The organism is Psychromonas marina (assembly GCF_030161115.1).
In the GTDB taxonomy this organism is placed as follows: Bacteria; Pseudomonadota; Gammaproteobacteria; order Enterobacterales; family Psychromonadaceae; genus Psychromonas; species Psychromonas marina.
In genome coordinates this window covers 57,672-115,342 of record NZ_BSPQ01000010.1, presented here as the reverse complement: position 1 = coordinate 115,342, position 57,671 = coordinate 57,672, and the positions used below count along the sequence as shown (strand labels likewise).

The window sequence follows — 57,671 nt, the reverse complement described above, 5'->3', positions numbered from 1 at the left end:
GCTGCCGATGTGTAAACTGTCGGCTGTTGGATCAAAACCACAATAAAGTGTTTGGCAACCACTTGATAAATGTTCGTGTAACTCTTCATCAGCCGTTGTTTGTGCAACAAGTCCGCGCGCTTTTAAATCTTCAAGTAAAGCATTCATAGTTGTGGTCCCTAATTCATTTAACTGTGTTATATATGTTGATGGATTTTACACAGTTAATAGAAACAAAAAAACCATTGAGTGAAGAAGTTAGTCTGATTGTGCTAACATTAGGCTTTTATGATGATATTACAGAGAGTTAAACGATGAAAATAGGTATTATTGGCGCAATGGATGAAGAAGTAAGCATCCTGAAAGCAAAATTGGACAATATTCAAACAACCATTATTGCAGGCTGTGAGTTCTACCAAGGCCAACTTAATGGCAAAGAAGTTATTTTAACGAAGTCAGGTATTGGTAAAGTAGCGGCATCTGTTGCCACAACACTTTTACTCGAACGTTTTCAACCTGATACAATCATCAATACAGGTTCTGCTGGCGGTTATGATAGTAAGTTGAATGTCGGAGATATTGTTATTTCTACAGAAGTGCGCTTTCACGATGTTGATTTAACTGCTTTTGGTTATGAAATTGGTCAGATGGCACAACTGCCTGCTGCATTTATCGCCGATAAGAAGCTAATTGACGTTGCACAAGATGCAGCACAGACAATTGAAGGTCTTAATATCATCCAAGGTTTAATTTGTACTGGTGATATCTTTATGGCCGACCCACAAAAAGCAGAGATTGCACGCAATAACTTCCCTACAATGGCTGCTTGTGAAATGGAAGCCGCTGCAATTGCACAGGTTTGCCATCAGTTTGACGTGCCTTTTGTGATTATTCGTTCACTGTCTGATATTGCCGGTAAAAAGTCAGAACTCTCATTTGAGCAATATCTTCCCATTGCTGCTAAAAATGCCTCTATACTCGTTGAAGCAATCCTTAACAGACTGAGTTAAATGGATCTATTCCTTAATTTTATAGAGCAGTACAGCCACTATTTTTCAGTAATAGTCGTTGCCCTGCTCTCATTTTTTGTATCACTGCCTAAAGATCTTAATCCGCTTTCTGCTATTGAGCTTATTTTTAAGCGCATTGCAGTGAAGATTAATTTAAAGGAGCGCAACGCCAGCTATAAACGTTTAGCGAGCCTGCTCTCCATTTCCTTAATCTACTTTCCAATACTCCTGATCATTATTCAGCTTTATAACATTGTTATTTATCCCACTTTTCTCGATATTTTACTCTTATTTGTACTGCTTTCTTGGCACGATAAAAAAACGGTCTATTTACAAATAAGTAATGCACTGCAGCACAATAATCTAGCGCAGGCAAAATTTAAACTTGCCTCCGTTGCCGAGCGAGAAACAAAGCCACTCTCTTTAGTTGGGGTTAATAAAGCGACCATCGAGTCTATGGTGCTGCAACTCAGCGCATCATGGTTTACAGTATTATTTTGGTATATGTTAACAGGGATTTATGGGGCACTTTTTTATCGAATAGTGCAAGTTTGTGCACAACAATGGAATGCTAAAAAGCCAGAATTTACGACCCTTGCTAGTATTCCTAGCTTTATCTATTCAGCCATGCTGCTTCCTGCCCATTTACTTGTCAGCTTAACCTTTTCTCTTTATGACAGACCGCTGCGAAACCTACCTACAGAGTTAAAGCAGAGTTTACACTGGCATCATTTTTCATCGGGTTTAATGCTCTCTAGTTTTGCATTGGGTATGCAGTTTCAAGTCGGAGGAGTACGTTTATATAAGGACCATAAAGTAACCTATGCCACACTCGGCAGTCATGATGCACCGGGAGTTGATAAAATAGCACTCTCATTACAACGAATCAGCTTAAGTGCTTGGTTTTGGTTGTTTTGTTTCTCAGCTTATACCTTCTTCCCATTGCTGCTTGCATTTATGTCTCGTTAAGCAATATATTCGTATCGATAACAAATAATAGCTCACAAAAATTTCACACCTTTACTTTACTGTTTATAAAAACAGTATTAAACTGTATTTATAAACAGTCGTTTTAAGGTGTAAAAACTATGCTTAACCAATTAACCGTACAACATTTTGCTATCGTTCAATTTTTAGAATTAGACTTCAACACAGGTATGACGACCATTACCGGTGAAACGGGCGCAGGTAAGTCAATTGCGATTGATGCACTGGGTTTATGCTTGGGGTCTCGTGCTGATGCCAACATGGTCAGAGTAGGAACCGACAAAGCTGAAATAAGTGCACGCTTTACCTTGTCTGATACGCCTCATGCCAAGCAATGGTTACTCACTAATGATCTTGAAAATGAAGATGATAGCAGTGAATGTTTATTACGCCGAACGGTTAATAAAGATGGTCGCTCACGCGCTTATATCAATGGCACGCCCGTCCCCGTTTCACAATTAAAAAGTTTAGGCCAATTACTGGTTAACATTCATGGACAACATGCCCACCAAAGCTTACTAAAAAGTGATATTCAGCTTTCTATTATTGATGAGTATGCCGCACATGATCAACTACTACAAAAAGTAAAAGATACCTATCAAGGTTGGCATTTCTTAAATAAACAACTTAAACAACAACAAGCTAATCAACAAGAAAAACAAGCCCGTAAACAATTATTAGAATATCAGATTCAAGAACTCGATGAGTTTGCATTAGGTGAAGATGAATTTGAACAGGTTGAAACAGAACATAAACGATTAGCCAACAGCGGTGCATTATTAGAAAGTTGTCAAATTAGCCTAAATCAACTCAGTGATGGCGAAGAGTTTGATGCTTTAACGCTTTTACGGAGCAGTGTGAGCGCACTTGAAGCACAGGTTGAAAATGATAAAAATCTAGAAAATATTGTTGCTACGTTGCAGGAAGCTGTGATTCAAATTGAAGATGCAAGTTATGAACTACGCCATTTCAGTGAAAACCTAGAGCTTGACCCTGAACAGTTCCAGCAATTAGAAACACGCATGAGTGACGCATTGTCCCTTGCGCGTAAACATCAAGTACAGCCTGAGTTTTTATTTACGCATCATCAGAAGTTAAGTAAAGAGTTCAAACAGCTTAATAGTGGTGAACAGCAAATTGAACAGTTAACAGCAGATCTTGAAATAGCAGAACAAAATTACTACCAGCATGCAAAAAAATTAAGCCTCAGCCGTAGCCGATATGCTAAAGAGTTAAGCAAAAAAATAACGGTTAGCATTCAAAAACTAAATATGGAAGATGGTGTGTTTCATATTGAATTGCTCGAAAGCGCAAATAAATCACTAAGCCCATTAGGCCTAGATAATATTGAATTCCAAGTTAAAACAAATGCTGGGCAGACATTACAAAACTTAGCTAAAGTTGCATCGGGCGGTGAATTATCTCGAATTGGCTTGGCAATGCAGGTAATTATCAGTCAACGTGTTGCCACCCCTACGCTTATTTTTGATGAGGTCGATGTAGGTATCAGTGGTGCAACAGCTTCTGTTGTTGGTAAACTGCTACGTAGCTTAGGCGAAAACACACAAATATTCTGTGTTACTCACCTTCCTCAGGTTGCAGGAAATGGACATCAGCAGATGTTCGTGACCAAACAAAGCGACGGTAAAATTACTAATACAACGATGATTAGCTTAAATGAGCAAGATAGGCTTAATGAATTAGCACGGTTGCTCGGAGGCGATAATATTACTACACATACTCTCGCAAACGCGCAGGAACTTCTCGTCGCCGGTTAATAGTTAGCTAGCATCAACTCAGTTGCTATGAGTAAGTTGTAAGCGGGTTTAAATCTTGACTTCCCCCTTAGGCTTACTCATTTATCATCCCCTCATTAAAACACTCTCCCCTCCCCACTGTGTCATTGCTTTTATTACAAATTAACTTCTTTATAAACTATCAGCAAAAAACATAACGCCCCAAAAATAATTTATTCGGTAAAAATATTGATACTTTGATAGGCATTGATCCGTTATTATTTAAATTATCTAAAATAATATATCAATACAATTATTAGCGTGATCAGCAATTACATAAGAGAAATAATTTCGGACAAAACATGAATTACAGCTTAACTGTGTTAAACCTTTTATAATAAGTAGAAAATAGTTAGTGATATGAATAAAATAGCTGCTTATCAAAGCACTAACGAATAACATCATTACTCTCATTAAATGAACAGGTTGAAATCATTATCATGAAATATCGCTTTTATTATCTGTTACTACCTCTCCTCTTTAGCGGTTGTGCACAACTACCAAAGACTGAAGTGCAACAAAATAGCTCATGGGCTACTCAGCAAGCGCAACTTGAACAATTAACTGATTGGTCATTCTCCGGGAAATTAGCCATTATCACACCCGAAGAACGTAATAGTGTCAATATACACTGGCAGCAAACGGCACAACAGTTTCATATTCGACTCACTACATTTTTAGGTATGAGTGTGTTAGAGATCCAAAAAAACGCCCTACAAACGGTTGTTATAGATGCTGATGGTAAGCACTATGTCTCAGACAATAGCGAACAGTTGATTAAAGATTTATCAGGCATGGAACTACCTATCAATCAGTTACAGCAATGGATAAAAGGTAACCCAAGTGATGCAAGTTACCAATTAAATGAAAATCACCAAGTAAGCCACTTACTTGGAAATGATCAAACAGGTGGGATTTGGGTAATTGACTATAGTGATTATCGCTCTCTGAATAATACGAACCTGCCCCACAGACTACAACTTACACGCGACAATTTACGCCTAAAATTTGCTATTTCAAAGTGGGAAATAACAGCTCCTACACAAACAAATTAGAAGATACGATTACGATATGGTTAAACTTGATACTATCCGCTGGCCTGCACCGGCAAAACTTAATCTGTTTTTATATGTTAATGGACAACGTGAAGACGGCTACCATGAATTACAAACATTATTTCAATTTATAGACTTGTGTGATTATTTAACTATTACAACAAATTTATCCGGTAAAATTACACTTACACCAGAGATAAAAGATCTACCCGTCACAGACAACCTAATCTACAAAGCAGCCACGATGCTACAGAAAGTAAGTGGTCAAAATTTAGGTGCAAATATACATATTGAAAAAAATTTACCGATGGGTGGTGGTTTAGGAGGCGGTTCTTCCGATGCTGCGACCACATTAATAGCATTAAATTATCACTGGAACCTCAACTTAACAAGGTTGCAACTTTCAGATATCGGTCTCTCATTAGGTGCTGATTTACCTATTTTTATTGCCGGTGAAGCATCACTTGCGGAAGGTGTTGGAGAACAATTAACAATGGTCTCCCCCCCTGAGCATCACTACATCGTTGCTGTGCCAGCGTGTCATATTTCAACGCCAACAGTATTCAAGGATAAACAGTTAATCCGAGACACAAAAAAGAGATCAATATCACAGTTAATGAGTCAAATTTGGCTAAATGACTGCGAACCCTGCGTAAAAAATAACTACCCGAAGGTTGCCAAGGTTATCGACTGGTTGGTAGAATACGCCCCGACTCGATTGACTGGTACTGGCGCATGTGTTTTTAGCACTTTTGCAACAGCCCAAGAAGCACAAGTTGTTTTAGATAAAAGTCCCCAATGGTTAACTGCTTTTGCCTGTAAAGGCTTAAACAAGTCACCCGTAAATGCGCTTTTATCGACCCTAAAATAAATTAGTGTGGTTGATTAAACCCCACCACCCATGTTATTGAGCATATCGCTTTTTAATATCAACTATCAGGATGACAGAGGTCCTCACAGTGCCAAATATGAAACTATTTGCAGGTAACGCGACACCAGAATTAGCACAAAAAATTGCTGATCGTCTTTTCATTAAACTAGGAAGCGCAGAAGTTGGACGCTTTAGTGATGGAGAGATTCACGTACAGATTAACGAAAATGTACGTGGCGATGATATTTTCATCGTACAATCAACTTGTGCACCAACCAATGATAATTTAATGGAATTGATCGTAATGATCGATGCAATGCGTCGCGCTTCTGCTGGCCGTATTACTGCCGTTATTCCTTACTTTGGTTATGCTCGCCAAGATCGTCGTGTACGTTCTAGCCGTGTGCCAATTACAGCAAAAGTTGTTGCAGACTTCTTATCAAATGTAGGTGTTGACCGTGTTTTAACGGTAGACCTTCATGCAGAGCAAATTCAAGGTTTCTTTGATGTGCCTGTTGATAACGTATTTGGTAGCTCAGTTCTACTTGAAGATATGTTAGAGAAAAAATTAGATAACCCAATGATTGTTTCACCTGATATCGGTGGTGTAGTACGTGCTCGTGCTCACGCTAAGTTATTAGATGACGCAGACCTTGCGATTATCGACAAACGTCGCCCTAAAGCCAATGTCGCACAAGTAATGCACCTAATTGGTGATGTTGAAGGCCGTCATTGTATTATCGTAGATGATATGATCGATACTGGCGGTACATTATGTCAAGCAGCAGCAGCGTTAAAAGATCGCGGTGCACTTTCTGTTTATGCATACGCAACACACGCTGTATTTTCAGGTAAAGCGATTGAAAACATCAAAAACTCTGTCATTGATGAATTCATTGTAACTGATTCTATCCCGCTTTCTGATGAAGTGCTTGCAACAGGTAAAGTTAAGCAGTTGACATTAAGTGGCATGCTAGCTGAAGCAATTCGTCGCGTAAGCAACGAAGAGTCTATTTCTGCAATGTTTCACTACTAGTTTGGAGGATTTAGCTTGATTTAATAATTAAAAAATCAAACTAAACCAATAAACTAAAAAAACGCCTCCTAAAGGCGTTTTTTTTTGCTTTTCAATTGTACAAACATCCCGGGTGCGTTATTATGGCGCGCCTTTTTTGTACTCACCATTTGGTGTTTATTGAAAGGTGGTTTTATCTGGTCGCAAGATAAAATCTATTTAAATTTGAGAAACGAATAATCGATTTCTCTTTATTGGAGTTACACCATGTCTATTAAATTAGTTGCACAAACACGTACTGACCTTGGGAAAGGTGCGAGCCGCCGCCTTCGTCACGCAGACCTAGTACCAGCAATCGTATACGGTGCAGGCAAAGAGCCAGTATCACTTACTTTTGAACAAAAAGAATTACGTAAAGTTGAAGTTGTTGAAGCGTTTTACTCTTCAATTCTTGATCTTGAAATCGATGGTGTATCTGAGCAAGTATTGCTTAAAGCTATCCAACGTCACGCGTTTAAAGACCAAATCCAACATTTAGATCTTCTACGTGTTGATGCTTCACAAAAACTACACACAATGGTGCCTCTACATTTCTTAAATGAAGAGACAGCTGAAGCAGTTAAAGCAGGTGGTGCAGTTTCTCACATCACTAACGAAGTTGAAGTATCTTGTCTTCCAGGTGCATTACCAGAATTCATCGAAGTTGATTTAGCAACTGTTGAACTTGGTGCTACAGTTCATCTTTCTGATCTAGTATTCCCAGCAGGTGTTGAATCTGTAGAGCTTTCTAAAGGCACTGCACATGATCTTCCTGTTGCAACTATTGCTATCTCTAAGAAAGCAGTAGCTGAAGAAGCAGCAGAAGCAGAAGAAGCAGCAGCTGAGTAATCGTGTCAACAACGATTAAAATGCTTGTGGGCCTGGCTAATCCAGGCCCCGAATATGCTCATACCAGACACAATGCCGGCCAATGGTATCTAAACCAACTCGTCTCACAAGAAAATATCCAACTTAAAGCTGAAGCAAAATTTTATGGCCTAACTGGTCGTATTCAATTTGCAGGCAACGATATTCGACTTCTTGTCCCAACTACCTTTATGAACCTTAGTGGCAAATCTGTTGCTGCAATGGCGAATTTTTATCGTATCAAACCCGAAGAGATCCTTGTCGCACATGATGAACTTGATCTTCCTCCTGGTGTTGCGAAGTTTAAATTAGGTGGTGGTCATGGTGGACACAATGGTTTACGCGATATTATTAGTAAGCTAGGTAATAATAAGAATTTTTACCGTCTGCGTATAGGTATTGGTCACCCGGGTGACAAAAATAGAGTCAGTGGTTTTGTTCTTGGAAAAGCACCAAGAGGCGAACAAGATTTAATTGACCAAAGTATTGATGAAGCAGCACGTTGTACGCCGATTTTAGGCCAAGACGGGCTAGCTAAAGCGATGAATCGCTTACATAGCTTTAAAGCACAATAATTATTTAAATAAAAGGTTTACAACATGGGTTTCAAATGTGGCATCGTAGGTTTACCAAACGTAGGTAAATCAACTCTCTTTAACGCACTTACTAAAGCAGGCATTGAAGCGGCTAACTTTCCGTTTTGTACTATCGAGCCAAATACCGGCATCGTACCAGTGCCAGATCCACGCCTTGATAAGCTAGCTAAGATTGTAAACCCAGAACGTGTATTACCAACAACAATGGAATTTGTTGATATTGCAGGTTTAGTTGAAGGTGCTTCTAAAGGTGAAGGCCTTGGTAATAAGTTCCTTGCAAATATCCGTGAAACAGATGCAATTGGCCACGTAGTACGTTGTTTCAAAGATGATAATATCGTTCACGTATCAGGTAAAATAGATCCACAAGATGATATCGATATCATCAACACAGAACTTGCACTCGCTGATTTAGAAAGCTGTGACCGTGGTATTTTACGCATTGCTAAAAAAGCCAAAGGCGGCGATAAAGACGCTAAATTCGAACTACCTGTATTAGAGAAAATTAAAGCACATCTTGAAAATGATGGCATGGTACGTGGTTTGGATTTAACAAAAGAAGAGAAGGAAGCCATTGCTTATCTTAACTTCTTAACAGGCAAGCCAACCATGTATATTGCAAACGTTGCAGAAGATGGCTTTGAAGATAACGAATACTTAGATATCGTTCGCGCAATTGCAGAAAAAGAAAATGCTGTTGTAGTACCAGTTTGTGCGTCAATTGAATCTGAAATTTCAGAACTTGATGAAGAAGACAAAGCAGATTTTCTGGAAGCAATTGGCCAAGATGAACCTGGTTTAGACCGTGTTATCTTCAGTGGTTACCAACTACTACACTTACAAACTTACTTCACAGCAGGCGTTAAAGAAGTACGTGCTTGGACTGTTAAAGTAGGTGCAACTGCACCAGAAGCAGCAGGTGTAATCCATACCGACTTTGAGCGTGGTTTTATCCGTGCAGAGATAGTTGGTTACGATGATTTCATCGAATTTAACGGTGAAGCGGGCGCAAAAGACGCAGGTAAATGGCGTTTAGAAGGTAAGAAATACATCACACAAGATGGCGATGTTATTCACTTCCGCTTTAACGTTTAATCGGTAATAAATTGAAATAAAAAAACAACCTTAGGGTTGTTTTTTTATTTCACCATTAGCGAGCTATTTCCAGCCTATTACGTCCATTATCTTTAGCACGATATAATGCCTGATCTGCACGCTTTAATACGCCTTCAAAATTACCATCTTCTGCCACAACTTTAGCCATACCGATGCTTACCGTGACGCTAATATTGTGTGGTTTAAGTTTACTGATTTTTTTCAATATTCGTTGTGCTTTTATGACAGCATCGGAGTCATCGCTCGGGTCAAACATAACAACAAACTCTTCCCCACCAAATCGGGCAGCAAGATCTTCAGTTCGATTATCAAGCACTAATACTTCAGCAACTTTTTTTAATATATCATCTCCCATCGGATGACCATAATTATCATTAATTTGTTTAAAGTGGTCTATATCGATCATCAACACCCATAAGTCATAATGATGTCTTAATGAGCGAGCTACTTTTTTAGTCGCGACATCAATAAGGTAATGACGATTATAAAGTCCTGTTAATTGATCATAGAATGCCATCTTATTTAATTTATCACGTTGTAATTTCAAGGTGATATGTGTATTTACACGCGCAATAACAATCGCAGGACGGATCGGCTTAGTAATGTAGTCAACAGCACCGAGTTCAAGCCCTCTTCTTTCATCTTCATCTCCTTGCAGTGCTGTGACAAAGATAACAGGAATGGAAGCAGTGAGTGATGATGCTTTTAGTTGCTCACACACTTCATACCCATTCATACCAGGCATTTCAACATCCAGTAAAATAAGATCTGGCTGAGGTGACGCTTGTGCTATTTGTAAACACTGTTCGCCACTAGTGGCAACTTTAATTCGATGGCAATTTTTTACACAAGAGGCTAAAACTTGCAAATTAGTCGGTGAGTCATCAACAATAAGAACTAATGCTTTTTCTGACATCTTATACGTCTCCTCTATTAACCATTTTTAACTGATTAATTAATTTCACTGTTACTTGCTGTGCCGCCTCGAATTCAAACAACGTAAGCTGCTGCTCTAATTGCGAGAAGAGTGTTTGTATATGTTGGGGAAGTTCCTCTGACATCAAAGGGGTTAACTCTGAGCTTTCAATATAATCGTTTTCTGCCAAACGCTCATTTAATTGTGTTAAAAAGCGAATTTGTTGTTCATAGGAAGGTTGCACCTGAGTTGGTTGCTGTGATTCTGAGTCGTTCATATAAACTTGAAATGAATTTATAAGTTCATTGTAGCTAACTTCAATATCAGCCAATAATAATGAATACTTATCAGTCGTGTTAGATTTAACACTCAGTTCTAGCTCAGAACAATAATGTGCTAATTTATCTCCTCCCAAATTAGCACTCGCGCCTTTAATCGTATGCGCTAATAATAGGACCTGTTGGTTATTTTTAGCTTTAATTGCAGCATCTAACTGCGCTATTTTTGAGTTATTCTCTTCTATAAATGTAGTCATTAATGAAATAAGTAATGATTGATCATTAAAAAATCGATTTAATGCTTCTGATTGATTCCAAACAATAAAGCTTTCCTCACTCAAAGTTGATTCCTCAAGCGCATTTTTTTCTGTTCGCTCTGCAATATCAAGCAAGCACTGAGTTATCTTTTCTTCCAATAGTGTGGCATTTATTGGTTTTCCAACATAATCATTCATCCCACACTGTAAACACTTATCACGGTCGCCCTGCATCGCATTGGCCGTCATCGCAATGATATGTATCTCTTTATAATACTCGCCCGCTTCACCTGCTCGAATTTTTTCAGTACTTTCATAACCATCCATCACAGGCATTTGGCAATCCATAAAGATTAATTGATATGGCGTCTCTTTACTGGCTTGTTTCAGTGTATTAAGTGCCTGTAAACCGTCCTCTGCAACGTCACAACTAAAACCAAATGTTTTTAGAATTCCCACTGCAACCATCTGATTTACTTTATTATCTTCAACTAATAATATTTTCACAGTTGATTTATCAACGGTGATCTTATCACTGTTTTTATAAGCCAAAGATGCTAAATAATCGTGGGTAACCATTGGTTGCGTTTTATTATTATTATATTCATTATCAACAACAACACTTAACGCTTTGAAAAGATCAGAAGTAGTTGCGGGTTTAGGGAAATAGGCATTAAAACCAAGGTCAGAAAAAAAGTTAACTTCGTTATTAAAAGTAATCGAGGTCATCATCACTAATTTCATTTTATCAAAGTACGGCTCAGCACGTAATAGTCTGCCAAGCTCCGCACCATCCATCTCGGGCATTTGCATATCGAGTAACGCGACATCAAAAATTTTGTCTCCAGAAGCGAGACGTTGCTGGCAAATATCAAGGGCTTGCTGGCCACTACTTGCCTCTATCACATTTGCCCCCCAATGCTCGACCTGACCACGTAAGACTTCTAAATTGGTGGCATTATCATCAACAATTAATAAGTTTAATTTACTAATATCTACATTTGGAAATACACGTTGAGACTGCTGACTTTCATGAAGAATGGCAGTGAACGTGAAAATACTGCCTTTATTAAACTCACTTTTTACTCGTATATCACCTTTCATCAATTGGCAAAGATTTTTAGAGATAGCAAGACCTAGGCCTGTGCCACCATATTTACGGGTCGTTGAAGCATCAACTTGAGTAAATACCTCAAATAAATTATTAATTTTGTCATCAGGGATACCGATACCTGAGTCCGCAACATGGCAGGTTAATAATATTTCACCCGATTTTCCTTCATGCATCTCAGCGGTCAGTTTTACTTCACCTTTATCAGTGAACTTTATTGCATTGCTCAATAAGTTGGTCGCTATTTGACGTAAGCGCCCCGGATCACCTTGAACCATTGAAAATTCTGCTTCGGTTACATCTAAAATTATCTCGATATCTTTTTCATGCGCACGTAATGCCATTGATTCACAAAGATCTCCAAGCATATCTCTAATATCAAAATCGATAACTTCGAGTTCCATTTTTCCTGCTTCCACTTTTGAGAAGTCTAAAATATCGTTAATCAACACCAATAGGGATTCTGCACTGGATTTGGCAAGTTTTGCTTTATGACTTTGATCTGCATTTAGCTCACTATTAAGCAGTAAACCTAACATACCTAGTACTCCATTCATTGGAGTACGTATTTCATGACTCATACTGGCTAAAAACTCTCCTTTTAGTAGGTTACTTTGTTCTGCACTTTCGGTTGCTTTTTTTAATAATTTATTGGCTTTATGGCGTAAAATAGCATTAGTAAAAATAGCGGCAGCTTCTTCTAATAACTGCACTTGGTAATCATCTAAACCACTATTTTCTTCAGTAAATATTAAAATTACCCCCACTAAATTTGCAGGGTTAACATTATTATCCTCACTCTCCACCTTAAGCGGGATAACATAGTGACCATGCTCTTGAGTATCTAAGCACAATTCATCTGTACAACTAGGATTGATGGTCATGCAATTACTTTGCAATGCTTGCTCACACATTGCCGGCAATTGAGCTTCAAGGCTTTTCTCCATAAAGCTAAATTTCCCTTGCCTTACGACCATTTCCAACGATTGATTATGTTCATTAAAAACGTACAAACTGGCTTTAGCTTTTAATTTGAAATTAGGCAACTCAAAAAGGTGTAATAAACTTTCTACTAACTGTTGTCTCAAAGAGTGCGAAGTGGTGAAAATATTAGTAATGGCGAGTTTGATTGCAGCCGCTTTAAGACTTGCCTCTTGCTGCTCTTCAAATGCTTTTTGTTTGGTGATATCCGTACGGATGGAGATATATTGTTGTATCGTATCGTTTTCGTCTTTATAGGGTGTAATCGTTGTTTCTACCCAGTAATGTCGCCCATTTTTACTTTGATTACAGACTCTTCCCTGCCAAACATTGCCACTTGAAATAGTTTCATAGAGCTCAGTAAAAAAAGCATCGGAATGTACACCAGAGTTTAAAATGCGGTGATTAGCACCAATTAGCCGATCATGACTATAACCACTAATGTCACAAAATTTATCATTCGCATATACAATGTTGCCCGCACGATCGGTAATGCTAACGATAGCATGTTGGTCTAATGCATATTGCTGGCAATTAAGCTCATTTAATGCACCTCGTAACTGGCGATTACTCTGTTTTATTTCATGTTCATTTTGCTGTTGTTTATTTAGCATCTCATTAAATGAATCAGCTAACCTACCAATTTCATTATTAGAAGTAATATCAACTTGCTGATTATTTTTTCCCTGCGCTACATTTTGACTTGCTTCAGAAAGTCTTTGTAATGGGCGAGTGATGCGTTTAGCTTGAATAATGGAAATGATAATAATCATCAGCACTGACAATAGTAAAATGATGGATACCACGATCGCAATATCTGTACTAGTTTGTAATACTTCTTCACTATCTATTTCACTAATTAATACCCAGCGAATATTATTAATGACAACCAATTGGTGTATACCAAAAACTTTTTTATTGTTTGGGCCTAGATACTCAAACACAGCTGTTTTCGTATGCTTTGGTTGATGTGATTGGTGATCCTCATCAATCCAACGTTTAAATTGTTCTGTATTAATTTTATCGTTCAAGACCGTATTAAAATCAGCATAAATGGGACTGCGCAATAAACTATCTTCAGCAACTAAATAGTGGGACTGAGAAGTGTTAGCTGAAGATTCATGTACTAAACGATTAAAAATACGATCTAACCTTAGTTGAATAACGAATGCGCCAATGACTTCGCCTTCGTCAATTAAGGGCGCACTCAAAAAACCTGTGAGTATATTGTTTGAAGGCCCATAACGCTCGATATCAGAAAATAATGTTGTGCCCTGATTTAGGGTCGCAGCCACTGTTTGAGATAATTTAGTTGTTGAGTAGGTGCCAGTTAATAAATTTTCACCTAAATCCTCCTCCTCCTTTACCGTGAATAAAATATTCCCTTCCACGTCAATTAAAAAAATATCGTAAATGTAATCATAATTAGTACTTAAATTAACCAAATCTTCACGTAATATATCTGTTCTAAATGCCCAGTCATAACCCGTAATATACTGTTTTAATGGTTGCTCACTTTTAGACCAACCGTAGGCTAAATCTTGAAGTAAGCGATAATTTATTTTTGCACTCGATTGCGTTTTGATATCCATAAAACGATAACTAAACCAATTATTAATGAATTGATGCTTCGCTTCAGAGCTTTGATAGAGTTTTTCTTCCGTCTCATTGATGAGACTTTGTTTTGCTTGCTGTAAGGTTACCCAAGAGGTCATGCTGACGGGCACTATCGATAGGAGAAGAAACCAAAACAATAATTGGCTAAATAATGACTTATATTTTCTAATATTTTTTCCATCTCTCATGCTCACAGCCAATGCTCCTTTAATTCATGCTTAAATTGTAGAGCAGAAAACAATAGTCATTAATTTATTACCTTAAAAACCTATATTTTACATCATTATTTGTGAGTAATTTGAAGTTAGTAACTATCTAATCATAGATTATAAGCAAGTAAGGTGGATCTTCGTAGGCTACAACATTTTATTTTAGATTCAGATGTTTATAGCTATTGAGGGAAATATTTCAACAAACTGATGGGTTATCTCCGATCGCAAGAGAATTTAGAGCCCCGAAATAGGATGCATTGCAATGAATATCCATCTTTTTATAAGAGTAAATGATGACTATTTTTAACGCCTTCAGCAATGTCTTCATTATGACTAGCCACTGGCAGATTGTATTTTCTATACTGCTTATTGTTATTTATCTAACAAAGCTATTTTTAATTTAATTATTTTAGTGCTTATTTGAGCTCTAAAAAATAACGTCTTTTAACCAGTAAGATTGAACAGATCATTAGTGAGTTTGGTATTGATGAGCTAATGCATTCTATTGGGGACTAATATTTTTTTAGAGTTAGCACTTAGTTATATTCTTACGCTATTGATTTAATTGGAATAAACCCAATACGGTTACCTTTATAAGCCGTCAGTGGAAAGTGTCGCACGGTACAATCTAGGAAATAAAAAAAGTAGATTGCACCGTTGTATTCAAGCGAACTATCTTAAGGGCTCTGAGCACCATATTACATAAATGCTATTGCTTATCGCTCAGTGTTTTATTTTCGAAGTTGATAACCACTTGCCAGCCTTTTTTCACATCAGCAAAAAAGTGTAGTTGCCATTGTTGTTGTTCTACAATTTTTTTCACTATATCCAAACCAATACCAAAGCCTTTATCATAGTTTTTCTCCAGCTCTATCTCCCCCTCTTCATTGTTATATATGGCACTACTTGTATTCGTCACCAGTACTTTACGTCCAGATATATCTACGCTAACCCCACCAGATAATGTCTGTTCAAAGGCATTACGAATCAGATTACTCAATACAATTCTGCATAATGTACCCGGTAATTCATGAGTTTCGTTATCAGCACCAATAAGGTCAATAAACACCCTTTTATCTTTCAGTAAGTATTTGTGTTCTTCGATAATAGAGGTCGATAACTGCTTTAAATCGATAGTGTCTAAGCTTCGAATACTCCTATTTTTATCACTCAACAATAACAACGCACTGGTCATTTCAGTCATGTTTTTGTTTGCTCTTCTGATGTTGATATGTTGATCAGCAATATCATGGTTTCCTTGGCTTGCCCTTAAATCAATAATATCCAGCGCAGAGGAGATAACAGCGATTGGCGTACGTAGTTCATGGCTCGCATTTTGTAGAAATTGCTTTTCTCTTTGATGATATTGGTGAATGCGCTGCATCGTTTGATGTAATGTTTTTGCAACCGCACCGATTTCAGTTTTATTCTGCATCACCGAAAATGACAGTTCAGGATTATTTTCATCCAAACTTTTAGCCATCAGTGCCAGTTCATTGAGAGGATTCAATACCGATGTAATCAAACGCTGCACTATCCAATACACTAATAAGGTAGCCAATAATATTATAAAAATTATAGAGTTAGGAACATTTATAAGCGGTGTTTTAGGGGGGGGGCCTGGTGGTAATACCTTCTCTGCATGTTGCGGAGGATGGTCTTGTAAAAAAAGATGAGATGGTATTTTTCCATGGCGTGGAGGCGGCGCTCTTTGAGGATCTCTATCGTGATAAACCAAATAGAGGATGCCTTTATTATTTTTTAATGGGCGAGTCTCTAAAAAAGTAATCTTTTGCGGTCTAAATAACTCACTTAACTTACTGTCATCATGAACTGAAAAGCTAAAAGGGGGCAATGTGTCGATATCAAACATCTGCTCTATTTCAGCAGGAAGGGTTTCCCTACCGACGTAGATAGAAAAATCATCATTATGAGGCAGTGGAAAGCTGGGATCCGCTTCTAATTGCTGTGCATAATGGTCTGTCATCGACATCATGCCACGATGCATGGAGGCACCAATACCAATAAAAAGAATCTGATAAAGCAGGAATGAAAAGATCAGAACCAGTAATCCGACACTGATTATCAACTGCTTTTTGAACTGATATTTTAAGCTATTATGACTCATCCTATTCAGATCCTAATACTAAGCCAACACCTCTTACCGTCTGAATTAATGGACTATCAAATGGCTTATCAACCTGCTGACGCAGTTTGTAAATATGTGATTTAAGTACATCAGAATCGGGTAGTTGATCCGGCCAAACCACTTGCTCAATTTGTTGGCGCGTGACGACTTTTGGGTAAGTTCTCATCAACGCTTCAAGTATCTTCCAGCAAGCGTTGTTTAATTCAATCCTTTGTCCTGCACGGGTCACAATACGTAGATCAACCTCCATCGACAAGTCATTAACGACTAATTTATTCTCCTGCTTATTAACACGTTTACTCAATGCTTTCACTCGTGCAACAAGCTCAGGCAGATCGAAAGGTTTCACTAGATAATCATCGGCCCCCGCATTAAAGCCCTGTAGTTTATCTTCTAATGAATCCCTTGCCGTAAGCATTAGAATAGGTGTTGTAATCCCTGAATTTCGCAGTTCAGTACAAATAGACATACCATCTTTACCGGGCAGCATCAGATCTAAAATAATAACATTGAAAGCTTGCGTCATCGCCAGTCTTAAACCGAGATTACCATTATCTGCATAATCACATTCAAAACCATGAGCTTCTAAAAATTCACTGATATTACCCGCTAAGGTTCTATTATCTTCAACTACCAGTACAATCACAAACGTACACCTTTTTTATACATTGGACATCATCTAACAATTAATCATCGCTAGGGGCTGTTGATCTTTCAAGTTTGTTTTTGCAGCTATTTATACAAGGCTGAGCCTATGTAGTGTGGTTGTTCCACATAAATAGGCGAAAACGCAGTAGAAAGAGTCAACAAATGCAGCCCTTCGGGTTCAAAATTAAAACAGCAAAGGTCAACAGCCCTATTATATCTTACTTAAAATTAGAGTTTCATTTAAATATTAAATTTACCCTGCAAGGCTTTATAAACAGGCGAATCTTTAGAGCAAAAATATCCAACAGCCTGTTTTTTTCTCCATTAATAAGTTTCAGTTGCAACAATGAGACGCACCAACAATGTGCATCAACGCACTACTATATCGCAAAAATTACAGTTAATTATCTGCCACATAAAAGTCCAAATAAACAAATTTAAATAAAGCCATTATTTATCAGTCTCTTAAGTTTTAATTTGTTTAATAAATAGTAAAAAAAATAACCACACCACTTGGATTGATTTTTGCAAGCTACTGATTTTAAGAGAAATAAATTAATTTGAACTGAAAGAGTAAAATAAATATGGATTTAACCGCGAAAGAGCGCCATTGGCTGCCCTTGTTTGGGGCAACAGGGAAGTTTTCGATGAAAAAAGCATGCTGGCTTAACCGAGGTCGAGAGCAGGCTATCGCAGAAACCTTCACCAACATCGCTAATACACGTGTGCGTATTTTGGCGTCTTGGGTAAATTCGCAATGGGATTTTCTCTCCGATGCCTGCTTATATATTGCAACAAAACCAGAAGATGAATGGCAATCAGCTCTGCAAGGTTTATTAAAACGCAACAACGACTTTTCAGAACTGTTTATAGTATTCTCAAATGCACAGCTTTCCTGCTCTAGTTACCAGACAAAACCAAAGGTTGACCCAACAATTCTTGCCAAAGGGTTACAAGCTCCTTTTTTGCATGGTCCCTATATTGACCAACAAACACAAAGTATCGGTCCCTCTAGCTCTTCGTTCCATGATGCCGTTACACTAATGTATTATCAGCCACTAGAAGTTGATGGCAAAATAATCGGCTGTCTTTGTGGGCGAGTGCCGAATGATGTGATGGGCGATCTTATCCAGCGTGAAGCAGGACATGTATACAGTGAATCAGGTGATAACTATATTTTTATGGTGGACTCTAAATTAGATCCCAATATTGAAACAGGTACCGCCCTATCACGCTCGCGTTTTGAAGATAATACTTTTTCCCATGGAGAAAACCTCAAATCAGGTGTTCACACGGACTGGGGAATGGTAAAAATACGCGAACATACTGAATTTGAGATACGCTTTACCGATCCCGCAACGAAACAACTTCACCCAGGCGTCAGAGAGACCATACGTCATGGTAATAACCTTTATGTTAGTTACCCAGGCTACTCTGATTACCGTCATATTCCTGTGATCGGTAAAGGTGTGACCTTTCAATTAAAGGGCAGCCCAGATGTATGGGGAATGATGTGTGAAGCCGATTTAGAGGAGGTCTATCGTCACCGTTCATTGACCTATACGATCTCTAAAAAGCTTAGTTTTGCAATGAGTTTCCCGGTTATTAGCAGTTTTATTGCCCAGAGCTGGTTCACTTTACCACCACTACAAGGTAATTTATTGCTAGTGCTGACCTCTCTTCTTGGCTTAGTTTGGTTAAGTTATTTTGCGATTAAACCGCTCACAACCCGCCTTAGTAATATGGTTGCTGTGATGCAAACACTGGCAGAGGGTGATGCAAATTTAAAACAGCGCTTTGATAACTCCACCCTAAGTGCTGATGAATCAGGTGATTTAGGACGTTGGACAAACAGTTTTATCGATAACCTCGACAATATGGTCAGTGAGATGATCGATGCTTCGAAAGAGGTAAATGAGGTGAGTGAATCGATGTTACGTCGTTGTATCAGTGTTGATAGTGCTAGCAAATTAACCAGCCAATCTATTGGCTCAATGTTAGCACTTTCTAGTGGACAACAAGATGAGATAGCGAATGCCACTATCTCTGCGCAAACTATGCAACAACTCATGCATGATGTCGAAGCAAACGCACAACAAGAATATAATCAAGCAATTAACAATACAGCTAAAATAAAAGAGATCGTTTTAGCTTCTGCAGCCAGTGTTAATGATGTGAATTCAGAAATGAAGGAGATTGGTGCAATTGTTGGACTAATAACCGGGATCACGGAACAAACTAATCTACTCGCCCTTAATGCAGCGATTGAAGCAGCACGTGCAGGTAAACATGGACGCGGTTTCTCGGTTGTGGCTGATGAAGTACGCAACCTTGCAACCCGCACTTCAGAAGCCGCTAGCCATATTGGTAAAATAACCACCAAGCTAAGTAAAGAATCACAAATGGCGGTTAACTACATGGAGCAAGGCGTTAAAAATGTTGATCAAGATAATTTCGCATTAGACTCTGGTGAAGGAAGCGTGAAATTAAAAGTATCGGTTGAAAATATGTTTGAAACAATGAGTCACATCGCCAGTAACAGCCAACAACATGGTGAAACCGCCAAAGAAGCACAAACCAGTACTTTAACAATGGAGGTCTCATCACAGCAATTAATGCGACGTACAACATTGGTTAAAAATGCCATGTTGCGTCTCAATAAATTAATTGGACGCTTTCAGGTAAGTGATAGAAAGTGATCTGTTGAATAACAAGGTCATCATCAATGGTGACCTTGTTGAACAATTCACCAATAAATTAATCACTACTCTGTTGTGGTGATTGACGTTTAAGCGCCATACGTTTGCCTAACCATACACCTAATCCTAATGGTGCAAAGAAGATCACCCCAAGGAATAACACAAAGTACAAAATTAAACTTTTCAACGTATTAGTTAACTCTTGAAAAACGACTTCAACCGTATGCTTGGAAAGTTCATCCAAATTAGCGGCCGCAGCAATACGCTCACGTGTCACCATCTCCTCTAATGCCACACGCTCACTTTTCACCATTAAGGTGAGTGCTTGACGCTCCACCGATAGTTGTGCGATTTTATCATCCGTTGAGTCGCTTAACTGCGTTAATAATGGCGTTAGTTCACGACGTAAATCAACGGCTAATCCTGCCATCATTTCAGGGCTTTGCTCCATCATGTCTTGAAAGCGTGCGGAAGTATCACTGATATTTGCTAAAGTTTTTTGTAACTCTTCAGCATTAATATTGGAATGAAGTGCATATAACTCTGCTTTCCAAGTTAATATTTTAGGCATTTGATCAGAAATCATCGCCATTCGATCAGAGACATCACTCATCACCTCTGGCACCGTACCAAAAGTCGTTACCGCTTCAAGTTCACTAATATTACGATACGCAAGCCAATCATTAAAAGCAGATACACGTGTAAAGGTGATATCAGCAATCGGATTATCAATCACGTACTGCGTTACAAATACCTGATATTGTTTAAATTCAGACGCTTTCACAAAGCCTTTAACGGTACGCTCAAAGTTCGCTTGTAAACGTTCACTTGAAGCAATCGCAATATTTTGATGCTCTGCAAATATCATACTACCGTTACCGGTTGTAAAAAATGCATTCATTTGTGCTGTTAATACCCACGTATCGACCATGGCAGCAACCGGTGATGATTGGAATATCGTACGCTGTAATGCTTGCTCACTGTTAATTTTCCACATCAAACTATTTGATTTGAGGGTAATCGCTTCAGGCGTTGAAGGTTGCTCATCTTGATCACCTAATACTGCAATTTGATCTGCACTGTGCTCGACTTCACTGTAAAAATTCTGACTAAAATCGCGACTAAATACGCGCATATTAAGTTGATCTTGAGGTAGAGGCACAATCCCGCTCTCTAGTTTAACTTCCAATAATGAGCACCCACTTAAGGTTATTAGCATCATCAGTGTCAGTAATCCATTTTTCTTAATGTTAGTAATGTTTTTTAAATACAATTTTTTATAACCTATAGTTATTTAGCGCTGATTCTAAAATAAAAATACATCGCACTTATAAAGGTTAAAATGAGAGTTAAGCGACCGATCAAACATAAACAATATTCACGTTCAGTTAACGTCATCTGATTTCATAAATAACGACCCTATTGAGAATTATATGTTTGTAACTCGAGAATGATTAAATCGTCTTTGTAGGATTCAACCCTCTAATGAGTGGAAGAGAGTCAAATTATTGAATATAATTTCATCTGCTTGAGCAACTTAAAAGAAGTTGATCTAGCATAACAATCTCTACTGTAAGTATCTAAATCAGATCAGTTTTATTTTTTGAGCTAAAGATCACACTATAATTTTCGTATCAATTTCATCTGATTCAGTTATATTTGAAATTTAAAAACAGCCTTAAGCACAGACTGTATTAGTATCTTTAATGCCTTATAAATCATTGCGATATGTTTTTATTTAGATATTTATTACATAGAGATTTTAAATGATATCAGAATATTTACTCTGATTTATTAACCACAGCCAACATTGTAATATAGTAATACAAATGATATAAATTACTTATAGATAGGGTATGCATATTGAAACCCTACCCATACAGCTAAAAAACTCGTTGCATTGAAATAGAGCAACGGCAGGGAAATCAATTTTCTGCGAAAAAAATACAACAGTTAACTGTTGTGTTTTTTGTGCCTTTAAAAGCATCTACGCAGGGTTTGATTGCTAAAATTAACTCCATAAATTAGAGGTCTAACATGTCTAATAAGTCTTTTGACGCGATTAAAGCGATCAAATTAGAAAACGACAAATCAGCAGGTAATCTTGTTGATTGTATGCCAATTAAAGTTCAACAAACTGAACCGGATCTATCTTTCCTTGATAACTTAAGTCTTGAGCACCCTCGTCTTCTAGTCCAAAGCAAAGATCTTCCTGCATTCCGTGCAAACCTGAAAACTGATGCAGGCTACTGTAAGTTTGATGCATTCATGAACAACTCTACAAACAAGTTCATGGACGTTGCACCTTACGCAGAACCTAAAGCATACCCAGAAGAAACGGTTGGTAAAGCATCTCTATGGCGTCCTTACTGGCGTCAAATGTACGTTAGCTGTCAAGAAGCTTTCAACGCAACTCGTAACCTTTCTATTGCTGGTATCGTTTTAGAAGATGATGCAATCATCGCTAAAGCAAAAGCATGGACATTAGAACTAGCTTCTTACGATCCAGAAGGTGTTACTTCTCGTGGTTACAACGATGAAGCGGCTTTCCGTATTATCGCTGCAATGGCATGGGGCTACGATTGGCTAAACGCTCACTTCTCAGTAGAAGAACGTGAAATCGTTAAAAATGCACTAATCGTTCGTTTAGACGAAATCATGCATCACCTTAAAGTAACTGTTGATCTACTAGCTAACCCGCTTAACAGCCACGGTGTTCGTAGTATCAGTTCTGCAGTTATCCCAACATGTATCGCACTTTACGGTGAGCACCCTAAAGCACGTGAATACATCGAATACGGTATCGAGTACTACGCAGTACATTACCCACCATGGGGCGGTAAAGACGGCGCATGGGCTGAGGGTCCAGATTACTGGAATACACAAATGGCATTCTTAGGTGAAGCTTTCGATCTACTGAAAAGCTACACTTCTATTAACATGTTTAATAAAGAATTCTACAAAAACACAGGTGATTTCCCACTTTACTGTATGCCTGTTCACTCTAAGCGTGCTAGCTTCTGTGACCAATCAAGTATTGGTGATTTCCCAGGTCTTAAACTTGCTTACAACATCAAACATTTTGCTGGTGTAAACAACAAGCCTGAGTACATTTGGTACTACAACCAACTTAAAGCGCGTGATACTGAAGCACATACAAAATTCTACAACTTCGGTTGGTGGGACTTTGGTTATGATGATCTACGTTTTGATTACCTATGGAACGATATGCCTGAAGTTGCGCCATCAAATGAGCCGCTACTAAAAGTATTCCCAATCACTGGTTGGGCAGCATTCCATAGCAACATGACTAACCGTGAAGAGCACATCCACATGGTTTACAAATGTAGCCCATTTGGTTCAATCAGTCATTCACACGGCGACCAAAATGCATACACATTACATGCATTTGGCGATACGCTAGCTGCAATCACTGGTTACTACGGTGGTTTCGGTGTTGACATGCATATTAAATGGCGTCGTCGTACGTTCTCTAAAAACCTACCATTATTTGATGGTAAAGGTCAGTACGCAGAGAACACAACAACTAAGTTTGAAGGTCAGCATCAAGATCGTTACTGTATCGAAGCTGGCGGTAAAATCAGCGATTACGATACTGAATCTGAAGTGTTATTTGTTGAAGGTGATGCGTCAACTTCATACCAATTCCATAACCCAGAATTAGAATCTTACAAGCGTAAAATTTGGTTTGCTAAAGGTAAAGTATTCGTAATGCGTGATACTGCTACTTTAAAAACTGAGCAAGATCTAACTTGGTTATTACACACGACATTCAAGACTGAAGCTGCAACAGATTCATTCAAAATTGTTGGTGATAACGCGGTATTAGACGTTCAATTCATCAATGATTGTAAGCAAGATTTATTATCAATTGATCCAGTTGAAGGTTTCGGTGAAGTAGACCCAGCTGAATACAAAGACCTAGAAATTCATCGCCATGTTGAAGCTAAGTTTAAAGCGAAAAAAGATCACAACATCTTAACGCTATTAGTACCAAGCAAAGTTAACGGTCCAAAAACTGAAGTTAGCCACAAATTAGTAGGTAATACTTTAGAACTGACTATCGATGGTGAAGTAGTCACTATCGAGCTTTAATCGCTACGTTATGTAACGATTAATTAAGCAACAATTAAAAAAGGCCGCCTATAGCAATATAGGCGGCCTTTTTTTATCTATTTTTCTACTCCCCACTCTTATAAATATTCTGACACTACGTCACTACTATGCTCATCAACAACAACCATCACAAAACTGTCACATAAATACCATAAAGTAGCGAGTATTGATCAATGTTCTTAAGTAACAATACAAGGAAAGGTAATGACAAACTATACAGAGAAAGAGTCTGATTTTAGCAAAATGGTTAATGCTCGTTTATCTCGTCGCGGGTTTCTACTCGGTTCAGTAGTCGCAAGTGCAGGGGCATTTCTGGCATTAAACCCAGTCGTTAAAGCGATCGCAAATAGTATGGATAGCAACTTATTAAACTTTACCTCAATTACTACTTCAACCAGTGATCGCATCACCCTGCCGCAGGGTTATAGCAGTAGCACATTGATGTCATGGGGTGATCCTATTTTTGCCAATGCCCCTGAATTTAACGCTAATGGTAAACAAGACTCAACGGCACAAGCGCTACAATTTGGCGATAATACTGACGGTATGGGCATATTTCCACTATCTAATGATCGTGCCATCCTTGCCATTAACAATGAATACACCAATTATAAGTACCTGTTTGATCATCAAGGAAAATCGATGACTGCAGATGATGTTAAAAAATCTCAAGCTGCTGTTGGTATCACTATTGTCGAAATAATTAAAAACAACGGGCAATGGGTAATGGATAAAACTGGCCGTGCAAATCGTCGTATCACTGCCAATACTGAAATGCTGTTAACAGGTCCAGCGGCAGGTGACGCTCTACTAAAAACAGCAGCAGACCCAACGGGTAAAAAAGTATTAGGCACGTTTAATAATTGTGCAGACGGAAAAACACCTTGGGGTACTTATCTAACCTGTGAAGAAAATTTTAATGGCTTTTTTGGTGCACAGGAAGGAACACCATTAACAGCGGATCATCAACGCTACGGTGTTAAAGCTAAACAGAGTAAATATCAATGGCACAACTTTGACCCGCGCTTTGATTTAGCTAAAAATCCTAATGAGCCAAATCGTTTTGGTTGGGTTGTTGAGATCGATCCAACGGATCCAACATCAACACCCAAAAAACGTACCGCCATGGGACGATTTAAACATGAAAATGCGGCTGTAGTTGTTAATGATGATGGCCATGTTGTTATCTATCTAGGTGATGATGAGCGCGGTGAACATCTTTACAAATTTGTATCAAAAGAAAAATTTGTTGAAGGTAATGATAACAAAAACCGTGACCTGTTAGATGAGGGAACTTTATATGTCGCTAAGTTTGGTATGCAAAAAGATAAACTAGAAGGCGATGGCCAATGGTTGGAACTAACCTATGGTAAGAACGGCTTAACGAAAGAAAATGGCTTTAACAGCCAAGCTGAAGTGGTTATTTTTGCACGACGTGCAGCAACGCAAGTGGGCGCAACCACCATGGATAGACCTGAATGGGTAGCCGTTCATCCTGATAAAAAGCATGTTTTTTGTACCTTAACCAATAATAAACATCGTGGTATCAAAGAGGGACAAACGGTAGGAGGGCCTAACCCTCGTGCAGAAAACCATTATGGGCAAATTATTCGCTGGGCTCCAACAAATCATGATCATACAGCCGAAACCTTTAAATGGGATCTGTATGTTATTGCCGGTAACCCAACGGTGCATGAAGGTAATTTATACGCTGGCAGTGAGAATATTACTAAAGACAACATGTTTAATAGCCCTGATGGTATCGGTTTTGATAAAGCAGGTCGTTTATGGATTCAAACCGATGGTAACTATTCCAACGAAGGCGATTTTGCAGGGCAAGGTAATAATCAAATGTTATGTGGTGATCCTGAAACTGGTGAAATTCGTCGTTTCTTAACAGGTCCAACGGGTTGTGAAATAACCGGGTTAACCTTCTCAGAGGATCAAAAAACCATGTTTGTTGGCGTACAACATCCAAGCGGTAACTTCCCAGCAGGCGGTGATAATAAACCTCGCTCCACTATCGTAATGATTAATAAAGATGATGGCGGTGTGATAGGCAGTAAGTTTTAATAACTAAATCGCCCAGTGAATCTTCACTGGGCATTTTTATAATTTCGACAAACAATATGCGTACTCATCTACCAAGATGCTGCGTTAGCTTCACGCATATCATCACGCCAACTTTCAGGGATCTGCGCTTCATCTAGCAATGCATTTTCTTCTATTGTTGGGTAAAGTTGTGCGTAATGCTGTACATCGGTTCCCTGCACTCGACGGTTAATATGTTTCGGTTTAAGCTCATCAATACCATTAAGGCCAGCTGCGCCAACCAATTCAACTAAATTCCTTACCGTCTCACGTTGAAAATTAGCAACACGCAGTGCTTTATCGGTGACAACAATCGCTTTGTTGCGAGAAGGATTTTGCGTTGCAATGCCTGTTGGGCATTGGTCAGTATTACAGGTACGTGCTTGAATACAACCTAATGACATCATCATACCGCGTGCTGAATTTACCGTATCTGCACCTAAGGCAATCGCTCTTAATATGTGGAATGCTGAAAACATTTTTCCTGACGCGATGATACGTATCTGTTTCCTTAATCCAAAACCTATTAATGCATTGTTTACAAAAATCAAACCATCGCGAATCGGTGTACCAACAGAGTTGGTCATTTCAGTAGGTGCAGCACCGGTTCCACCTTCACCACCATCTACGGTGATAAAGTCAGGCAAAATCCCCGTCTCTTTCATCGCTTTACAAATAGCAATAAATTCATCATGTCGACCGACACAAAGCTTAAAACCGATAGGTTTACCGCCAGAGAGGTCACGCAATTTTTTAATAAAATGTAATAATTCAATCGGTGTTGAAAAGGCGCTATGCGATGGTGGTGATACAACATCTTGCCCCATTGGTACATGGCGAATAGCGGCGATCTCTTCGGTTAATTTAACCGCAGGTAGTATCCCGCCATGTCCAGGTTTCGCACCTTGAGATAATTTAATTTCGATCATTTTAACCACCTCTTTTTGCGCATTTTCTGCAAAAGTCTCCGAGTTAAAACGACCGTCATCATTCCGACAGCCAAAATAGCCAGTGCCTAACTGCCAGACGATATCTCCACCGTGCTTAAGATGATAAGGGCTGATACTACCCTCCCCAGTATTATGAGAAAACCCACCAATTTTTGCGCCGCGATTAAGAGCCATAATGGCATTTTTACTTAACGCCCCATAACTCATTGCTGATATGTTAAGTGGAGAGGACATATAGGGCTGCAAACAATCGGGCCCGCCAAACTTAACTCGCGGATTAAAATCTGAAAGGTGTTTAGGTTGCATTGAATGATTTACCCATTCATAACCATCACGGTTTACATCAAAAATAGTACCAAAAGGACGCGTATCTCTATCTCCTTTTGAGCGTTGATAAACTAACGATCTAAACTCTCTTGGAATCGGTGTCCCGCTGGTTTCATTCTCAACAAAGTATTGCTGAATCTCAGGTCTAATTGATTCTAACAAGTATCTAAATCGACCAAATACAGGGTATAAACGACGGATAGATTGTTTATGTTGAACCATGTCATAAAAGCCGACCAAAATCACCGGAATCAATACCACATAAACCCATAACCATTGCTGATATAGCAACGATAAAGCGGCAATTAAAATAACTGAACCAATCGAAAATTTGACGAAAGCTTCGCGCATTGTCATAACGTAGAATCCTTTTTAGATATTGAATGTATGCGTGCAGTGTTGAATAGACCGAACCATTAATAGTTAAATTTCATTCTTTTGAGTATTGATGCTTGAATATACGACACTAAACGCATTAATTTTTACCTAGCTTTAAAAATACATTTTAGTCCAGATGCTATATCCTGTGTCGATAACCCTGCAAAACCGAGTCGAATAAATCGATCTTTACTTTGGGTTTTATCTACTAAAAATTGCCCCTCTTGCTGAATAAAAATAGCATCAGATAATGCCGTTTTAGCTAACAATTCCGCACTTTCATTAAGTTCAACCCACATTGCCATCCCACCATCTGGAATAGTAAATGATTTAACCCTGCCCAGTTGTTGGTAATGAGTTAGTTGCTGCACCATAAAATCACGGCGTTGATGATATATTTTTGTCGCTTTTCTTAAGTAACGTTCAAACGCCCCTGCTTGCATCCAACGTGCTATCGCATCTTGCATTGGTACGCTCACTTTATGATTTATGATGGTTTTATAATTAACAACGGCATCACTGAGCGTTTTATCTAATGCCATAAAGCCAATGCGTACGCCAGGAAACATCACCTTAGAGAAAGTAGAAAGGTAAATAACTAACCCACTAGGATCATCACTTGCAATCGGTGCTAATGGTTGGCAGCGATAGTGATACTCATGGTCATAATCATCCTCAATAATGGCAATATTATGCTTGCTTGCAATACGATAAATGGCATGGCGTCGACTAACAGGCAAGGTAACCGTAGTTGGATATTGATGTAATGGCGTCAGATAGACCAATGCGATCGGTTGTCCTATTTGGATCTGCCTTTCAATCGCTTGCTCAAGCGCCTCTGGAATCATGCCCTGCTGATCTTGCTTGATAGAGATAATACTCGCGCCCGAACTTGTAAAACATCGCCATGCAGGTGCATAGCCCATCGCTTCAGTGGCAACACTTAATATGGGCGATAACAGAATCTGAGAAAGGATATACAAGGCTTCTTGCGAGCCATTAGTGATCACTATTTCACGGTTTGTGATCGACCTTGCTCGACGTAAATATTGAGTAACCTGTGTTATCAGCGGCGTATATCCTGCTGTATTACCATAATTTAATTCATTAATATTCGGTCTGCTAAATGCATCTCCGACATAACTTTTAAATTCATGAAAGGGGAATAAGCTGATATCTGGCGTACCTCCAGCAAAGTTATATCGATATGAAGCCGTTGTCTGAATTGTGCTTGGATCGGTGTTTTTAGTGAATTTCCATCTGAATGGTTGCGCCGGAAGTGTCTCCATCGGCTTGTTTCGCAGAGAACTATTTACCGGCAGATCCGCTGCGACAAAATAACCCTTACGCTGCTTACTGGTAATCCAGCCTTGAGCAATCAATTCATTATATGCAGCCATGATAGTGTGACGGTTTGTTTTAAGTTGTTCGGCAAGTTGTCTTGCAGAGGGTAGCTGCTCTGATGATATTACCTGCCCACATTTAATAGCTTCGCGAATAGCTTGACTAATCGCCAAGTATTTTGCCTGTTTCTGTTCATCACTCACTGCTTTGATATTAAGTGTTTTCATTTGCCCCACTTACCCCAACTACTGGTCTAACTATTATTTACATTCTGGTTATTTATAACGTACCAGAGTTAGTCACAATGAGCATAATATTTAACCAGTTAAGAGGCGAGCATGAGACAACCAACACCGATTACCTTAGCAAATGAAGCAGTGACACTAAAACCGATCACCATAAATGATCTACAAGCATTTTATGAAGCGGGAAAAAATGATGATATTTGGCGGTGGACTCCTCCTCACCAATGCGCAACATTAACCACCGCAGAGCAATGGCTACGTCACTCATTAGCCCAAGTCGCTAAAGGTGAACAGGTTATGTTTGCGATTATTGATAATGCCAGCGGTTGCTTGGTAGGAAGCACACGTTATTGCAGTATCGACACTGAAAATAGTGGCATTGAAATTGGGTTTACTTTTATTAATGAAAAATTTCAACGCAGTCACATCAACAGTAATAGTAAATTGTTATTACTCAGCCATGCATTTGAAGAGCTCGGTGCAGTGCGAGTGCAATTACGCACCCATGAAAAAAATCAAAAATCACGTAACGCAATTAGTCGTTTAGGTGCAACATTCGAAGGAATATTAAGAAACCATCGTTTATTATCGACCGGTGAATACCGTAATACGGCATTATTCAGTTTATTAACCGATGAATGGCCACAATCTAAAGCAATGTTACAAAATAAAATCATTCAAAATACAGTTGTTAAACAGGTGAGTAAAAAGCAACCAAACCTATTAACTGATAAACACGTGTCACTCATCAAAGAATACCCATTAGCACAGCTGATTATTGCAAGTAACGATAATTTACATGAGCAAATTATTTACCTGCCAGTGAGATTAGACAGAAAAAATAACCGTTTAATAGGTCATATGAGCATCCACAACAAATTACTTTGGTTATTAGAAAATAGCACAAATGTTACCGTAGTTTTTCAAGGAGACGACGCTTATATCTCACCGTTATTAGATGAAAATATTAAGGTGCCAACATGGAACTATCGCCGTCTCCATATCAGTGGGGAATTTTCTTTTTTAGCAAAGAATGAAAACAGAAGACAAGTGCAGATGCAGGTTGAAGCGTTAGAGGGAAAACGCTGGTCTATGGATGATCAACCCGCAAAAATGATAAATAGCATGTTAGCGAATATTCTCTGTTTTGAGATTAACATCGAACGCGTTGATAAAATATTCAAACTTGATAGTCAAAAGCCAATACGCGTGAAACAAGCGATTGCAGGAAGCTTAGTTAACAAGGGTAAACTCTCGCTTGCTGCAGCACATTTAGCTAAATAGTATCTATTACGCGCTTAATCTAACGCTACCGAGCCATTAAGGCGAATACCATACAGTGTGATCTCATCACCTTTAATAATAACAGAGAGGGTTAAGGTAGCCGGGCGTTTATTATTCTCTTGGACACGCACATTAAAAATGAGTCTATAAAACACTTGCTTGTTCTTTTCACCAATTTTATCGGCACTGATAAAGGCACTCTGTTGGATCTCACCAAATAGGCGATAGAGCTTATTTAATTGGATCTGTAATTGTTGATGACTAATTTTTACTTTAGCCTGATTATCAAATAAAGCATAAAGGGCCTGGTGATCCTGTTGGTTGTATAAACTTTTCACTTTTTCACCCCATTTTTTGGCGATCACGCTATCAAGTTGTTCAACAGAGTTATCTACAATATTAACTGCTGGTTGCTCTTGCTTCGTTAATATTGAAACCGTTAACGCGAGGTTAATCAACACAACCGCAAGGATAAAAACGAGTAAGGTATTGGTATATTTATTCATCTCAAGTTAGCCTAATCTTTATTTATTTTTTGCGCTGAACAACGGATACCCGCGGGAATTTTATTACCGGGATTGCGCATCATTAACTGTACGCGAAAGGTACTACTAGCAGAGTCAATCAAGGGGTCAACAATAATCACCTTAGCAGTGAGGGCATCCATCCCCTCTGATTCAGGCTTAATTAATAACTCCTGCTTTAGGCTGATTTCACCAAAATAGATGGAGGGTAATAACAGGTCAACATGAAGCGGATCTAAGGTCGCTAAAGAAAAAATAGGGTCAACATTCACGTATTCACCTTTGCTATAAAAACGATTTACCACTACCCCATTGATTGGGCTGTAAATCTTACGTAAAGCCAACTCCTGCTCCTTTAATCGTAGCTCTGATTTGGCAATAAGTAGCTCAGTCTCTATTTCATCACGCTCATGTGCGGTTAAAATGTTTTCATCAAAAAGCTCTTTATTGCGCGACGTTTTTCGCTGTGCAAACGCTGCTTTTACCGTCGCTAACCTAACCCCTTCTTTTTCAACACCCGCTTTTAATTCAAATAAGCGCTGTCCTTTTTTAATCTTATCACCGCGTCTTACCAACACTTTCTCTAAGACTCCGCTAACAGGAGAGCTTACTTCAACTTTTTCACTCGGGGCTAACATGCAACCTAACGTAGGTAAGGGTGAATTTTCAGCGCTAACAATGCTGCTTTGAATAACTAAAAAAGCAAGGCTAGCCACATAAATAATGGGTGGTGTTTTTTTCATTTTTTATCTCCGGTAAAGGCTAATGTGCGCTGACGCTGAGTGTCTACTTTGATCAATTGCATACGTTGTTGGTAATGACTATCAGATAATTTTTTCTGACATTTTTTTTGAATACGATAACCTAAACGATGTGGCAAACGTATACCTGTTGCTAACGCAGATTTTATAAATCGGCTAGTAATTGCACCGGACATTTTTTTTACCATCTGATCTTCAAGAGATAAAATTTCACTAAAAAAACCAGGATCACCTTGGCGTGCACTTCTACCCGCTAACTGTCTATCGATACGCGTTGAATCTTGCAGTTCAGTGATCACCACATGTAACCCTCCCGCTTTGCGGCTTTGATCGGTGAGTTTTATATCTGTTCCGCGTCCTGCCATGCTCGTTGCAACCATTACTGCCCCCGCATGCCCCGCAAGTGAAACAATATCTGCTTCCTCTTTATCTTGACGCGCATTTAACACTTTATGGGTTATCTCCTGTTCGTTAAAAACAGTGCTTATCGCTTCAGATGAAGCAACGGAGTTAGTCCCGATTAACACCGCCTGTCCCTGCCTAACAAGATCATGAGTAATCTCTGCCACACGTTGCCATTTTTGCTTTTCAGTAAGATACACTTCGCTATATTTTCGTTTACGTTGGCTTTTTTTGAGTAACGGAATCGTTTCACTGCGCAGGCGATACACGTCTAACAACTCACCTGCGACTTCGCGTACCGTCCCGGTCATGCCACACAAATGGTGATATTTTCTGAAAAAATTCTGGTAACTAATTTCAGCATTGGTTTCCCTTGGTTTAGTCAGTTCACAGCACTCTTTCATCTCTATCATCTGTTGTAACCCTTGCGCCCAACTTCGCCCAGGCATAACCCGTCCGGTATAGAGGTCAACAATCTGAATTGCTCCCTCCTCATCAATAATATAATCCCTGTCTAAATGATAGACATGTAATGCTGCAAGTGCCTGTTTTACTAATGGTTCACGGTAAAAACTACTTTTCCATAACCCATCAAGGGACTCACAGGAATCAATTAACAGCTGCTGGCCTATAGAGGTAAGATGTATTGCAGAACTCTCATCTTGCTTAAAATGTTCATCTTTTTCAAAGCTGCTAGCGATCTGCATTGCCGTTTTTAATAACATCTCTTCACGTTCACCAAACTTCTCTTCTCCAGAAATAATAAGTGGGGTTCTTGCCTCATCAATAAAAACACTATCGGCTTCATCAACAATAGCAAAATGCAAACCACGCAATAATAATTTATCTGACCATGAGGTATCCCCTGTCAGTAATGACGCCTGTTGTAAGCGTGTGGTATTGCGGTGTTCAAGCACTAATCGATCTTTTAAGAAATCAAAAGTGAGCTCTTTATTGCTGCAATAACAGATATCACAACCATAAGCTTCTCGACGTTCAGGTAACTCTTTTTCATGGGTAATGATGCCTAAGGTCAATCCTAACGCCTCATATAGCGGTAACATTTCTGTCGCATCACGTTCAGCGAGGTAGTCATTGATAGTCACTAAGTGTACTGGGATACCTGCTAAAGCAGCGGTTGCCGCTCCTAATGTCGCAGCCAACGTTTTCCCCTCTCCAGTAGACATCTCTGCGATGCCACCACGCAATAATGCCAGTGAGGTTAAAATTTGAGTATTATGATGGCGCATACCCAATATACGTCCGCTCACTTCGCGAATCACAGCAAACGTTTCTATGATGGTTGCCGTAGATATTCCCTTAATACGTAACTGATGACGACTATTTTCTAACGCCTGTTGCAGTTCCTGTTCGGTGCAAATTTCAAGTTCAGCAGAGCGTTTCATAATCGCTTTTACAATGCGTCTATTACGCATAAAAACAAGCTTTTCTAGCTTATTAAATTGCTCTTTCGACCTTTGTATGAACGTATCTAAACGGTTACTCTCTTGCCAAGTAACTTCGTTACGTAACCCAGAAAGCAGCGGTTGTTTGCAAGCATATTCAGACATCGAAGTACTCCAAGAATGTACGACGAACAAGTCGATAAGCACGATAAACCAACGCTTCTGGGGGGTGTTCAAATTTTAGGTAAATACGTTCTTCTACATAGGTCCTTGGTAAGTTTTCAAAGTTAAGCGCTACAATAAAGTATCGTTTGAAAGACTCTGGAGAATTTGCTCCTATGCTGGAAGCCGAATTTGAAGATGAAGGATCCATTACAATGCTGCCGCCCGCCGTTTCCGTCAGTATTTGGCTCACTGGTTGTTTGGTGGCAGAAGGAAACAAAGACCAACTTGACGGCGTCAGCAAATTGCTTAAATCAGAGGCTTGAAGCGCATGTAAGGCAACAACATAGCCACGCACCAATTCAACTTCAGATTCTGGAATCATGCCACGCACGGTAATATCGGTATCATTAATCACATAACCAATGAGTTCACCACGGCGAACAAATACACCAGGCAAGTCCTCCGCAGTTCTCACCGACCAAATTCCATCAGCTTGAGCATAAAGATTTAAAGCATCTAGTCGTTGTTGGTTTTCAGTTAGTTCGGATTGTAAACGCAACAGTTCATCGTCATATATTTTTAGCTGTACCGGGTCATTCCAAACGCCTTGACGTTGCGCTCGTGCTTCAGCAACTTGTTGTTGAAGCACTTTTTTATCGGTATAAAGTTGTGGGTTTCTGCAGCTAATTAATAATTCGTCTTTATAAACTTGCTCGCCCGCTTGTTTATGCAGTTGCTTAATAAAACAGTTTTCTTTTGCAAATACACGTCGCGACTCATTCATTTGCACCACTCCCTCTACGCTAGTGGTAAGAGGAACAGGCATAAAACCGACGAGTAATATGATGATGGCAGCACATAGTGGGATCATTAACACCGGACTGCGACTTCCAGCCCGATTTTCAGAATCCTGCCAAGCTTTATAAATCATTTTTAAGTTAGGCCAAAGAAAAGTACCAGTAAACGACCAGATAGCGAGTATCACCCCTACCACAAAATATTGCTGTGCGACAAACAGGATGATTGAAACCATTAAGAACAAACGATATATCAGCGCTGCTAGACCATAAATACATAACCAAAACGATTCGCGTTTATCATAAGCAGGTGAAATAGCACCTTGAACGCCAAAAATAAAACGCTTACACATCCAGCCCCAATATTGATTGGCACGCTGACCAAGATTGGGGATCTCTAGATAATCCGAGAGGATGTAATAACCATCAAAGCGAAGCAATGGATTACCATTTACCAATAGTGTTGATACACCAGCGATAAATATAATATTATAGGTGATCGATTTAACCATTCCCGGTTCTGCATTCACCCAGATAAGCATCGCAATAGAAGCGATAAATAACTCAACAATAATACCCGCTGAGCCCACCAACATACGTTGCTTTTTATCCGCAAAAGCACTCGACGAAGAAGCATCAACATAGGGCATTGGGATAAAAACTAACAGCATCACACCAAGTTCGTGGGCCTCACCGCCTCCACGTTTAATACAATATCCATGCCCTAGCTCATGAATCAATTTTATGATCGGGTATATCAACCATAGCAGCACTAAGTTATCAGCGGCTAATACGCGATCGGAGACATTCTTGGTCAGTTCATCCCAATGCTGCGCCCCTAAAGTCAACATAGTAATAATAAGGACACACCAGATTAAAAGTGCGAAGATTGAAAAAAAAGGTTTAACAAATTTTTGTGTAGCAAGCAGGAAGCGTTCGGGGTCAACAAGGGGAATTTTTATCGATAAGGGGGATTTAAGCTTAGCCATCCATTGCTTTCTTTGCGCTTCCTCACCACGTTCAAAAAGCTCGCCAACATCACCACTAATATCCATACGTACTAAGTTTGCTTGATAAAGACTGGCTAAGAGTTGCAACATCTCCTCATGAGTTGGCATCTCTTCACCTAAGCGCTGCGATGAAAGCTCCCATAATCTATCAATACTTCGTTCGCCATTCATCAGACCAACAATCAGATAGGAGTGCGCTGAAAGGCGTCGCACTTTTCCGGTGAGATGATCTTCAAGCACGTACCAACGCTTGCCCCGATAACGATGAGCGTTAACGGTAATATGATTGCGTAACTGCGGCTTTAAGTCAGCAATTTGATACCAATCTCGAGAGAACAGTGTTGCGCTCATAATAAGCTACCTATAACACTTCGCTGAAACATAATATCACCCCCAAAAACGCCACCATTGCAGTTTCATCCAATCAACCATGCTACGTGTCCAGATAGTGATTAAAAGGCGTTGATCAACGTAGATTTGCGCCACCCCCTCAAGCCCAACTCGTAAAACGTCAGCGCTATTATTAAGCTCAGCTTCAACGCGATACACTGTGGCACCATCACGTACTTCAGCCATTGGGTTAATACGGGTCAAGGTAAAAGAAAATTTCTGATCCGGCAATGCAGCTAATACCAAGCGCCCGGTTTGTGCATGATTAATATCATTAATACGGAATTCATCAACATACATCGCTAACCGGAAACGTTGACTAGGTGATAGTTCAAACAAAACATCCCCCTGCCTCAGTTGCGAACCAATACGTTGATTAAGGTCTCCCGAAACAATCAATGCGTTAAAGGGCGCAACCATGGTTGCCTGCGATATTTGATAATCGAGAAGCTCTATCTCAGCCTGTGCACGTTTTCGCTGTGCACTACTGATCTGCACTTTAGTCAGTTCTTGTTTTGCTAATGCATCCTCATATTGACGCATCGATGTCGCTTGCTGACTAATCCAACTCATGCGCTGCAAACGTAACTCACTGGTATCTAGCTCTGCTAACAGGTCGCCCTTTTGCACGCTATCCCCTGCTCTCAGATCCGCCGTTTGTAAGTAACCATCAAAGGGAACAACAATCGCACGCAATTCAGCCCCTTCGATAACGGTTTCAGCACTGATATTATAAGCACCAGGCATCAGGCTAAAAAAGAGGGAAACTAAAAGCAAAATAAAAACAGTTATTTTACGCATCAGATAACCTGAGCCAAATAATCGACTGAGCTGGTTTCTGAGACTACGCAAAAAATAGGAATAGAGAGGGAGATTAGACTGACGCTTTTCTTCGAGTACAACACCAACAAAATTGGTCAACGCTTCAGCGGTTAATTGATCTTGATGGGTGAATGGATGCTCTGGGCTGCGCTCAAACAGTACCGTGCCATAGCAGAGCTCTTTATCGATTAAAGGCACACTCATCAGTGAACGTTGCCCTTTTTCTACAGCAAGTTTACTGTGTGCTTGCGTAATGCGGTTCTGATCACTCGGCGCAGGCCATAATACCGACTCTTGCTGATCTGTTGCTTCCTGCATCGCTTGCGTGGTGAGCTTGACTAACTCATGCTTTTTACTTTGCTCGCTACTATCTGATTGAGAGTGAATCACTAATTCATCATTTTTGACAAAACCGAGTACTACCCTTTCAGTGTTTAAATGTTTTCCCATTAGGTTAACAAAACGCAGTGCGGCATGCTCAAAATAATTCTCGCTTGCAACATGTGCGATACTATCGATGACGATATGCTGTCGCTCATTATCACTGGCTAGAGTAGCTAATATATTGCGTGCAAGACGAAGCTCAAGCCAGCCACTACAATACTCAATGACAGCAAGAGCTTTGTGTAATTGCGCTTCATCTTGGGCAGTAAACATCAGCGTGATCACCGCACTTAATTTGCCTTCGACAAAAACAGGGTAGCTACCAATGTGGTGTTTACCATCATTTAAAGGGGTGATCAGAGGTTGTTTTTTTATTAGGGTTTGTTCTGCAGCATCCTGTAACAATTTATCTTGATGACTGTTATCAGCATTACCGCTATTGTTCTCCGCCACTTCTGGCCATACGGCGAGGGCATGAAATTGCCCACTTTGCGATTCATCTGCGACAATTAATGCGCCATCGACTTGAGGCAGTTGACTGCACACCCAATCCAACCAAATAAAGTGCCAATTTTCATGTTGGGTATCTAATAAACGGTTAAGCTGTTGAGTTGAATCAGGTAAGGAACTGTGTATCTCAGCCATATAATAGTTACTTTTCCATTTGTAATTACAATTAACTATCTTTAACTTTTTCCATTTAATGCTTTAGCCAAAAACGCTCCGGTGACTAAACCGAAGCGTTTAATAGCTATTCATTTTTAGCATGTTTTATTTAGCTTTTTTTTCCACTTCATCTAATGTGCCAAAGCGTTTTTCATACTCCCCTACGACGCCATTTAGTAACAGCGCTAAACGCTTTGCAGCAAAAGGACTAATGATAACGCGGTCGGTTAATTCAATCCCAACTTCTTGTTGGCCTGCACGCCAAGCCTGATTAGTGCCAAACAATAAGGTGACTTCTTCACGAGTACTTGAAACATTACACACATTGGCATAAACACTGCGCATTTTGCTGTCATCCCATCGAATTGTAGGCCCATTTGCTTTCTTTTTTTTGTCGGCTACTTCATCTGTCATTTTCATACCTCAATTGTAGTGGATTGAATTTAATGTTTTCTAGTATGGTTCTGCTTTTCCCAGACTTCAAATTTCCGACTAGATTGCGTTTTACGTAATGCTTGTAAATCACTACAGATGATCTCTTCTTCATCAGCGGAGCGACTCATACCCCAACCTCGTTTATTCGCTACACTAGCAGCAATAACAAGGCTAGCGGCTACTGACTCAGATAAAGATAAGTCTCCATTATCATCATTTTTATTTTGAGCTTTCATAATGCTATTTGCACTATTACCCGCACGATTAAAATGGTCATCAAGCTGATCTTGTCTAGTCTTATCAGTACCATAGGCATTGAGTATGGCACTGTTTTTGGTTTCTACCAGATTATCAACGCCTATTTTTTCAACAGATGATTTTTCTTTAACAGGTTTTCCAGTATCAGTTTTTTCAACATCCGGTTTTACCGCGCCAGGTTCTGACACAGGAGCACCTACTGGGTTGTTGGTACCTGCATTCTGTTCATTACCTTCACCACTGCTGTTGCCAAGCGGCATCAATGGTAAGTTTCGTAGGAAATCTTGAAGTTCGCTATCCGATAAGCGCGATAACTCCTCACCATTTAATAGTGGTGTTAAGCGCAATGCCATATCAGTACGTAATGGTGAGCGATCTGAGTAACCAGCGCCGTAATAGCTATTAGAGCCATAACCAGAATCATAATAGTATTCGGCAAACAGGCTATTTTCTTCCGCCTCTTGTGAATCATAACCAGATAGGTCAACACCATAGATAGATAATAGATTTGCTGATATTACTTCACGGTTTGATGGGTCAGATACGACAAGCAAAGAAGTAAAGTCTGTCGCATCTTGGATTCTTGCATAGTTACCCACAATAGAGTCTTCACTAAGGTTGCCGTAGAACAGATCCGAACCGCTACCACCGACTAAAATATCAAACCCTTCACCACCAAAAATAGCATCGTTGCCACCAAAGGTAGGGAGTGTCGATTGTATATCCCTCAATCCAGCTCTTGAGATACTAATCGTGGCAAAGTCACCAAACAATGTATCTTCGCCCGCTTCGCCATCAAGTATGTCAGAGCCTGCGCCACCAAGTGCTACATCATTGCCATCGCCAAGATAAACAATATCGTCACCACCAAGGGTTGCATCGTAATCATTTCTAATTAGCAACGCCAACTCAGCAGTAGGATTGACCTCTAAACTACCAGTGTCAGCAATAACAACATCATTACCGCCACCACTGTTAACGGTATCACTGCCAAGCCCTGCAAAGATGATATCTGCGCCATCGCCACTGTTAATCTGATCATCCTGTGTGCCTTGATTACTGGTAAAGACTGTTTTCAATGCATTTGAATCAAATATCACTTCACCGGTATCACCAATAATTAAGTCTTCACCCGCACCGGTATTGACAGTATCCGCACCTGCCCCAGCTAAAATAACATTATCACCGCCATCAACATCAACGCTATCATCGCCTTCTGTGCTTGACGTAGATTCTGCACTGGTTAATACGCCAGCACTAAATAACAAGCGTCCACCATCGGCAAGAATAGTGTCATTGCCAAAGCCAGCATCGATATCATCATCACCCGTTGCACCTGCAATAATATTGTCACCATTACCAGCATCGATAATGTCGTTACCGCCATTAACTAAATCAGTCACCAGTAATGACTCAATCGGAGCGGAGGTTGCTCTGGTTAATGATGAGGTTGTTAATGCATAGGTTAATTGGCCATTATCACCAATAATTACATCATTTCCTTCACCCGTTATAACGGTATCTTTCCCTGCGCCAGCGAGCACCACATTATCACCATCAGTTACTGTGATGGTATCATTACCCGCTTCACTCGCAGTTGACTCTGCTGTTGTGAGCTCACCTGCAGTAAAGGTTAATTCCCCTCCATCACCGAGAAGTATGTCGTCGTTAATACCCGTTTCAATTTCATCATCACCTACGCCACCAGCAACAACATTAGCACCGTTACCTGCGTTGATAATATCCTTATCGCCATTGCTCATATCGTCAACAATCAAGCTTTCAACAATACCTGCCGCTGAGCGAGTTAGTTCACCGTTATCAGCGATAATCACATCATCACCTTCAGTGGTTGTGATTGTGTCACTGCCCGCCCCCGCTAGGATAATATTGTCACCATCAGCATCTTTAATGGTGTCATTACCTGCTTCAGCGGCAGTTGATTTAGCATTAGTTAGGATGCCCGCTGTATACACAAGTACACCGCCATCGCCAAGGATGACATCGCTGTTAATACCCGTTTCAATTGCATCATCACCTAAACCACCAGCTACAATGTTATCGCCATTACCGGAATTGATAATATCCTTATCGCCATTAGTCATATCGTCAACAATAACTGCCTCAACAATGCCTGTTACTGAGCGAGTTAGTTCACCGTTATCAGCGATAATCACATCATCGCCTTCAGTAGTTGTGATTGTATCGCTCCCCGCACCCGCAAGGATGATATTGTCGCCATCAACAACCGCAATAATGTCATCACCTTCTTCTGCTGTGCTTGATTTCGCATTCGTTAATACGCCATTGGTAAAGGTTAATTCGCCGCCATCACCAAGGATAATGTCATCGTTAATACCCGTGTCAATTTCATCATCACCTAAACCACCAGCCACAATGTTATCGCCATTACCTGCATTGATAATATCGTTATCACCATTAGTCATATCATCAACGATAACTGACTCAACAATGCCAGCCGCTGAGCGAGTTAGTTCACCATTATCAGCGATAATCACATCATCGCCTTCAGTAGTTGTGATTGTATCGCTGCCCGCACCCGCAAGGATGATATTGTCGCCTTCAACAACCGCAATAATGTCATCACCCTCTTCTGCTGCGCTTGATTTCGCATTCGTTAATACACCCGCTGTAAAGGCAAGTTCTCCGCCATCACCAAGAATAATGTCATCACCTGAACCAACATTGATTTCATCAGCTCCTTTTGCACCAGCAATAATATTATTACCGTTACCTGCATTGATAATATCTTTATCACCAGTTGTTACATCTAACTCGCTAACCGATAAGGTTTCAATGATGCCATCTAACGAGAATGTCATTTCACCAATATCACCGATGATGATGTCATCGCCTTCCAAGGTAGTAATGGTATCTATCCCAGCTCCCGCAACAATAATATTATTACCGTAAAGGTCGGTGATAATATCGTCACCTGAGCTTGCCTCTTGGCTAGCGATTTTTCTTATCAACAACGTCTCATTACTATCAAACATCTGCTCAGCTAACATCGCATCACCATTAGCATCTACAACATCACCTTGCTCACCGAAGATAACATCCTCTCCTAATCCACCTTCAATGATATCAACACCATCCATACCACGGATTAGATCGTTACCTTCACGACCATAAATAAGGTCACTACCTTCATCACCCCAAATGGTGTCATGCCCCGTTTGACCATCAATATAATCATCACCTTGACGACCATGAATCTCATCATCCCCAGCTGCGCCAAATAACAGATCATCACCTAAACCACCGCTGATATAATCTTTATTGTCACCGCCATCGACACGAATCGCTAAACTAGCAGTAGAAGCATCAATGCTATCTATTCCCGCTTGTGTGTATAAATCCAAGCGACGTTGATCGCTTTCCAGATCATCATGATTAGGGGTATTGATATCATCACTTGCCACTACAGTGACTTGATCAGCCCCTTCATTGGTAAATAAAGTGGTAATCGATAAACCTTGCTCATAAACCGAATTGACAGTGATTTCATCACTACCCTGACCAGCCCAGATAACCAAGTTATTATCGAAGTTACCACCGGTTGCCGTGTAATTAATATTACCTACTGCTAAACCACTAAGTTGTGTATCCGTTAACACAACATTGTTATCTGCAATTAGGCTATCAAAATCACTAATATAAAGTGCATTATTTTCACTACCCGCATCTATATTCAATTCTCCAGCGATGCCATCTAAGGTGCCATTAGCAGATGATTGGTAACTCAAATCACCATCTGCATTAGAGCTAATATGGAAAGCATCTACGCCTAAGCCTGAATTGATATGAGTGATCGTATCAGCATCTGTTGATTTGATATTAACGACATCATCACCACTACCGGTATGGATAGTTAGTTGATCAATGCCGTAATAGTTAATCCCATCTAAACGTGTTGCCAAATCAACGTCACCGGAAGTATCAGCCTCTTGAATTTGATAATTGGCGTAGGTTCCTCGGAAATTAAAGATAAGCTCATTACCTACCCTCGTTAATTCGAAGTTATCCGTTTCAGGGTAAAACTGACGTCGCTCTTCAGTATTATTAGGATTGAATAGCACATCTAAACTTGCACGTAGAGTATCTACATCGGTATTACTATCGAAACGCACGGTATCGAGTAATTCCTGACGATCAGGTGAATAAATGTTTAAATCTATATCACCATTACCGATGGTCAATGTTTGCAGTGTATTTAAAGAGGGTGTGCTCGTGCCTTCTTCTAGGTAGTTAATATCTGCTCTTGCTGTGAAGGCCGTGGTATCAGCAATTGAAAGGTCTCGATGTAAAACCGCAAGTGAGCTAAAATCAACCGAGCCTGCGCCACTATAGGTAACAAAGTAAACTTTACTGCTGTCATCGGCCAACTGTGCCGTATCAAGCGCAACCAATAGATCACTAGGGTTATCAATACCCAACAAACTCGCCACTGCATTTTGCATTTCAGATAATGAGGCATTCCAAGCAAGCACTTCTTCCCCCAAAACCGCGCCATCATCTGAACGATTCAACAGGATATAGCTGCCATCTAGATCATTTACACTCAAGTTAAATTCTGACGCTATTGTGTTGCTACTATCAAGTGTTCCAATATTAGAAACTGTTAATACAGGTAAATCTAACAGCGAATTATCACTTAAATAAACCGGTGTAATGGTTATCTCGTAACGACGTTCACCATTGCTGGAATTCATTGCCAAAGACACTGATATAGCTGTATTACTTATTCCCATCAAGCGTGCTACTGCCTCAGCGATGTCCGTTTCATTCGCATTCCATTGAATGACTTCTGCTGCACCACCTTCCACAGAAATAGCATAAGTACCGCTGTTTGCTTGAGTAGTCAGTGTTAATTGATCCGTGAATGCTAGCGCATTTTCTGCAGAGATAGTCGCAGATAATTCAGCAATATTAATACCCGCAGATTCCCCTACAAAAGTAACTTGATATTGCTTGATAGAGTCATTAATCGAACCAAGGATCATGCTTACTTGGATATTATCCAGCGGCTCACCCGTTAACACACTGATGGCATTAGCCAGTTCGCTCTCACTCGTATTCCAGCTAAGGTTAGTTTGGGTATTGCCCCCATCAACCGATAACTGATAACTACCAGTTTCTGCTTGAATATCTAACAGGAACACCTCTGGCACGCTTGGCATATCAAGGCCGGTGATCGTAGTATCAGTCAACCATAGAGTATTCGTTTCTGTATCACCACTGTCATCGATTACCAGTTGATTATTACCTGCGTCTTCGCCAATCACTGTGAGTAACGCCATGATCTGATCAACAATTTGATCTTCACTGCTAACGGTTACTAGGTTGGTATCTGCAAGCAAAAGATTGCTTTGAAGATTCAAGGTGGTGTGACCTGATATCGTTTTAATATCAATATTACTTCCACCTGCACCGGTAAATATTTGCGTTGACCCTTTATGGGTATTTTCAACACTCAGCTCATCAGCTCCACGACCAAGATATAAGTTCAGCGATTCAAGACCTGAATAATGCACACCACCTTCTATCGTATTTCCGGCAAGTTCTATCGCATTACCCATACCAAAACCAGTAATCGAGTCACTAGTAAGCGTTCCTTTCTCAATAGCCGGGCTACCACTATTATTGAAATTCAGAGTATCAACTTGTTCACTTTCAATAACTCGTTCATTTCGATTAACAGGATTATAGAAATAGCGATTATTTACACTGTCATAATCAGAAGGCCAATCGGCAGCAAGAATAATCCTGTTACCAACCACCGCAAGGACATCAACCCGATCTCCAATCTGCTGTGCATCGACGGCATCTACAAAGCCGAATTCATAAGGCGCGTTATTTATACGTGTATCAAAGGCATCAGTTTCAGCATTACTATCTGCATCAAAAAAGCTGACATCACTGTCTACAAAAGTAGCGAAGGTTTCTGCGAGCGGATTATCAACAAGGTACTCACGTAATATTTGATAGTCATCAGAATCAATTTCTGTTTGTGTTAAGAAGGCTTCTAGTTCTGCTCGACTAACTTGGTTAGCATCGACTAATTCAATTTGTACGCCAGCGTTACTCAATGCACCATCCTGATTACCGATAGTGCCATCATTTGCTTTTGTGCCATTAAGTACAGGGTTATTGGTTTCGCCTGGCAACATGACAGGGTCAGTCAGATCAACATAGCTAGTTTCAACTGTTCCACCCTCTATACTAATCGGGCCACGGATACGGTTAACGCGTTGTTCAACTGCTGCAAATACCTGAAGATCCCCTCCATCAATGAAAAGATCATCTAGTGCAGTAATAGTGACATTACCCGTAGTATCAATACTCGAAGATGTCTGAATAGCGCTGTTAGCACCACCATCAATAAACTCATTACTCGCATCATAAGTATTGGTAACTAAATCTTGTACCGTGATGGCATCAGGTGTTTTGGTCAACACTGCTTGATAGGTATCTGAAAGTGTTGCCTTCCATGAATTGTAATCACCTAGCGTCATCGCACTTAAAACATCGGTATAAATTTCATACTGACTTTCTTCTGCCACAACACTCCAATCCCCACTAATCTCCTCGATCACAAAGCGATTTAGTTTTTCACCGGCTTCATTATAGGCAACAAACTCTTTAATTATACCGGTTGCAGCTGAAGTAGAATCAGAACCTGAACCTGGACCAGAGACAATTCGAATAAACTTATCTTCAACTGTTTGATTGTCAGGTTTGAGCTTGTGTTGCTGCATAGATACATTTAATTCGTAAGAGACTCCTGCAGATACGCCCCCCCAAGTATGGTCATTACCACTGTAGGAGTATGAATTTAAGCTAGAAGAGTAGGAATAATTAATGAAATCCCAAACTTGGCTGTTAAATGTTTCTTCATAAACCGTTGACTCTACATAACCTACTTCAACGATATAAGTATTCGCTGTGTTGAAAGTTTCTTCGATATACGGGTCGCTAGTAGTTTTCACCGAGATAGGGGTAAGTATATGAGCAATGCCATTCAGATCATGAGTTTCACTCTGAACCTCATTAATATAACGCTGGAAATCTGTACGAGTCTCACTTGGAATCTGAGTGAGTAATGAACTTAAATCAGCAACAAAACCTGCAGCTGGCAACATTTCATAGACCACTAAATAAGGTGTCTTAATTCGGTACTCAGAACCTGATACAGTCGTCTGCGTATAGGTGGTCGCGCTACTATAATAGCCGTTATTACTCGCATAATTACGGATCAATTCTTTTTCCTGTTTCACCTTATCAAGGTCAAATAAGGCACCAACACCAGTACTATTCACAGAGACTTCAACTGTTGCATCATTCAGGCTATCGATAGTTAAAGTGCGATTACCTGTACCACTTAATGAAGCGCTAAAACCATTACCGCGTAAATCAGCTAACAAGTCAGCCAACACAGCACCCATATTTGGAAGATTGCCTTTCACTAAGGAGCTAGCCGTTGCACTTGCAGCCTCTTGTCCATCGATAGTAATGGTCCAAGTCTTGCCGTTATAGAGTGACTCATCGGTGAAGTTTTGCACATAAGTATCAAAGAAAATAGCAGGTGCCGTTTTAAACGATGCTAGTTCTCTATTTTCTACAAAGTTAACATTCTCAAGATCGAAAGCACTCTCACTGCCATTTACTACCAACAATTTTTCATTGGTCGCATCCCAAGTAAAGTCGTAAGCGGCAAATTCAGATTCAAGCGTAGTTAACAATGCCGTGGTATTTAATTGATCTGTCGTGCCAATCAAAGTTGGTGATATATCTGCACTGTCACCAGGTAAGTTCAAAGACCAAACATCACCAGCAATAAGGTTATTACTGAGGCTTTCAAGTCCAATTTCAGAGACAAAAGCATCATCGTTAAGCTGTGTGATTGAGTAAGAAACTTCACCTTGCGCGAGCAAATCATTCACGCTGTTTTCAAAACTCATGACGGGCACTGAATTCAGATCCGTTGCATTAGTATTGAAGATATAAGCGACAGTTGAACCCGACGCTTTATAAACCTCAAGATTAGCCTGAGCGGAAAAATGTGAATCAATCAAATCAAGCAAGCTGCTTTCAGCAGACGCGGTAGTTCCTGTTGAAGATTGAAGCAAGTTGAATGCACCAATGCCGACATTACTCAAGCTCAGTTTGTGTGCTGCAAATATATTATTACTGCCTGTAGCGGGCACAAATGTCGCATTATCAATTTCAATCATTTGCTCTAAATCAGTATTCGATAATTCAAAGGTAGTTGCAGTCTCAGATAAATTATAACCTGCGCTAGCAGTAGACCAAGCACCGCCATTAAAAGTAAATACTAACGGCGTACCACCATTTATTTCGATATTAAGTAGATCCCCGTTTTGGCCATTAGTAAAACCAGCTGAGTGATTAATAACCGCACTGCCATAGAGACTAGTATTGTTAAAAGCAGGCACGCTCTCATGAAAGTAGCTAACGACACTAATGGAGAGCGTTTCATTTACTCCCGCCGCGTCGTAAACCCCATTACTCAGAACAAGCGCAGAGTTAATACCTGTCGCTATCAATTTAAGTGCGGACCCATTATCAGTCAGCGAGAAACTAGCATTAGATGATGACCAACTGCCACCCGCTGCCGATGTATAGGTGAAAGCAACACCTGCACCATTAATATCAACCGATAGTATTTTGTTATTCGTGATGCCCGCAGCGGGGTAATCTATTGTCACTTCAGCATACCCAGTAGCATTTGAATAGGTCTGAGCAGCATAATCAAAGTGATTTACGCTAATAATATCCAGATCAATCACACTAGTAAGATTACTAGTTACATTGCCATCCAGTGCGAGAGCATAATTTGTGTCGTCTGAAATCCAAGCCGTTCCGTCAAAACTAAAAGTGACCGTGGCAGTTGTACCCGCTGTAGCTACGTCCTGATTAGTCTCAAGATTCACAACAACAAAATCATTGTCACTTGCTGCAGGAAGAGTCATAGCGCTTGAGCCACCCGTTACCGGAGCATCATTAATGCTATTCAATACTTGAGTTAAACTAAAGGCGCTAGCTGCTACAGTAGAATCAACAAAGATATTGCTGCCATCAACGATTAAGGTATCGCTAAAGTTGGCATCACTGTCATAAGCTGCCACAAAGGATTCAGCAAAATCATCAACGCTATTATCAGTGTCAGCAACAGTAAACGTAAACTCATTCGAGCTATTACTAAACAACCAAACCGATCCCAGTAGCGCATCAACGGGCTTGCTCAATAATATGGCAGCGCTATCATTTACAGTTGGTGTCGTCACATTAGAATAATCAATATTAATACTGTGAGTAAGACCTTCTCCTGATGCTGCGGTAATCGCCAAAGAAGCACCGTTAATTTGAGTCGCATGCCCTGCCGTATCAAGCGCTAATTCAAACGCACTTAATACTGAGCTGATATTAGAAGTCGTAATATCGCTCGTTACAGTATGGCTAAACACTGCTGCGCCATTGCTATCATTAATAGTCAGAGACCACTGCTCACCGTAATAATTTACGTCGGCGTTACCAAAATCAATATCGATAGTTTGACCAACCCCAATTGCAGCGGGTGTACCGCTTAGCGTAACGGAAGGTAAATTAGCTAAATTCTGGCTGGTAGCACTATGTTGAACCCAAATAGAAATAGCTGTTTTTACGCCAGAATAATCTAAATTATTCGCATTTTTGTTTAAGCCCAAATTAATGAATTGAGTTTGATCGGCTAAGTTATCATTAGCATTTTTAACCACATAACTATCAACATTATTACCAACGCGAATAAACCATTCATCGCCGACATTTAAGCTTACATTATTAAACACGATGCTAGCCTGGGTAAACTGAATATCACCACTTGCATCGTGATTATCGATGACCCGTGTTATGGCAGATAATGGTTGAGAAAAGGTCAGTTCTGGTGTGGTTGCAAAGTAGAAACCTACATTTTCTGCTGCACTGAATGAGATGCTGCTAGCAAGTCCAAAGTTAACGGTTACTAAGTCAGTTAATAAACCAGTCGCATCTAACGCAGTCTTCAAATTTTCTGCAAGAGATAAGCTGTCATCAACCACATAATCCACAATGCTCACCAAGGTATGCGCATCTGAGCCCGGTACATTGACCACCAATTCAGTACTCAATAGTTGACCAGATAGTACATCTCCATCCATATCTATACTGGCTGAACTTAACCATGCTTCTGTACTTGCTAGTGAACCCGTAGTATCAAACACTGATAAACCCGCATTCAACATGCCATCTGTTACCACAAAATTATAGCGATCAATTGTACCATCACCACCACCTGTTATTGTGGTGTAAGGCGTTGAAGAATCTATATTCAAGCCACCATCAGGTACTTCATCACCAATACTATCGTTGGCAAAGTTGTACCAATTATCGGCATCGGAATTAAGAGGATCGGTATCATCGTTGGGGTCTATCCCTTTAGCCCAATCATCAATATTACTGCCGATACCGCTATTGTTAGCAGCTTCATTTTCTAGAATACTATCGGGCTTAAAGGCCCAGGCATCACGCAGGTGATTCTCAACTGAAACTTGTAATTCATAATCAGCACCATCTGGCACACCCAACTTATATCCTTCTCCAGCTTGGTAGCTATAGAACCAATCATATTTATTGGTTAGCTCAATGACATAAGTACCAGCTTCCAAAATTTCAAAACTTTGGAAATCATCATGATAGTAAGATGCACTGCCGCCGCTAACTTGACCTTGAAAACGTTGATTTCTATCAGCACTATAATCTTGAATCCCTATTTGCGACTGATCACTCTCTTTAAAGAGCTTAATTTCACTGCGCCACCAAAGATCATCACCATATTCATAACCATAATCGACATCAAGATTCACCGTCACAAAGCCGTCCGGTGTATCAAGCAGCATGGTATCGGTGACTTCAAATTTGTAGAAATCTGATGACCCCTCTAGCTCCCCTTTAATACTAATATGAGCAAGCGAAGTTGATTCATTGATATCACTATCTGTTTCGATCCCCCATTCAGAAGCATCCAGATTCTGAGCAGTGCTAAACAAGTTGTTATTTTGGCTTTCGCCTATTTCTGGCAAACCGAAAGCACCGGAGATGACCCAATTACCATCTGTATCAAGCGTGCCATTACCGAGCATTTGCCCTTCGACATAAACCACTTCTTGCGCTTCTTCCACTACTACAGTATCGCCGTTTGTTTCTAGGAAGATCATATCCTGCACTTCATTATCACCAATCATGACATCGACTGGTGCAATCGTAATGCCTTTAAACTCTTCTGATAGCGTGTCAACGCTATGGCTAATACGACTGTAATGAATGCCCTCTACTGCATCATCATTCAGCGCGGAAATAGTCACAGTGACGGGCGTATTCCAATGATAAATATTGTTAGATGGATCCACTGCAGTGGCACTATTTACAAAGGTAATTGAAGCAGGCTCAGTCGCTAATTGCGCAACTCCAGACACTGGATCAATCTCAGCAATGGTATTAACAATCACAGGGCTAGTTGGTTCCTGAGACAGCATCAATTGATAACTATCATGGCCTGTCGCATAGTTGGCTTGACCGTCTTCTAGCTCAGCGACGATAAGTTGTTTTTGCGAAGGCAAGACCACCACGCTAGCAATGCTAGGATCAACAACCTTAACCACCATATTATTAACTTCAACATTATCGTATTCATCACCATCAACAATGCCATCTTCAACAATTTTATGCTGAATTTCAAAAGACTCTATACCTGTAGCCTGAACGGAGGCACCACTATTGATAGGAGCGGTCACGGTGATAATGCGTTCTTGGTACCAATTTGAGTTATCAAATAAGAAGGTGATACCTTTGGCGCTGCCATTCAACAAAATCCCTGCTGAGGATAAAGCAACACTATCTTGATCCTGATCATCAGCAAAACTAGCAGGAAGTGCAGAAAAAGATACAACCCCTTTCGGTGGACGCGTTAGTACTACCGCATATTGCACAACAGCATTAGTACCAAATAGCAGACCATCGGTATCTCTAAACAGCGTATCGTGACTGCTTAACGGAATTAATCTTACACCCGCTTCATCTTCATCGAGAACCTTAGCGCTTAAACTACGTACTACATCTCCGCTATCGGTCGTATGCTCAATAAGGCTATTATGTCCTTGAAGGTCATCCGCTACGACTTCCACTGAACCGCCTTCAGGACCATCACCGATGTTAAATTCATCCGAACCAAGGCCGCCAATTAACTGCAATTCAGTATCAGATGGCGTACTGAAAACGAAGAACTCATCATTACCCTCTAGACCATCAACAATGATTTGCTCAATACCTTCATATGAAGAGTAACGACCGGCACCATAAACACCGTCATCGGTCACCACGAGCTTATCTGCGAACTCTGTTCCTAATACGGTAAGAGAATCCAAGCCATCACCACCCGCAATTCGTACCGGTGAATTAATTGCATAAGAGATATAATCGGCACCATCACCACCATTAATATTGGTGATCGGTGCATCTGGATCCGTTGGATCAACTAAAACAAAAGATCTAACAATGAAACTATCGCTATCTGCGCCACCTTGCAGTACTAGTGAAGCTTTATTACTAAGCACATTAAAATCATCATCACCTGCACCACCAATCAAAGTCGCCGCTTTGCTTACACCGTTAGAAAGGTAACCTTTGGTTGTGAGATAAGTCAGGAAGGTATCTGTTGCAGCCAAACCGCCAAGCTCATCACGTGGAGATTGGTACATTTGACCTATTTGAAAACTATCATCTCCAGCACCTGCATCGACGGTAATTAATACATCGCTATCATCAAAGATAAAGGAATCATTACCACCATATGTCGACAAAGATAAAGCGGTAAAGCCACTATAATCAATGCGTTGCTGTGTATCGTAGCGATAAAGTAGTTCATTTCTGAATAGGAAATAGTCATCAACGGCATTGGCATCTTCAGTGGTAACTGTCAGGGTATTACCTGCTGAATTTGGATCCTTAGCAGGTACATCCTCAACGACAATATCACCGCTAGCTGTACCAAATAGTTTAAGTTGATAACTATCAGCATTGGCTCCACCTGCGAGCAACATACTCTCGACTGTGCCCTCTTGGGTCACACGGATAACATCCTGACCTTCGCCAGCTTGCACTTCAACCGTGCCAATCGAACCTGTGATATTAAGTTCAATAGAATCAACATCATTACCGGTGTTTATCAATAAATTACCGGTGCCATCAGTCGCTATAAGATTAATATTATCAGCACCGTCACCGGTGAACACATTCAAATCACCAATTAACCCAGTTGTATTTAAGGTCAGTTTGTCATTACCAGCACCCGTATTAATGGTTAGGTTCTCAACAAATTTACTATTGGTCATATCAACAATATCGTCCCTGACATCATCGCTTGCATTGATATTTAGGTTGAGATTTTCAACCGTACCAAACCAGAATCCGTTATTAAGTAAGCCACCTGCATTACTAAATGACAACGTATCATAGGTGACATCATATGCTTCTTGGTAGGCTTCATAAGCAGGTGTGGCAATAAAGTCACTATCGACCGTCACAACTTCGGTAAACTCTTCGCGAAGTGTTACTTGTAATGGAATATAAAAATTATCGGCATCCTTAATGGTTTGAATATCCATATAAGCAATTTGACCATTAGCCATACGAATACGCGTGCCATCGTCCACAGGTGCGACAATATCAATGCCGTCAATTAAGGCGGTTTGATTCAATGCGGTGGTAATAAAGGTTGCAACATTTTGATCGTTAAAATCAATAATGGATGCTTTACTAAGTCCTAAAAGTGCGGCTGTGTACTCAGAATCTGCATAAAAAGCACTAATGTAAGTGTCCCAATTAGCCGCTGTTAAATAAACATCAGATTCAAGTAATTCATATTTTGCAACGCTGTCTGATACGCGATTAATTGCAACAGCAGAAAGTACCTTCACACCAAATTTATCAGTACTTTCGTAACTGTAAGTGAAATAAGACTTATCAAGCACCGCTAATTGTCTTTTATACTCTTTCAGCATTTCAATTTCTTGACCAGCAAGGTTATCCGTAGAAGTTCCCTTTCCTAGATTGATATAAGTCGTAGGAGTGCCGGGTACAATCGCTTGCAATAACGCTAAGGCAGGATCCGTTGTATCGGTAACTTGTAAAGCCTCAACAGGTCCAAGAATATCAGTCAAATCAATGCGCCCAGCAAAAGAGCTAGTCGCATCATTCCAAGCATTACCAAGCGTCACATCTGCTTGTGCCCATAATCCATCGGTATAGCGACGAATTGACTCACTGCTGCCTAGCGCTGGAGAATTTTGCTGATACACACGTAAAGCAGATTCTCCTAACGTGACATAATTTTTTGTTTTGAGATCTTCTGTCACCACGGTTAAGGTGAGATAAGCATGCAGGTCATTTAGCTTGGCTTTTAGATCATCAAATGCATTACCATTATTAGTTAATAAGAACTCTAATGGTTCAGAAATCAACATTCCGTTTAGGGAATCAATACTGAAATTAGCAAGCACTTTAGTGTAATTAGAGTTGGCTAGATAGAGGCCGTGCTTTATGAAATCCCCCATATTAATAAACCATCCCTGACGCAGCTGTGCATCGGCAGACGATTCAGAGGCCTGACTCCAAGTGAAAGAGGATAACTTATCACTAAGCTCATTCCACGCTTGCTGTAGATTCAGCAATTCATTTTCAAGCGTATACTTGATATCAGCACTTCCCTGAGTACTACCAGGTACCTCTCGGTCTATTGATACACTGACATCAACACTCGCTAAAGTGCCATCTCTTAAACTGTCTATGACGTTAATGCTGGTTTCTTTATGCGCTCGAATCAGTGCATCCTGCACGTCAACTCTGGAAATATCTATACCACTTTCAGCAGTAACATAGGCACTTTCAAGCCAATCTAACTGTGCTGTTTGAGCCAAATTAATAATGCTTTGTTGAGCAATATAATCCACATCAAGTTTATTGCCACCATTTTCAAGAATCAACGCCTGTGCGACCTGCGCATCTTTTACTTCCTGCGTTTGCATTGGATCACCAGTGAAGATAAATTCCCCTAGGTGCAATGTTTCTGTAGCAAGTGAAACATTCAGTGCAACATCATCTTTAGCATTAACTGTAATCGTATCTTCACCTGCAGCACCTGCGATGCGAACCACACCAGCAATACGCGAAAGATCATAACTTTCTGGAATCCAACGGGTTTCTGTACGTTCGGGTAAATCCGCAAAACGATAGGAAGCTAACCCATCAACTTGTGCAGCTTGCCATGTTTCCACAATGTTATAGGTAACGTCATTGATTGCTTCTACATCATAGAATAGTGACAAGAGATCAACGAGTAAATCACCACCGGTCTGATTATTTCCATGCTCCGTAACTTGATCATCTGAGATGAAGATGAAACTTTCATCTTTCTGATCAACACCCGTAACATGTGGCATTGCGCCCCTAGCAGTACCCGCTTCTGGTACTTCACTGGTGACAATATGGCCACCTTCAAGGTTGATAGGTGAATGAGTATGACCGTGAAGGAAATCACCATAAAGAGAATAACCCAGCGCTTTTCTAAGGTAATCGGTAAAGAGTATATCGTCCACTGACAATAACCCCATAGGTCCATCGACCCACTTATCAATCCAAATTTGACTACCACCTAACAGCGCCTGAACGCCAGAAACATCTAATCTATCAGGCATTTGCGCTAACTGATCACTGCTGAGCAGTGCTCTTATGTTAGCCAAACCTGAAGTTGCAGAGTTTTGGTCATATTGTCCTGGTAAATAAGAAAATTGATTTAAAATATCATTGGTTTGACTAACGTAACGGGAAAAATTACCTGAGTAAATATCACTGTCACTGGTGGCATTAATACCAGCTCGGAAGTGATACAAAGCAGTTGCAAGGTTCGTTTCTAATAAATTCCAATGGTCTTTATCAATGATTACGTCTTCTTCTTTGGCTGTTGGGAACCATTTATGAAAGAAGACTCTAAACAAATCTTGCATTTTGATATCATCAACACCGGAGACGAACTCGCGTTTTACCAAACTGATCGCATCAGTATAAGTTTGAGTGCTGACCAACTCTTCAATCGTAATTTCTTTACCCACTGTATAAGTTGCTGCGGCGCCAGGGTAAGTCACTTCAAAGGATTCAGATTCTCCACCAATAATAACTTCATCATCTCCTGAGCCCAAATTAATCAGCAAGCTCAAGCCTTCATCGAGGCCATAAAGCCATATTTTATCGTCACCACTACCCGTAACCAGTGCCAACCTTTCAATACTGTCGATGTTCTCTAACTTAATCCCTGCACCATATAAATACTGTTGATCATCTTCATCAGTATAGATATAGAACTCATCATCAAAAGAGGTACCAGCAATGACAATCGTATCAAACCCACTGCCTCCATAGATTTCAACACGGTTATTTTCAACATAATCAATTAAGGTATCTTTATCTTTTGGATCGATAACACCTTCAGCATCTCCAGCTCCCGCAGAAATATTCCCACCCGCCATTTCACTAACGCCAAGGGTCGCTGATGGATTAAGTTCAAGATGAGCTTTTAGGAAGAAGGTATCATCGCCAGATTCACCATAGAGCTCCAGTTCAGCAACATTATGATTGACCTCGAAATAGTCATCACCAGAACCACCATATAAATAAGCGTTATAACTCACCCCTGCGGTGATGCCAGGATCATTAGCATCGCTACTATCAACAATTTCAACTTCTCTACCGTCAGAAATCACTGTTGTGGTTTTAAGAACACGACCAACCAGGAAGCTATCATTACCTTGATCACCATATACGCTTACAGCAGCTGCAGTATCGTCGATGATAAAGGTATCATTACCTTCTCGGCCATGCGTTTCGACTTGCTCTACCGTAAAGTTGTAAGATACGCGTTGGAATTCATCTATCGTGCCAAAGTCAGCAGAAGCTCTAGTTTGAGCTGCAGCATCAGCAATATCAGTAGGATCGGTAAATTGTAAGAAGCCGTCTACAGTATCAACATTAGTAAGCTCTACAGTAAAGAAGTTGTCATGGCGATCGGTCGCGGCACCAACAAGATTAATGGTCCAAGGATCTTGTTCTGTCCCTGTACCTGTAATCGAAGCGTCATCATCAAATGCCCGTAAAGCACTTTCTAATTGTTGACGGAAATTAACAATTTGCGCACTTTGAGATGCAGGAAGAGTTGCGCTATCAAATATAAATTCAGACTCTGCACCATTGTAATTTAGGGTAAATTCAGTACCCGCTAAATCCGCTAAGTTTGCAGGCCAATCTCCACGATAGAAAAATAGCTGTTGTTGGTTGATCGGGTTATCAAACATAGCATCAACATTAGGTGCGCCCGCTAATAAAGCATCCCCTATACCATTATCTAGACGTTCAACAATAGCCGTTTTAAGCTGAGTGACTTCTGTATTGTCATTCGCCTTTAATAACTCGTAGAATCCGAGATAGTCTTGATCTGCATCGACTAGCACAATTTTCCATGGATCATTGACACCATCGCCACTGACAATAACATCACTGATACTGTCTAAAGACTGTAACGCAGACTCTATGGCCTTACGTTGATTAAGAAGATAAGCAGCATCGCTATTATCCAAATTAACATCGATTTCAATGGTTTCTTCACCGTTATAGCTAAATTTCAAAGGCACACTGAGCGCGGTGTAGGCAATCTCATAATCACTGCTAGAGGCAATCACATCTAAGTGAATCGTATCGTCCTCCCCACCACCTTGTAATTCCAGTGTATCCGTATCGGTACTCAAGCTGCCACTGTCAAGAATACGGATATTAGACGCTTTACTAAGCTCCCCCGTTAGTGACACTGTGTAATTATCGCCGCCTTCTGTTCCATCAAGGATGGCATTTTTTGTAAAACCTGAAATCGAAAAATTATCGATTTCTGCGCCACCGTAAAAAATAAAGCTTTCAAATAGACTAACATCTTCTTTTTCTTCAACATTTTCCTCTGAAACAACAACACTTTCACCGCTTGCATCGGCTTTTTTCTGAGTATATTTGATGATAAGCTCATCATTTGTAAGAATAAATGTACCGCTGCGAGACTCAAGTAACAGATCACCGCTGCTTAATGGATCACCTATAAAGGTATCCTCGCCTTCGTTCCCTGTAACGCGATCTTCTCCACTACCCATTTCAATGCGATCATCATAACGACTACCAACAATCCAGTCGTTATCATCTCCGCCAATTAACCCTAGCTCTGCAACAATTTTTGATTGCAATATATCGTCACCAGCAACGATATCTGGTGAATTAGGTACCAAACCAGCAATGAGCGTGTCATCACCTTTGGCACCATCAATATTTAAAATATCGTTGGTCCCACCATCAATCAGCGTCATCGAACGTAAATTGATCACCACGCCATCACCTAAGGTACTGCCTGAATTGAGGATATTAGCATCACGAGTATGGTTAATTTGCATCACATCAAATTGCACCTCTTCATCGTCGCTATCTTCATTGAGAATCTGGTTTCCTATAATAAAGAAATCATCAGCATCAGAGCCTGTTATACGTATATTG

The 57,671-nt window shown here is 40.1% G+C and carries 28 protein-coding genes (2 of these 28 cut by a window edge); 13 read left to right on the top strand and 15 right to left on the bottom strand.

Annotated features, from left to right (window positions below; genetic code table 11):
- A protein-coding gene (gene tyrS, locus QQK09_RS11340) for a tyrosine--tRNA ligase (protein WP_284204256.1) crosses the window boundary here: on the bottom strand, positions 1-147 show its beginning. 1,125 nt of this gene lie to the left of the window's left edge; 147 of the gene's 1,272 nt are visible here — the first part of the coding sequence; the start codon lies at positions 145-147; its stop codon lies off the left edge, out of view.
- Between the two features lie 146 nt (positions 148-293).
- Here tyrS and mtnN point away from each other — a divergent pair, with 146 nt between their 5' ends.
- The 9 genes from mtnN (at position 294) to ychF (ending at position 9,310) form a co-directional block, all read left to right on the top strand.
- Positions 294-989, top strand: coding sequence for a 5'-methylthioadenosine/S-adenosylhomocysteine nucleosidase (gene mtnN, locus QQK09_RS11335; protein WP_284204255.1), 696 nt, complete (start codon positions 294-296; stop codon positions 987-989).
- Positions 990-1,958, top strand: coding sequence for a cobalamin biosynthesis protein (locus tag QQK09_RS11330; RefSeq protein ID WP_284204254.1), 969 nt, complete (start codon positions 990-992; stop codon positions 1,956-1,958).
- A 119-nt stretch (positions 1,959-2,077) separates the two neighbouring features.
- Entirely contained in the window at positions 2,078-3,754 is a 1,677-nt protein-coding gene (gene recN / locus QQK09_RS11325; RefSeq protein WP_284204253.1) for a DNA repair protein RecN, read from the top strand.
- 458 nt (positions 3,755-4,212) lie between these two features.
- Positions 4,213-4,827 (top strand): lipoprotein insertase outer membrane protein LolB, encoded by a 615-nt coding sequence (lolB, locus tag QQK09_RS11320; protein ID WP_284204252.1) that lies wholly within the window; start codon positions 4,213-4,215, stop codon positions 4,825-4,827.
- A 16-nt stretch (positions 4,828-4,843) separates the two neighbouring features.
- A complete protein-coding gene (gene ispE, locus QQK09_RS11315; RefSeq protein WP_284204251.1) occupies positions 4,844-5,698 on the top strand; it encodes a 4-(cytidine 5'-diphospho)-2-C-methyl-D-erythritol kinase in 855 nt (284 codons plus the stop codon).
- Between the two features lie 88 nt (positions 5,699-5,786).
- Positions 5,787-6,734 (top strand): ribose-phosphate pyrophosphokinase, encoded by a 948-nt coding sequence (locus QQK09_RS11310; RefSeq protein WP_284204250.1) that lies wholly within the window; start codon positions 5,787-5,789, stop codon positions 6,732-6,734.
- A 246-nt stretch (positions 6,735-6,980) separates the two neighbouring features.
- A complete protein-coding gene (locus tag QQK09_RS11305) occupies positions 6,981-7,601 on the top strand; it encodes a 50S ribosomal protein L25/general stress protein Ctc (RefSeq protein WP_284204249.1) in 621 nt (206 codons plus the stop codon).
- 20 nt (positions 7,602-7,621) lie between these two features.
- Positions 7,622-8,194 (top strand): aminoacyl-tRNA hydrolase, encoded by a 573-nt coding sequence (gene pth, locus QQK09_RS11300; RefSeq protein ID WP_348532709.1) that lies wholly within the window; start codon positions 7,622-7,624, stop codon positions 8,192-8,194.
- A 24-nt stretch (positions 8,195-8,218) separates the two neighbouring features.
- Positions 8,219-9,310, top strand: coding sequence for a redox-regulated ATPase YchF (gene ychF, locus QQK09_RS11295; protein ID WP_284204247.1), 1,092 nt, complete (start codon positions 8,219-8,221; stop codon positions 9,308-9,310).
- A gap of 55 nt (positions 9,311-9,365) precedes the next feature.
- Here the strand turns inward: ychF and QQK09_RS11290 are convergent, their stop codons facing one another.
- The 4 genes from QQK09_RS11290 to QQK09_RS11275 form a co-directional block, all read right to left on the bottom strand.
- A complete protein-coding gene (locus tag QQK09_RS11290) occupies positions 9,366-10,247 on the bottom strand; it encodes a diguanylate cyclase (RefSeq protein ID WP_284204246.1) in 882 nt (293 codons plus the stop codon).
- A gap of 1 nt (position 10,248) precedes the next feature.
- A complete protein-coding gene (locus QQK09_RS11285) occupies positions 10,249-14,679 on the bottom strand; it encodes a response regulator (RefSeq protein WP_284204383.1) in 4,431 nt (1,476 codons plus the stop codon).
- A gap of 733 nt (positions 14,680-15,412) precedes the next feature.
- Positions 15,413-16,831, bottom strand: coding sequence for a sensor histidine kinase (locus QQK09_RS11280; protein ID WP_284204245.1), 1,419 nt, complete (start codon positions 16,829-16,831; stop codon positions 15,413-15,415).
- A 1-nt stretch (position 16,832) separates the two neighbouring features.
- Positions 16,833-17,498 carry a response regulator transcription factor gene (locus QQK09_RS11275; protein ID WP_284204244.1) on the bottom strand — a complete coding sequence of 222 codons (666 nt, stop codon included), beginning with the start codon at positions 17,496-17,498 and terminating at the stop codon, positions 16,833-16,835.
- A gap of 586 nt (positions 17,499-18,084) precedes the next feature.
- Here QQK09_RS11275 and QQK09_RS11270 point away from each other — a divergent pair.
- Positions 18,085-20,199: a methyl-accepting chemotaxis protein gene (locus tag QQK09_RS11270; protein WP_284204243.1), complete on the top strand. Its 2,115-nt coding sequence runs from the start codon at positions 18,085-18,087 to the stop codon at positions 20,197-20,199.
- Positions 20,200-20,257: 58 nt separating this feature from the next.
- On the opposite strand, the gene QQK09_RS11265 is transcribed toward QQK09_RS11270, so the two are convergent.
- The gene (locus QQK09_RS11265) at positions 20,258-21,421 is read right to left on the bottom strand and encodes a chemotaxis protein (RefSeq protein ID WP_284204242.1); all 1,164 of its coding nucleotides are present in this window, start codon (positions 21,419-21,421) and stop codon (positions 20,258-20,260) included.
- 815 nt (positions 21,422-22,236) lie between these two features.
- Between QQK09_RS11265 and QQK09_RS11260 the strand changes: the two genes are divergently transcribed.
- Together QQK09_RS11260 and QQK09_RS11255 are read left to right on the top strand one after the other, a co-directional pair.
- The gene (locus tag QQK09_RS11260; RefSeq protein ID WP_284204241.1) at positions 22,237-24,315 is read left to right on the top strand and encodes a DUF4962 domain-containing protein; all 2,079 of its coding nucleotides are present in this window, start codon (positions 22,237-22,239) and stop codon (positions 24,313-24,315) included.
- Positions 24,316-24,540: 225 nt separating this feature from the next.
- Positions 24,541-26,409 carry a PhoX family protein gene (locus tag QQK09_RS11255; protein WP_284204240.1) on the top strand — a complete coding sequence of 623 codons (1,869 nt, stop codon included), beginning with the start codon at positions 24,541-24,543 and terminating at the stop codon, positions 26,407-26,409.
- A gap of 68 nt (positions 26,410-26,477) precedes the next feature.
- Here QQK09_RS11255 and QQK09_RS11250 read toward each other — a convergent pair whose 3' ends face one another.
- A complete protein-coding gene (locus tag QQK09_RS11250; RefSeq protein WP_284204239.1) occupies positions 26,478-28,061 on the bottom strand; it encodes an FMN-binding glutamate synthase family protein in 1,584 nt (527 codons plus the stop codon).
- A 125-nt stretch (positions 28,062-28,186) separates the two neighbouring features.
- Positions 28,187-29,653, bottom strand: coding sequence for a MocR-like pyridoxine biosynthesis transcription factor PdxR (pdxR, locus tag QQK09_RS11245; RefSeq protein WP_284204238.1), 1,467 nt, complete (start codon positions 29,651-29,653; stop codon positions 28,187-28,189).
- Between the two features lie 111 nt (positions 29,654-29,764).
- On the opposite strand from pdxR, the gene QQK09_RS11240 reads away from it, so the two are divergent.
- Positions 29,765-30,955 carry a GNAT family N-acetyltransferase gene (locus tag QQK09_RS11240; RefSeq protein WP_284204237.1) on the top strand — a complete coding sequence of 397 codons (1,191 nt, stop codon included), beginning with the start codon at positions 29,765-29,767 and terminating at the stop codon, positions 30,953-30,955.
- A 14-nt stretch (positions 30,956-30,969) separates the two neighbouring features.
- Here QQK09_RS11240 and QQK09_RS11235 read toward each other — a convergent pair whose 3' ends face one another.
- The 7 genes from QQK09_RS11235 to QQK09_RS11205 all read right to left on the bottom strand — a co-directional run.
- Positions 30,970-31,461 (bottom strand): hypothetical protein, encoded by a 492-nt coding sequence (locus tag QQK09_RS11235; protein WP_284204236.1) that lies wholly within the window; start codon positions 31,459-31,461, stop codon positions 30,970-30,972.
- A gap of 11 nt (positions 31,462-31,472) precedes the next feature.
- The gene (locus QQK09_RS11230; protein ID WP_284204235.1) at positions 31,473-32,222 is read right to left on the bottom strand and encodes an efflux RND transporter periplasmic adaptor subunit; all 750 of its coding nucleotides are present in this window, start codon (positions 32,220-32,222) and stop codon (positions 31,473-31,475) included.
- Entirely contained in the window at positions 32,219-34,213 is a 1,995-nt protein-coding gene (locus tag QQK09_RS11225) for a preprotein translocase subunit SecA (protein ID WP_284204234.1), read from the bottom strand. Before QQK09_RS11225 ends, QQK09_RS11230 begins: the two co-directional genes overlap by 4 nt.
- Complete coding sequence (locus QQK09_RS11220; protein WP_284204233.1) at positions 34,206-36,371, bottom strand: zinc metalloprotease; 2,166 nt, start codon at positions 36,369-36,371, stop codon at positions 34,206-34,208. The genes QQK09_RS11225 and QQK09_RS11220 overlap by 8 nt, the downstream gene beginning before the upstream one ends.
- A gap of 36 nt (positions 36,372-36,407) precedes the next feature.
- Positions 36,408-38,261 carry a GAF domain-containing protein gene (locus tag QQK09_RS11215; RefSeq protein ID WP_284204232.1) on the bottom strand — a complete coding sequence of 618 codons (1,854 nt, stop codon included), beginning with the start codon at positions 38,259-38,261 and terminating at the stop codon, positions 36,408-36,410.
- Between the two features lie 126 nt (positions 38,262-38,387).
- The gene (locus QQK09_RS11210) at positions 38,388-38,696 is read right to left on the bottom strand and encodes a DUF3467 domain-containing protein (RefSeq protein WP_284204231.1); all 309 of its coding nucleotides are present in this window, start codon (positions 38,694-38,696) and stop codon (positions 38,388-38,390) included.
- 29 nt (positions 38,697-38,725) lie between these two features.
- A protein-coding gene (locus QQK09_RS11205) for a DUF4347 domain-containing protein (protein WP_284204230.1) crosses the window boundary here: on the bottom strand, positions 38,726-57,671 show its 3' portion. The gene runs 19,289 nt beyond the window's last position; 18,946 of the gene's 38,235 nt are visible here — the last part of the coding sequence; the start codon falls outside the window, past its right edge; the stop codon is at positions 38,726-38,728.

Excerpts from the sequence above, each read along its gene's own strand:
- mtnN (WP_284204255.1), top strand. The coding sequence starts at position 294 with ATGAAAATAGGTATTATTGGCGCAATGGATGAAGAAGTAAGCATCCTG.
- QQK09_RS11330 (WP_284204254.1), top strand. The coding sequence starts at position 990 with ATGGATCTATTCCTTAATTTTATAGAGCAGTACAGCCACTATTTTTCA.
- recN (WP_284204253.1), top strand. The coding sequence starts at position 2,078 with ATGCTTAACCAATTAACCGTACAACATTTTGCTATCGTTCAATTTTTA.
- lolB (WP_284204252.1), top strand. The coding sequence starts at position 4,213 with ATGAAATATCGCTTTTATTATCTGTTACTACCTCTCCTCTTTAGCGGT.
- ispE (WP_284204251.1), top strand. The coding sequence starts at position 4,844 with ATGGTTAAACTTGATACTATCCGCTGGCCTGCACCGGCAAAACTTAAT.
- QQK09_RS11305 (WP_284204249.1), top strand. The coding sequence starts at position 6,981 with ATGTCTATTAAATTAGTTGCACAAACACGTACTGACCTTGGGAAAGGT.
- pth (WP_348532709.1), top strand. The coding sequence starts at position 7,622 with ATGCTTGTGGGCCTGGCTAATCCAGGCCCCGAATATGCTCATACCAGA.
- ychF (WP_284204247.1), top strand. The coding sequence starts at position 8,219 with ATGGGTTTCAAATGTGGCATCGTAGGTTTACCAAACGTAGGTAAATCA.
- QQK09_RS11290 (WP_284204246.1), bottom strand. The coding sequence starts at position 10,247 with ATGTCAGAAAAAGCATTAGTTCTTATTGTTGATGACTCACCGACTAAT.
- QQK09_RS11285 (WP_284204383.1), bottom strand. The coding sequence starts at position 14,679 with ATGAGAGATGGAAAAAATATTAGAAAATATAAGTCATTATTTAGCCAA.
- QQK09_RS11280 (WP_284204245.1), bottom strand. The coding sequence starts at position 16,831 with ATGAGTCATAATAGCTTAAAATATCAGTTCAAAAAGCAGTTGATAATC.
- QQK09_RS11270 (WP_284204243.1), top strand. The coding sequence starts at position 18,085 with ATGGATTTAACCGCGAAAGAGCGCCATTGGCTGCCCTTGTTTGGGGCA.
- QQK09_RS11265 (WP_284204242.1), bottom strand. The coding sequence starts at position 21,421 with ATGATGCTAATAACCTTAAGTGGGTGCTCATTATTGGAAGTTAAACTA.
- QQK09_RS11260 (WP_284204241.1), top strand. The coding sequence starts at position 22,237 with ATGTCTAATAAGTCTTTTGACGCGATTAAAGCGATCAAATTAGAAAAC.
- QQK09_RS11255 (WP_284204240.1), top strand. The coding sequence starts at position 24,541 with ATGACAAACTATACAGAGAAAGAGTCTGATTTTAGCAAAATGGTTAAT.
- QQK09_RS11250 (WP_284204239.1), bottom strand. The coding sequence starts at position 28,061 with ATGACAATGCGCGAAGCTTTCGTCAAATTTTCGATTGGTTCAGTTATT.
- pdxR (WP_284204238.1), bottom strand. The coding sequence starts at position 29,653 with ATGAAAACACTTAATATCAAAGCAGTGAGTGATGAACAGAAACAGGCA.
- QQK09_RS11240 (WP_284204237.1), top strand. The coding sequence starts at position 29,765 with ATGAGACAACCAACACCGATTACCTTAGCAAATGAAGCAGTGACACTA.
- QQK09_RS11235 (WP_284204236.1), bottom strand. The coding sequence starts at position 31,461 with ATGAATAAATATACCAATACCTTACTCGTTTTTATCCTTGCGGTTGTG.
- QQK09_RS11230 (WP_284204235.1), bottom strand. The coding sequence starts at position 32,222 with ATGAAAAAAACACCACCCATTATTTATGTGGCTAGCCTTGCTTTTTTA.
- QQK09_RS11225 (WP_284204234.1), bottom strand. The coding sequence starts at position 34,213 with ATGTCTGAATATGCTTGCAAACAACCGCTGCTTTCTGGGTTACGTAAC.
- QQK09_RS11220 (WP_284204233.1), bottom strand. The coding sequence starts at position 36,371 with ATGAGCGCAACACTGTTCTCTCGAGATTGGTATCAAATTGCTGACTTA.
- QQK09_RS11215 (WP_284204232.1), bottom strand. The coding sequence starts at position 38,261 with ATGGCTGAGATACACAGTTCCTTACCTGATTCAACTCAACAGCTTAAC.
- QQK09_RS11210 (WP_284204231.1), bottom strand. The coding sequence starts at position 38,696 with ATGACAGATGAAGTAGCCGACAAAAAAAAGAAAGCAAATGGGCCTACA.